This window comes from Rhodobacter sp. NTK016B (assembly GCF_017303295.1).
In the GTDB taxonomy this organism is placed as follows: domain Bacteria; phylum Pseudomonadota; class Alphaproteobacteria; order Rhodobacterales; family Rhodobacteraceae; genus Pararhodobacter.
In genome coordinates this window covers 169,829-216,019 of the sequence record NZ_JAFKOK010000011.1, presented here as the reverse complement: position 1 = coordinate 216,019, position 46,191 = coordinate 169,829, and the positions used below count along the sequence as shown (strand labels likewise).

At 59.1% G+C, this 46,191-nt stretch carries 39 protein-coding genes and 1 tRNA gene; 19 read left to right on the top strand and 21 right to left on the bottom strand.

Annotated elements, in window-relative coordinates; translation table 11 throughout:
* Nucleotides 1-176: 176 nt before the first annotated feature.
* Nucleotides 177-1,121: a formylglycine-generating enzyme family protein gene (locus JI664_RS15860; RefSeq protein WP_207014733.1), complete on the top strand. Its 945-nt coding sequence runs from the start codon at nt 177-179 to the stop codon at nt 1,119-1,121.
* 257 nt (nt 1,122-1,378) lie between these two features.
* On the opposite strand, the gene serA is transcribed toward JI664_RS15860, so the two are convergent.
* Together serA and JI664_RS15850 are read right to left on the bottom strand one after the other, a co-directional pair.
* Complete coding sequence (serA, locus tag JI664_RS15855; protein WP_207014732.1) at nt 1,379-2,986, bottom strand: phosphoglycerate dehydrogenase; 1,608 nt, start codon at nt 2,984-2,986, stop codon at nt 1,379-1,381.
* A 102-nt stretch (nt 2,987-3,088) separates the two neighbouring features.
* Complete coding sequence (locus JI664_RS15850) at nt 3,089-4,246, bottom strand: phosphoserine transaminase (protein WP_207014731.1); 1,158 nt, start codon at nt 4,244-4,246, stop codon at nt 3,089-3,091.
* 155 nt (nt 4,247-4,401) lie between these two features.
* Between JI664_RS15850 and serB the strand changes: the two genes are divergently transcribed.
* Both serB and JI664_RS15840 read left to right on the top strand, forming a co-directional pair.
* Nucleotides 4,402-5,280: a phosphoserine phosphatase SerB gene (gene serB / locus JI664_RS15845; RefSeq protein ID WP_207014730.1), complete on the top strand. Its 879-nt coding sequence runs from the start codon at nt 4,402-4,404 to the stop codon at nt 5,278-5,280.
* Between the two features lie 157 nt (nt 5,281-5,437).
* Complete coding sequence (locus JI664_RS15840) at nt 5,438-6,973, top strand: helicase HerA-like domain-containing protein (RefSeq protein WP_207014729.1); 1,536 nt, start codon at nt 5,438-5,440, stop codon at nt 6,971-6,973.
* Nucleotides 6,974-6,993: 20 nt separating this feature from the next.
* Here the strand turns inward: JI664_RS15840 and JI664_RS15835 are convergent, their stop codons facing one another.
* Nucleotides 6,994-7,911 carry a LysR family transcriptional regulator gene (locus tag JI664_RS15835; RefSeq protein WP_207014728.1) on the bottom strand — a complete coding sequence of 306 codons (918 nt, stop codon included), beginning with the start codon at nt 7,909-7,911 and terminating at the stop codon, nt 6,994-6,996.
* Nucleotides 7,912-8,011: 100 nt separating this feature from the next.
* On the opposite strand from JI664_RS15835, the gene styA reads away from it, so the two are divergent.
* From styA to JI664_RS15815, 4 genes are all read left to right on the top strand, one after another.
* A complete protein-coding gene (gene styA, locus JI664_RS15830; protein WP_207014727.1) occupies nt 8,012-9,250 on the top strand; it encodes a styrene monooxygenase subunit StyA in 1,239 nt (412 codons plus the stop codon).
* 12 nt (nt 9,251-9,262) lie between these two features.
* Nucleotides 9,263-9,574, top strand: coding sequence for an EthD family reductase (locus JI664_RS15825; RefSeq protein ID WP_207014726.1), 312 nt, complete (start codon nt 9,263-9,265; stop codon nt 9,572-9,574).
* Nucleotides 9,561-10,031, top strand: coding sequence for a flavin reductase family protein (locus JI664_RS15820; RefSeq protein WP_207014725.1), 471 nt, complete (start codon nt 9,561-9,563; stop codon nt 10,029-10,031). Before JI664_RS15825 ends, JI664_RS15820 begins: the two co-directional genes overlap by 14 nt.
* Before the next feature lie 102 nt (nt 10,032-10,133).
* Nucleotides 10,134-11,090, top strand: coding sequence for a helix-turn-helix domain-containing protein (locus JI664_RS15815; protein WP_207014724.1), 957 nt, complete (start codon nt 10,134-10,136; stop codon nt 11,088-11,090).
* Between the two features lie 58 nt (nt 11,091-11,148).
* Here JI664_RS15815 and JI664_RS15810 read toward each other — a convergent pair whose 3' ends face one another.
* From JI664_RS15810 to JI664_RS15800, 3 genes are all read right to left on the bottom strand, one after another.
* A complete protein-coding gene (locus tag JI664_RS15810) occupies nt 11,149-12,804 on the bottom strand; it encodes a GMC family oxidoreductase (protein ID WP_207014723.1) in 1,656 nt (551 codons plus the stop codon).
* A gap of 70 nt (nt 12,805-12,874) precedes the next feature.
* Nucleotides 12,875-14,281: an aldehyde dehydrogenase family protein gene (locus JI664_RS15805; protein WP_207014722.1), complete on the bottom strand. Its 1,407-nt coding sequence runs from the start codon at nt 14,279-14,281 to the stop codon at nt 12,875-12,877.
* 191 nt (nt 14,282-14,472) lie between these two features.
* Nucleotides 14,473-15,390 carry a DMT family transporter gene (locus JI664_RS15800; RefSeq protein WP_207014721.1) on the bottom strand — a complete coding sequence of 306 codons (918 nt, stop codon included), beginning with the start codon at nt 15,388-15,390 and terminating at the stop codon, nt 14,473-14,475.
* A 187-nt stretch (nt 15,391-15,577) separates the two neighbouring features.
* Here JI664_RS15800 and JI664_RS15795 point away from each other — a divergent pair.
* A tRNA-Phe gene (locus tag JI664_RS15795) sits at nt 15,578-15,652 on the top strand.
* A gap of 113 nt (nt 15,653-15,765) precedes the next feature.
* Here JI664_RS15795 and JI664_RS15790 read toward each other — a convergent pair.
* Nucleotides 15,766-16,500, bottom strand: coding sequence for a hypothetical protein (locus JI664_RS15790; RefSeq protein WP_207014720.1), 735 nt, complete (start codon nt 16,498-16,500; stop codon nt 15,766-15,768).
* 99 nt (nt 16,501-16,599) lie between these two features.
* On the opposite strand from JI664_RS15790, the gene JI664_RS15785 reads away from it, so the two are divergent.
* The 3 genes from JI664_RS15785 to JI664_RS15775 are packed head-to-tail and all read left to right on the top strand — an operon-like array spanning nt 16,600 to nt 20,123.
* Nucleotides 16,600-17,844, top strand: a complete 1,245-nt coding sequence (locus JI664_RS15785) for a CBASS cGAMP synthase (protein ID WP_207014719.1) — start codon at nt 16,600-16,602, stop codon at nt 17,842-17,844.
* A 36-nt stretch (nt 17,845-17,880) separates the two neighbouring features.
* Nucleotides 17,881-19,644: a ThiF family adenylyltransferase gene (locus JI664_RS15780; RefSeq protein WP_349768734.1), complete on the top strand. Its 1,764-nt coding sequence runs from the start codon at nt 17,881-17,883 to the stop codon at nt 19,642-19,644.
* The gene (locus JI664_RS15775; protein ID WP_207014717.1) at nt 19,641-20,123 is read left to right on the top strand and encodes a Mov34/MPN/PAD-1 family protein; all 483 of its coding nucleotides are present in this window, start codon (nt 19,641-19,643) and stop codon (nt 20,121-20,123) included. The genes JI664_RS15780 and JI664_RS15775 overlap by 4 nt, the downstream gene beginning before the upstream one ends.
* A 77-nt stretch (nt 20,124-20,200) precedes the next feature.
* Here the strand turns inward: JI664_RS15775 and JI664_RS15770 are convergent, their stop codons facing one another.
* Nucleotides 20,201-21,451 carry a hypothetical protein gene (locus tag JI664_RS15770; protein ID WP_207014716.1) on the bottom strand — a complete coding sequence of 417 codons (1,251 nt, stop codon included), beginning with the start codon at nt 21,449-21,451 and terminating at the stop codon, nt 20,201-20,203.
* Between the two features lie 272 nt (nt 21,452-21,723).
* A complete protein-coding gene (locus tag JI664_RS15765; RefSeq protein ID WP_207014715.1) occupies nt 21,724-21,936 on the bottom strand; it encodes a hypothetical protein in 213 nt (70 codons plus the stop codon).
* Between the two features lie 455 nt (nt 21,937-22,391).
* Here JI664_RS15765 and JI664_RS15760 point away from each other — a divergent pair, with 455 nt between their 5' ends.
* Nucleotides 22,392-22,622 (top strand): hypothetical protein, encoded by a 231-nt coding sequence (locus JI664_RS15760; RefSeq protein WP_207014714.1) that lies wholly within the window; start codon nt 22,392-22,394, stop codon nt 22,620-22,622.
* 317 nt (nt 22,623-22,939) lie between these two features.
* On the opposite strand, the gene JI664_RS15755 is transcribed toward JI664_RS15760, so the two are convergent.
* From JI664_RS15755 to JI664_RS15735, 5 genes are all read right to left on the bottom strand, one after another.
* Nucleotides 22,940-23,236, bottom strand: coding sequence for a hypothetical protein (locus JI664_RS15755; RefSeq protein WP_207014713.1), 297 nt, complete (start codon nt 23,234-23,236; stop codon nt 22,940-22,942).
* A 133-nt stretch (nt 23,237-23,369) separates the two neighbouring features.
* Entirely contained in the window at nt 23,370-25,142 is a 1,773-nt protein-coding gene (locus tag JI664_RS15750) for a bifunctional DNA primase/polymerase (RefSeq protein ID WP_207014712.1), read from the bottom strand.
* Between the two features lie 23 nt (nt 25,143-25,165).
* Nucleotides 25,166-25,390: a helix-turn-helix transcriptional regulator gene (locus JI664_RS15745; protein WP_207014711.1), complete on the bottom strand. Its 225-nt coding sequence runs from the start codon at nt 25,388-25,390 to the stop codon at nt 25,166-25,168.
* Nucleotides 25,391-25,508: 118 nt separating this feature from the next.
* Nucleotides 25,509-26,210, bottom strand: coding sequence for a hypothetical protein (locus JI664_RS15740; RefSeq protein ID WP_207014710.1), 702 nt, complete (start codon nt 26,208-26,210; stop codon nt 25,509-25,511).
* Nucleotides 26,125-27,342: a tyrosine-type recombinase/integrase gene (locus JI664_RS15735; RefSeq protein WP_286174124.1), complete on the bottom strand. Its 1,218-nt coding sequence runs from the start codon at nt 27,340-27,342 to the stop codon at nt 26,125-26,127. The genes JI664_RS15740 and JI664_RS15735 overlap by 86 nt, the downstream gene beginning before the upstream one ends.
* Nucleotides 27,343-27,594: 252 nt before the next feature.
* Between JI664_RS15735 and JI664_RS15730 the strand changes: the two genes are divergently transcribed.
* Both JI664_RS15730 and JI664_RS15725 read left to right on the top strand, forming a co-directional pair.
* Complete coding sequence (locus JI664_RS15730) at nt 27,595-29,559, top strand: hypothetical protein (protein WP_207014709.1); 1,965 nt, start codon at nt 27,595-27,597, stop codon at nt 29,557-29,559.
* A gap of 410 nt (nt 29,560-29,969) precedes the next feature.
* Nucleotides 29,970-30,611, top strand: coding sequence for a hypothetical protein (locus JI664_RS15725; protein ID WP_207014708.1), 642 nt, complete (start codon nt 29,970-29,972; stop codon nt 30,609-30,611).
* A 347-nt stretch (nt 30,612-30,958) separates the two neighbouring features.
* Here JI664_RS15725 and JI664_RS15720 read toward each other — a convergent pair whose 3' ends face one another.
* The 4 genes from JI664_RS15720 to JI664_RS15705 are packed head-to-tail and all read right to left on the bottom strand — an operon-like array spanning nt 30,959 to nt 32,534.
* The gene (locus JI664_RS15720) at nt 30,959-31,684 is read right to left on the bottom strand and encodes a tyrosine-type recombinase/integrase (RefSeq protein WP_207014707.1); all 726 of its coding nucleotides are present in this window, start codon (nt 31,682-31,684) and stop codon (nt 30,959-30,961) included.
* Complete coding sequence (locus JI664_RS15715; RefSeq protein WP_207014706.1) at nt 31,651-32,058, bottom strand: hypothetical protein; 408 nt, start codon at nt 32,056-32,058, stop codon at nt 31,651-31,653. Before JI664_RS15715 ends, JI664_RS15720 begins: the two co-directional genes overlap by 34 nt.
* Nucleotides 32,058-32,294 carry a hypothetical protein gene (locus JI664_RS15710; protein ID WP_207014705.1) on the bottom strand — a complete coding sequence of 79 codons (237 nt, stop codon included), beginning with the start codon at nt 32,292-32,294 and terminating at the stop codon, nt 32,058-32,060. Before JI664_RS15710 ends, JI664_RS15715 begins: the two co-directional genes overlap by 1 nt.
* Nucleotides 32,295-32,309: 15 nt before the next feature.
* On the bottom strand, nt 32,310-32,534 hold the full coding sequence (locus JI664_RS15705; protein ID WP_024811261.1) for a hypothetical protein: 225 nt from the start codon (nt 32,532-32,534) through the stop codon (nt 32,310-32,312).
* 141 nt (nt 32,535-32,675) lie between these two features.
* Here JI664_RS15705 and JI664_RS15700 point away from each other — a divergent pair, with 141 nt between their 5' ends.
* The 5 genes from JI664_RS15700 (at nt 32,676) to JI664_RS15680 (ending at nt 41,372) form a co-directional block, all read left to right on the top strand.
* Nucleotides 32,676-33,098 carry a helix-turn-helix domain-containing protein gene (locus tag JI664_RS15700; protein ID WP_207014704.1) on the top strand — a complete coding sequence of 141 codons (423 nt, stop codon included), beginning with the start codon at nt 32,676-32,678 and terminating at the stop codon, nt 33,096-33,098.
* A 2-nt stretch (nt 33,099-33,100) separates the two neighbouring features.
* Complete coding sequence (locus JI664_RS15695; RefSeq protein WP_207014703.1) at nt 33,101-33,391, top strand: hypothetical protein; 291 nt, start codon at nt 33,101-33,103, stop codon at nt 33,389-33,391.
* A gap of 209 nt (nt 33,392-33,600) precedes the next feature.
* Nucleotides 33,601-36,342 (top strand): DUF3427 domain-containing protein, encoded by a 2,742-nt coding sequence (locus JI664_RS15690; RefSeq protein WP_286174123.1) that lies wholly within the window; start codon nt 33,601-33,603, stop codon nt 36,340-36,342.
* A 48-nt stretch (nt 36,343-36,390) separates the two neighbouring features.
* On the top strand, nt 36,391-39,846 hold the full coding sequence (locus JI664_RS15685) for a hypothetical protein (RefSeq protein WP_286174122.1): 3,456 nt from the start codon (nt 36,391-36,393) through the stop codon (nt 39,844-39,846).
* 296 nt (nt 39,847-40,142) lie between these two features.
* Nucleotides 40,143-41,372, top strand: coding sequence for an MBL fold metallo-hydrolase (locus JI664_RS15680; protein ID WP_207014702.1), 1,230 nt, complete (start codon nt 40,143-40,145; stop codon nt 41,370-41,372).
* A gap of 30 nt (nt 41,373-41,402) precedes the next feature.
* On the opposite strand, the gene JI664_RS15675 is transcribed toward JI664_RS15680, so the two are convergent.
* Genes JI664_RS15675 through JI664_RS15665 form a run of 3 tightly spaced genes read right to left on the bottom strand, consistent with a single transcriptional unit; the run spans nt 41,403 to nt 45,979 of the window.
* Nucleotides 41,403-42,578, bottom strand: coding sequence for a patatin-like phospholipase family protein (locus tag JI664_RS15675; protein WP_207014701.1), 1,176 nt, complete (start codon nt 42,576-42,578; stop codon nt 41,403-41,405).
* Complete coding sequence (locus JI664_RS15670) at nt 42,571-44,853, bottom strand: ThiF family adenylyltransferase (RefSeq protein ID WP_207014700.1); 2,283 nt, start codon at nt 44,851-44,853, stop codon at nt 42,571-42,573. The genes JI664_RS15675 and JI664_RS15670 overlap by 8 nt, the downstream gene beginning before the upstream one ends.
* Complete coding sequence (locus JI664_RS15665) at nt 44,846-45,979, bottom strand: hypothetical protein (protein WP_207014699.1); 1,134 nt, start codon at nt 45,977-45,979, stop codon at nt 44,846-44,848. The genes JI664_RS15670 and JI664_RS15665 overlap by 8 nt, the downstream gene beginning before the upstream one ends.
* Nucleotides 45,980-46,191 lie beyond the last annotated feature (212 nt).

The window sequence follows — 46,191 nt, the reverse complement described above, 5'->3', positions numbered from 1 at the left end:
AGTTCGGACAGAACACAACCTCCCACGTCGCGCAGTCCGGCGGACAAACAGGCCTAACCGTACAGTTCGGGTGGTAAATCCCCTCCCCATCCGAACCTGAGCGCGGGCGGTCCGATCGGGCCGCCCGTTGCCTTTCGCGCCGCCAGCGTGCATCCCTGTGCCAAAAGGAGGACAGGATGGATGCCAAGAGCTGCTGCGCCCCGTCGGGCTCGGGCAACACCACCGCCGCGCCCGCGCTGGCGCGCCGGGCCTCGGACGACCTGCGCGCCCTCGTAGCGGCCAGCCTGATCCCGGTAAAAGGCGGCTTCTTCGACATGGGCGCCGCGATCGGTCGCTATCCCGACGACCTCGACAGCCCACCGCGCCGCGTCTTCGTCTCACCCTTCGCATTGGGACGCACCAGCGTCACCAACCGGCTCTTCGCCGCCTTCGCCGCAGAGTCGGGCTATCGCAGCGTGGCCGAGACCGAGGGCTGGTCCTTCGTCTTCCACCTGTTCCTCGACGATCCGCTGGGCTGGGTCGAACACCCGCCGCAGACACCGTGGTGGCGCGCCGTGGCGGGCGCAAGCTGGGCCGCGCCTGACGGGCCGGGATCGGACTGGCGCGACCGGCCCGACCATCCGGCGGTGCATCTGAGCTGGTTCGACGCGCAGGCGCTGGCCGAGTTCACCGGCACCCGCCTGCCGACCGAAGCCGAATGGGAATTCGCCGCACGCGGCGGGCTGAAGGGCAAGCGCTTTCCCTGGGGCAACGATCTGGTGCCCGCCTCGGGCCATCGCCACAACACCTGGCAGGGCGACTTTCCCAATACCAATACTGCCGACGACGGGTTCATCGGCCCCTGCCCCGCCGACCACTTTCCGCCCAACGCCTACGGGTTTCACAACATGACCGGCAATGTCTGGGAATGGACGGCGACCAAGTTCGGTCCACTGCCACAGGCACAGGGCAAACTCCCGCCGCGCGACCCACAGGGGCCCGAAGACGGGCCGGGCTACGTGATCCGCGGCGGCTCGTATCTGTGCCATGTCAGCTATTGCGAACGCTATCAGGTGCATTCGCGCACCCATAACACGCCCGACAGCTCGACGGGCCATTGCGGCGTCCGGCTGGCCCGCTAAGGGGTCGCCAACATATCAAGCCCGAAGCTGATCGCGGGTGGCACGCTGCCCTTTCACTTTGCTGAAAATACTCACGGTACCCACCCCGCCAAAAGCAAGCCCACCAAGGCAAGAGCCCCCGCCCGGGCCGCGATACCGCGCGCCGGTCCGGGCTTGGCAGTCGCTTGTAGGGTGCGTGCTTGCACGCACCGCGCGTAGCGAAAAGGCCCCGCGCGAGCGGGGCCTTTCGCAAAGAACATTGTCTGAAGGACGGGCGGTCAGGCGACCTCGAACTTCAGCGGACGAACCTGTTGGAACATCCCCGTGCCTTCCAGCGTGTCGACGACTTTCTGGTCGAGCGCCTGATCGAGATACAACAGCGCGATCGCGTCCTCGCCGACGCCCGAGCGGCCCAGCGTGAAGTTGGCGATGTTGACGCCGCTCTTGCCCATCGTAGCGCCCAGAAGGCCGATGATGCCCGGAACGTCTTCGTTGGTGGTGTAGAGCATGTGCTCGCCGATCTCGGCGTCGATATTGATGCCCTTGATCTGGATGAAGCGCGGCTTGCCGTCCGAGAAGACAGTGCCCGCGAGCGAACGCTCACGCTTGTCGGTCACCACGGTGATCTTGATATAGCCGTCGAAGGCGCCCGCTTTTTCCTGCGTGGTGGTCGACAGCTTGATCCCGCGTTCCTTGGCGACGATCGGCGCCGAGACGAGGTTCACATCCGGGTTCGCCGATTTCAGGATCCCGGCAATCACCGCGCAATCGAGCGCTTTCAGGTTCATGCCCGACGGCGCGCCGTCATAGAGCACGTTGATCGCGCGCACCGGCTCTTCGGTCATCTGGCCTGCGAAATTGCCCAGATGGCCCGCCAGCTTGATCCACGGCCCCATCACGGCGGCTTCCTCGGCGGTGACCGACGGCATGTTCAGCGCATTGGTCACGGCACCAGTCAGCAGATAGTCGGACATCTGCTCGGCAACCTGAAGGGCGACGTTTTCCTGCGCCTCGGTGGTCGAGGCGCCCAAGTGGGGCGTACAGACCACGTTGGGCATGTTGAAAAGCGGGCTCTCGGTCGCGGGTTCGACCGCGAAGACGTCAAGCGCGGCGCCGGCGACATGCCCCGAGGTCAGCGCCTCGGCCAGCGCTTCCTCATCGACCAGACCGCCGCGGGCGCAGTTGATGATGCGCACGCCCTTCTTGGTCTTGGCGATGTTCTCGCGCGACAGGATGTTGCGGGTCTTGTCGGTCATCGGCACGTGAAGCGTGATGAAATCGGCCCGCGCCAGCAGCTCGTCCAGCTCGACCTTGGTCACGCCGAGTTGCGTCGCGCGTTCGTCCGACAGGAACGGATCGTAAGCCACGACTTTCATCTTCAGGCCCACCGCACGGTCGCAGACGATCCCGCCGATATTGCCCGCGCCGATCACGCCGAGCGTCTTGTTGTACAGCTCGACACCCATGAATTTCGACTTTTCCCACTTGCCGGCATGGGTCGAGGCATTGGCTTCCGGGATCTGGCGCGCGACTGCGAACATCATCGCGATAGCGTGTTCGGCGGTGGTGATCGAGTTGCCGAAGGGCGTGTTCATCACGATGATGCCCTTCTTCGAGGCTTCGGGGATGTCGACATTGTCGACCCCGATGCCCGCGCGGCCGATGACCTTGAGATTGGTCGCGGCGGCGATGATCTTCTCGGTCACCTTGGTGTTCGAGCGGATAGCGAGGCCATCATACTGGCCGATCACTTCGAGCAGCTTGTCCTTGTCCTTGCCGAGGTTGGGCTCGAAATCGACATCAATGCCGCGGTCGCGGAAGATCTGGACGGCGGTTTCGGACAGTTTGTCGGAAACGAGGACACGGGGTTTCGTCTGGGCAGCCATGGTCTGGGCTCCTGAAATATCGGGGGAAGGCGCGTGCAGTCACGCCGCCTGTAATCGGGGAGAAGGCTGTAGGGTGCATGATTTCACGCACCGCTACTTGTCTCAGGCGGCTTGCGCCAGCGCGGCGATCTCGGCTTCAAAAGCCCATTCCAGCCACGGCATCAGCGCCTCGACATCGGCGGTTTCCACCGTCGAGCCGCACCAGATCCGCAGACCGGCGGGCGCATCGCGATACGCGCCGATATCCAGCGCCACGCCTTCTTTCTCCAGCCGCTTGGCCACGGCCTTGGCGAAGGCGGCACCATCGGTGATGCGCGCATCGGTGAATTTCAGGCAGACCGAAGTGGTCGATGCCAGCGCCATGTCCTCGGCCAGATTGGCCAGCCAGTCCTTCTGCGCGCAGAAATCCCAAACGACCTTGGCATTCGCCTCGGCCCGCGCGATCAGCGCCTTGCGGCCGCCCAGCGACTGCGCCCATTTCAGCGCAACAAGGTAATCCTCGACCGCCAGCATCGAGGGCGTGTTGATCGTCTCGCCCTTGAAGATGCCTTCGTTCAGCTTGCCGCCCTTGGTCATGCGGAAGATCTTCGGCAGCGGCCAGGCGGGGGTATAGCTTTCCAGCCGCTCGACGGCGCGCGGGGACAGGATCAGCACGCCATGCGCACCCTCGCCGCCCAGCACCTTCTGCCAGCTGAAGGTCACCACATCGAGCTTGTCGAAGGGCAGTTCCATCGCAAACGCAGCCGAGGTCGCGTCGCAGATCGTCAGGCCAGCGCGGTCGGCGGGGATCGCATCGCCATTGGCAACCCGCACGCCCGAGGTCGTGCCGTTCCAGGTGAAGACCACGTCCTTGTCGAAATCGACCGTCGCGAAATCGACGATCTGGCCGTAGGGGGCCTTCTTGACCTCGGCATCGAGCTTGAGCTGCTTGACCACATCAGTGACCCAGCCTTCGCCGAAGCTTTCCCACGCGAGCATCTCGACCGGGCGGGCGCCCAGCATCGACCACATCGCCATCTCGACGGCGCCCGTATCCGAGCCCGGCACGATGCCGATGCGATAATCGGCGGGCACGCCCAGAACCTCGCGGGTCAGGTCGATGGCCTCGGCCAGCTTGGACTTGCCGATAGCGGCGCGGTGCGACCGACCGAGCGGCGCGTCAGCGAGCATGTCCAGCGAAAATTGGGGGATCTTGGCGCAGGGGCCAGAAGAAAAACGCGGATTGGCCGGCCGCGTGGCCGGGGTCGCAGGTGCAGACATAGTACCCTTCCAGATAGATGCCTCTCGTTGGGGAGAGGTGTCCCGCCGACGGACATAGGCCCGCGCCGTGACTGGCACAAGCTGGAAAATTGGCCTAATGCGGCTGAAATACCCGCGAAAGCGACCCTTCAGGTTCACCATCGGAAACCCGCGCCATGTTCACCGTCACGCTTCTCACCAATCCCGCCAACCCGGTTCTGGAAAGCCCGCTGGTCGAGACCCTGCGCAATGCCTGGGGCGGCGGCACGGCGCGCTGGCTGGACCGGGGAATCGCCGCCGAGTTCGAGATCGGCGCGATGCCCGCAAACCGCTGGGAAAGCTGGGAAAGCCTGCAAGAGCTGGGGATCGATCTGTGCGTGCAGCCGAGTGCGGGGCGGCGCAAGGCGATGCTGCTGGCGGATATGGATTCGACCATGATCCAGCAGGAATGCATCGACGAGCTGGCCGATATGGCGGGCGTCGGCGCGCATGTCGCGGGCATCACCGCGCGGGCGATGAATGGCGAGCTGGACTTCGAAGCCGCGCTGAAGGAACGGGTGGGGCTGCTGAAGGATCTGCCGGTCTCGGTAATCGATCAGGTGCTGGCCGAGCGAATCACCTACATGCCCGGCGGCAAGACCCTGATTGCCACGATGAAGGCGCATGGCGGCCACGCGGCGCTGGTCTCGGGCGGGTTCACCGCTTTCACCGCCAAGGTCGCAGCCGAGCTGGGCTTTGACGAAAACCGCGCCAACACGCTGCTGGAACGCGACGGGAAGCTGACGGGCGCGGTGGGCGAGCCGATCCTCGGCAAACAGGCCAAGGTCGACGCGCTCAACCAGATCACCGCACGGCTGGGCATCACCCCGGCCGAGGTCATCGCGGTGGGCGACGGCGCCAACGATCTGGGCATGCTGGGGCTCGCAGGATCCGGCGTTGCGCTGCATGCCAAGCCTTCGGTCGCGGCGCAATGCGAGCTGCGCGTGAACCACGGCGATCTGACCGCGCTGTTGTATTTGCAGGGTTACGCGGCCGAGGATTTCGCGGCAGTCTGAGCCTTCGGCCCGACCGGTTTTTCGGCGGCGAGCGCGGGCAAGCGGGGGTTTCACACCCCCGCACCCCCGTGGAGTATTTGAGACAAAGTGAAAGGGGCGCGCGCTCGCGCCCGGTGTCGAAACTGGGGCATGGAGACTGGGGCATGGAGACTGAGGCATGACGGACAGCGTTTTCATCGGCGGCGGCGGCGAGGGTTACGGGGTGCCGCAGGATCTGCTGTTGAAATACGGCAACCGGCACGGGCTGATCGCCGGAGCCACCGGCACCGGCAAGACGATCACCATGCAGATCATGGCCGAGGAATTCAGCCGCGCGGGTGTGCCTGTGGTGCTGACCGATATCAAGGGCGATGTGAGCGGCATGGCCGTGGCCGGTACCCCGCGCGAGGCGTTCCAGAGCCGCGCCGACACGATCGGGCTGGGTCCGATGGTGCACGAGGCGATGCCGGTCACGTTCTGGGACCTGTTCGGCCAGCACGGCCATCCGGTGCGCACGACGATTTCGGATATGGGGCCCCTTTTGCTGAGCCGGATCCTTGAACTGACCGAGGCGCAGGAGGGCGTGATCAACGTGGCCTTCCGGCTGTCGGATGAAGAGGGCTGGCCGATCCTCGATCTGGACGATCTGCGCGCGATGCTGCAATTCCTGTCCGAGAACCAGCGCGAGATGTCGGCGCGCTATGGCAATGTGACCAGCGCCTCAATCGGGGCGATTCAGCGGCGGCTACTGGTGCTGGAAAACCAAGGCGCCGCGCAGTTCTTCGGCGAGCCCGCTTTGGAGATCGCCGATCTGATGCGGGTTCATGCGGGACGCGGGCAGGTCAATATCCTGCATGCCGCGACGCTGATGCAGACGCCCCGGCTTTACGCGACCTTCATGCTGTGGCTCTTGTCCGAACTGTTCGAGGAACTGCCCGAAGTGGGCGATCCGGACCGTCCGAAGCTGGTCTTTTTCTTTGACGAAGCGCATCTGCTGTTCGACCGCGCCCCGCGCGCGCTGGTCGAGAAGGTCGAACAGGTGGCGCGGCTGATCCGCTCGAAAGGGGTGGGGGTCTATTTCGTCACGCAAAATCCCGACGATGTGCCCGAGGACATTCTCGGCCAGCTGGGCAACCGCGTGCAGCACGCGCTGAGGGCCTTTACCGCGCGCGATCAGCAGGCACTCAGGCGCGCAGCCCAGACCTACCGCGCGAATCCGCGTTTCGAGACCGAAACGGCGATCCGCGAGGTCGGCGTGGGTGAGGCGGTGACCTCGTTCCTTGAGGCCAAGGGCGTGCCCGGCATGGTCGAGCGCACGCTGATCCGACCGCCCTCGTCGATGATGGGCCCCTGCCCCGAGGCGGATCGCCGCGCGGTAATCGCTGCCTCGCCGCTGGGGCGGAAATACGAGACGCCCATCGACCGCGATTCGGCGCATGAGATGCTGGCACGGCGGGCCGAAACGGCCGCCCGGCAGGCGGGTGCAAAGGAAGAGCGCGACGAAGGTTTCACCCGCGCGCGGCGTTATTCTCCCGGCTCATCACGGGCGCGCCGTGTCGAGGCGACGGAGAAACCCCGCACAAGCCGCTCAAGCAGCCGGCGCGGGGACAGCGTGACCGAGGCCTTCACCAAGTCCATGGCCCGTTCGATCGGCACGCGCGCGGGCAGCGCAATCGTGCGCGGCGTGCTGGGGAGTTTGTTCCGCGGACGGTGACCGTAACCATGCGCGGCGCCCTAACGCCGCAGCCCGTCTGACATGACCTCGCTCAGCCGGGCCCGGTTTTCGAGCAAGTGGTCGATGAAGCGGCGGGCACGGTGGGAGGGCCCGGTATCCTGCGGGTAGATTATGTTGACCGGCATGCTTGGCACCGTGTGCTCGGTCAGAAGCTGTTCAAGCGCACCCGAGCGGATCGGGCCGGTGGCCAGCCAGCCGGGCAGGATGGCGACGCCCATACTGGCCCGCGCCATCTCGAGCATGGCATCGGCGTCGTCGAGGCGGATTTCCGCATCGATCCGGATCGCGTGGCGACCGGATTCCCCTTCGAAAATCCATTGCGAGGTCTCGCCGAAGCCTGCGTAGCTGATGCAGACATGATCCCTGAGGTCGCCCGGCGTCTCGGGCGCGGGCCGCGTTCGCAGGTATTCCGGACTGGCGACAGCAAAGCGCGGCAGGCGGCACACGGTCCTTGCCCGCAACGCGCTATCCGCCAGTTCGCCAATCCGCAGCGCCAGTTCGACGCCTTCCTCCAACAGGTTCACCGGGCGGTCGGATAACCGGATGTCCAGATCGACCTGCGGGTTGAGGCGCTTGTACTCGGCAAAGAACGGCATCAGCACATTGCGACCGGCCGATGACGGCACGCTGATGGTCAGGGTGCCGGTTGCCTCGGGCGTCCTGTTGCGCGCCATCGCACGGGCATCGTCATAGGTTTCCAGCAATACCCGGACCTTTTCGTGGATGCGCCAAGCCTCGGGGGTCGGATGAAGCCGCCTTGTGCTGCGCAGGAACAGCCGCGTTCCGAAATCCGCCTCGAGCTTGGCGATCCGCTTGGAAATCGTCGGCTGCGTCGTCCCCAGACGGATGGCGGCGGCCGAGAAGCTGCCGCTGTCAAGCACATGCGAAAACGCGAGAAGGCAGTCGATCCGGTCCATTCGGTCATTCCAGTCGGGAATAAGAAATATCCGAAATATGCTATTTTCGATTACCTGTCCGATCAATAGCCTCGGTCCTGAGGAGAAATGGGAGGACACCATGCACAATGTCGGCATCGTCGGCGCAGGGATCGCCGGGCTTCATCTGGCGCTGTATCTGCAGAAACAGGGCATCGACGCAGTGCTCTATACCGACCGCGAGCCCGGGGCGTATCGTGACGCCCGGTTGCTGAACACGGTCGCGCATCATTCGACCACGCTGGCGCGCGAAACGGCGCTCGGGGTCAATCACTGGACCGATCCGGACCAGCATTACTATTACCACGACCACTGGCTGAACGTGCCCGAGCCCGGCCCGCTCAACTTCGCGGGGTCGTTCGAGAAGCCCTCGCGCGCGCTCGATTACCGGATTTATCTGCCGCGCCTCATGGAGGATTTCGTGGAACGCGGCGGCAAGATCGAGTTCCGGCGGATCGAGGAAAAGGACATCCAGCCGCTTGTGGACCGGCATGACCTGCTGGCCGTGGCGGTCGGCAAGGGCCCGATGGGCGCGATGTTCGAGCACGATCCCGAGGAAACGCCCTTCAAGGCGCCGCAACGCCAGCTCTGCGTCGGGCTTTATTCGGGCGTGTCGAATACCGATCCGATGAATGTCACGATGTCGATCACCCCCGGCGTCGGCGAGCTGATCTGCATTCCGACCATCACCTTCGACGGGATGGGGCACGCGCTGCTGATGGAGAACCTGCCAGACGGGCCGATGACGCATCTGGCGCGCGAAAGCTACGACGCGGATCCCAAAGCCTTCCTGCAGGCGGTTCTGGACGATCTGGAGCAGTATCACCCCGGGATCTACAACCGCATCGAAGCGTCCCGCTTCGATCTGTGCCAGTCGCAGGACATTCTGCAGGGGGGCGTCGTGCCGACGGTCCGCAAACCGGCGGTGAAGTTCGACAACGGGAAATACGCGCTTGCGATCGGTGATGTGCATTGCACCGTCGATCCGGTGAATGGACAGGGCGCCAATATCTCGTCCTATTCCGCCTTCGTGGTGGGCGAGGAAATCGCTCGTGCCCCTGTGCTGGATGGCCGGTTTATCGAGCGGGTGGAAAACCGCCGCCGTGACCGTGTGCTGGGGGCCGCGCGCTGGACCAACCTGATGATGCAGCCGCCGTCGCAGGAATTTCAGATGCTGCTGGGCGCCATGAGCCAGAACCGCGCGCTCTGCGACGAATTCACCCAGAATTTCAACGCGCCCGAAGACCAATGGGAGCATCTGAGCTCGCCCCAGAGAATCCGGCACTGGATCGGTGCCAAGACCCCAATGGCGGCCGAGTAAGGAGGAAAAACCATGTATTGCCTGACGGTTATCTATCCGCAGCCCGACGACGCCGAGGCTTTCAAGCGTTATTACGCGGAACGCCATCTGCCTCTGGCGGGCAGCCTGCCGGGCCTGCGCCGCATGCATCACGCCTTTCCCGAAGCGATAGGTCCGGGTGACGTGTTCTGCATCTTTCAGGCCTATTTCGACGACGCGCGGGCGTTCGAGGCCGCGATGAACTCGGAAATCGGTCACGAGGTCGCCGGCGACGTGCCGAACTATTCGCCCAAGGGCGCGCAGGTCTTCCATTTTCCGCTGGAGCCCGGCTATGAAGACACCTGATCCGACCGAGTTTCGTCACGCCCTGTCGCGCTTCACAACCGGGGTGACGGTTCTGACCGCCGCCGAAGCCGACGGCACCGTCGCAGGCATGACCGCGAACAGCTTCACCTCTGTCAGCCTTGCGCCGCCGACGATCCTTGTGTCGGTCATGCAGGGACGGACCCTGAAAGCGATCGAGGCCGCCGGGATGTTCGTGGTCAACGTGCTGGGCGCGGGGGCCGAGCGGATCTCGGGCCATTTCGCCGGCAAGCCGGTGCCGGGATGGACGCCCGACTTCGCCGCGTTCGGGAACTATGTCGGGCTGGACGGCGCGCTCGCCAATTTCGCCTGCCGGGTGCAGCGGCGCGTCGAGGTCAACGATCATGTCCTGCTGATCGCCGAAGTCGAGCATTGCCATGCCTGCGAGGCCGATCCGCTGGTCTTCTATGGCAGCCGTTACCGGCGGCTGGCCGCGTGACCGTGGCACCGGTCGGGTCCGGGTTCGGATCCGACCGGCTGCGCGTGACGTGATTGCACCTGTCCCCTCTGATCGCTAGCCTGTTGCGTGGAGGAGGCTTGCATGTCTCGACAAGAGGTTATGTCCGATCCGCGCGGCTTCAGCGCCGCCGCCCCGGTCGCGATCGAGAGCGCGCGCGACCGGCTGGTCGAGGTGTGCGGCAATTTCGAAATCGCGCCGCATGTCAAAAGCGACCACATCACCGGCGCCATCGATGCGCGCAGGTTCGGGCCGTTCAACGCAGCGTTCGTGGCAACACGGGTGCGCTCGATCTGGCGTGACCAGCGGATGATCCGCCGTGATCCCGCGCGTAACCTGTTCCTTATCTATCAGGAAAGCGGGCGCAGCGTGATCCGGCAGGGCGAGACCGAAAGCCTGATGCAGCCCGGCTCGTTCCATCTGGTGGATTCCGCCTTTCCCTCGCAATTCCAGTATTTTGACGAGGTCACGCGAAAGATTTCGGTGCATCTGCCGCGCGAGGAAACAGTGCGCCGTCTGGGGCAGGCCTGCATCGGCGGCGTGCCGATCGACCGCGCCGATCCGCTCAACGTGGCGCTCGAGGCCGTGTTGCTGAAGCTGCTCGGCGCCGGGGCCGATACCGCCGGACGGCTGTCGGATACGCTGGTAGAACTGCTCGGAACCTATCTGAGATGCCGCGAGACGCAGACGCCCAGCGCCGAGGCCGAAGAGATGGCGCGCCTGCGGCAGGCCCGCGAGCTGATCGCGCTGAATGCGCGCGACGCCGATTACGGGCTCGAGGATCTGTGCACCGATCTGGGCCTGTCCCGCCGGTCCGTGCAGCGGCTCTTTTCCAAGGTCGGGGAAACCCCCTCTGCAGCCTTTCAGGAGGTGCGTCTCGCCCTTGCCCATCGGCAGCTATCGGCGGACCCGAAGCGCACCGTCGCAGAGGTGGCCTTCGCGTCGGGATTCAACGACCTGTCGCATTTCCACCGCAGCTTCCGCGCGCGCTATGGCGCGGCACCGGGGGCCCTGCGCAAGACAGCCGGAAGCACAGACTAGAACACCGCCCGCCCAAGGGGCGAGCGGTGCCGGGAGGCCCACGTCGGACGCTGGTGCGTCAGTTGTGGGAGGCCTTGATCAGATCGGCGGCTTTCTCGGCGACCATGATGACGGGCGCATTGGTATTGCCCGCCATGACCTTGGGAAAGACCGAGGCATCGACGACGCGCAGGCCCTCGATCCCGCGGACCCGAAGCTCGGGGTCGAGCACGGCCATCTCGCCGGTGCCCATCGCGCAGGTTCCGTTCTGGTGGTGATAGGACATCACCGCCGAGCGGGCATAATCGGCCAGATCTTCGTCGCTCTGAACCTCGTCACCCGGATAGATCTCGCGCCCCTTCCATTCGGCAAGCGCGGGCTGCGCTGCGATCTCGCGCATCTGGCGGATGGATTTCACCAGAATGTCGACGTCATGGTCGTCCGACAGGACCTTGGGATCGATGTGCAGCGGATCGTCGATGGACGGCCCCGACAGCCGGATTTCACCATGAGACGCGGGCTGCACGCCCGAGGCGTTCAACGTGAACGCATTGCCGGTCGGCTGCTCCATCTCGGGCGTGTAATAGGGCACGTGGAAGAACAGCGGCTGCATGTCGGGGCCCGGCAGCGCATCATCCGAGCGGATGAAGACATGCGCGTGCAGCACGGTAATCGCCATATCGCTCGGCGCCGGGATTTCCTGCGCGCCTTCATAGATGACCGGGCACAGCGTGTGATCGTTCAAGTTCTTGCCCACGCCGGGAAGGTCCTGACGCACCTCGATCCCCAGCTCTTCAAGATGCTCCCGGGGGCCGATGCCGGACATCATGAGAATACGCGGGCTTTCGATCGCACCGCCCGAGACGATCACTTCGCGGCCAGCGGAAACGCTGTGTGTCTCGTTATCCTGAAGATAGGTCACGCCGGTGGCCCGGTCGCCGTCGAATTCGATATTGAGCACGCGCGCATTGGTGATCAGCGTCAGGTTCTCGCGCTCAAGCGCCGGACGAAGGAACGCCACGGCAGTCGATGCGCGCCGACCGTTCTGCGTGTTGAGATCGACATAGGCGACGCCGTCCTGCCGGGCGCCGTTGGTGTCTTCGTTGAGCGGATAGCCCGCTTCCTGCGCGGCCTCGACCATGGCGCGCGTCAGCGGGTGCGGCTCGAAATCGGCGGTGACGTGAAGCGGCCCGCCCGCGCCGTGGTAGTCATCCGCGCCGCGCGAAAAGTCTTCGGATTTCTTGAAATAGGGCAGGACGGATGCGTAATCCCAGCCCTCGCATCCGAAGTCGTGCGCCCAGGCGTCGTAATCGGACGCGTTGCCCCGCACATAAATCATCCCGTTGAGCGACGAAGAGCCCCCCAGCGTCTTCCCGCGCGGCCAGAACAGCTGCCGGCTGGCGGCGTGTTCCTGCGGGACCGTCTGATATCCCCAGTCAAAGGGCGTTCCCCAAAGCTCGATCAGCCGCATCGGGGTCGAGATCATCTCGGAATTGTCTGGACCGCCCGCCTCGATCAGAAGCACGCGCGCGCCGTCTTCGCTCAGGCGATTGGCCAGCACGCAGCCTGCCGACCCCGCGCCGCAGATCACGTAGTCGTAGCTCTGCTCCTGCGCGTCGGCCGGATTCACGCTGGCCCCCAGCAGTCCGCCGCCAAGGCTTAGAACGCCCGACGCGACCGCTGTGCGACCGATGAAGGATCGGCGGGTGAGATTGGTGGTTTTGCTATCGGTCATGGTGCTCCTCCCTTGACACATGGATCGGGTGGGGCTGCGCCTCCCTGCGCGGCCCCGGTTCGTTTTCAGCTCAGGAAAAGACGACCTGAATGTCGGTATATTCCGCGAGCCCCTCTTCGCCGAATTCCACGCCGAGCCCGGATTGCTTCACCCCGCCGAAGGGGGCGTTGGGCTGGATCGCGCCGTGCTTGTTGATCCAGACCGAGCCGCATTCCATCCGCGCGGCCAGCGCGCGCGCGGCCTCTTTGTCGCGACTCCAGACCGACCCGCCAAGGCCGGTTTCAAGCGCATTGGCGTCAGCGAGGGCCTGTTCGACATCGGAATAGCGGATGATGGGCAGGGCGGGACCGAACTGTTCCTCATCCACCAGCGCGTCGCCGTTGGACAGGCCCGCAATCAGCGTCGGCGGGAAGAACAGCCCCTCGCCCGGCGTACCGCCCAGCAGAACCTGCCCCTTGGTCTTCGCGTCGTCCACAAGACGCTTGAGCTTGTCGAACTGCGCCTTGTTCTGAACCGGCCCGAGGATGCTGGCCTCGTCCATGCCATCGCCGACCGGGACGTTCCGGGCATACGCCACAAGCGCATCGCAGACCGCGTCGTGAATGCTCTCATGCACGTAAAGACGCTTCATCGCGGCGCAGGTCTGCCCATTATTGATGAACGCGCCCCAGAACAGATCCTCGGCGATGGCGTCGGGATCGGCATCCGGCAGCACGATCCCCGCGTCATTGCCGCCCATTTCCAGTGTCAGCCGCTTCATTGTTTGCGCCGCATTCTGCATCACGCGCTGACCCGTCGCGCAGGAGCCGGTGAAGACGATCTTGCGGATATCCGGATGCGCCGACATCAGCGCCCCGAGATTGACCGCCTTGTCATCCCCGGTGACGATGTTCAGCACCCCCGGCGGCAGCAGCGCGCTGACAAGCTCGACCATGCGCAGCGTCGCAAGCGGAGTGTGCGGCGAGGGTTTGATAACGACGGTATTGCCGGTCCGCAGCGCCGGCAGGACGTGCCAGACCGCGATCATCAGCGGGAAGTTCCACGGGGTGATCGAGCCCACGACGCCAAGCGGGCGGCGGTGCAGCGTCAGATAGCCGTTCTCGTCATCCTGCAACACCTTGACCGGCAAGGTCAGTTCCGCCGTATGCGCGGCCCAGGCCTGTGCGCCGCCGACTTCCCAGCGCGACCCGGCCCCGTTCAGCGGTTTCCCCTGTTCACGCGTGATCAGCTCGGCCAGCTCTTCGCTGTTTTCGCCGAGAACCTCGACAATCCGGCGGCAGAGGGACTGACGCTCTTCATCCGGGGTCGCGGCCCAGTTTGGAAAAGCCGCCTTCGCGGCGGCGACGGCGGCGTTCAGCGTCTCTTCGGTCGCGTTCGGCGCGTGGCCCACAAGCTCGCCGGTGCTGGGGTTGCGCACCTCGAATGTGGTCTCCGCCGCAGCCTGTTCGCCATTGATCGTCAATGTCCTGTCGAGCATATCGCTCTCCTCCCTTGGGGCGCCGGGAAGGCGCCGTTTCTCCCTTGCGTCAAGGGTATCGGGAGGTGGCTCAGCCCGTCTTGGCGTGCTGTGCCAACCGTTATGGCGAATTGCGCCACCGCCGCATCGGGTTGCAGAACACGGAGGGGGTGGCGATCAGGTGCCGCGGAGGGCGCGCGCGTCGTCGGCCCTCATCCCTGCGGCGTCATGACCTTGCGTTGCCGCGAGCGTTCGATGCCCAGCTGCCGTTCGCGCCAGATGATCAGGATCCCCGCCGAGACGACAATCGACGCGCCGATCAGCATCGGCCGGGTCGGAACCTCGTGGAACACCCAGTAACCGATCGCCAGCGCCATCAGCATCGAGGCGTAATCGAAGGGCGCGACCAGCGAGGCATCGGCCTCGCGATAGCTTGAGGTCAGAAAGATCTGCCCGATCCCGCCGATGATCCCGGTCAGCACCAGAAGCGCGGCCTCACCCGGCGAGGGCAGAACCCAACCGAAGGGGATCGTCAGCAGCGACAATCCGGTCGCGGTGACCGAGAACCAGAACACGATCGCCGACGTCTGCTCGGTCGCCACCAGCTTGCGCACCGTCACCTGCGCCAGCGCCGCACAGACCGCGCCGGTCAGCGCCATCATCGCCCCCAGCGCCTCGGCGGTCGAGACATCGGTCCCCACCGACAGCCGGGGCGACAGCACGATCATCACCCCTGTCAGCCCCGCAAACACGGCGCTGAGGCGGAAGAGACGCACCTCCTCGCCCAGAAACATCGACGCGAAAATCACCACCAGCAGCGGCGCCGCATAGCTGATCGCCGTGACCTCGGGCAACGGCAGAAAGGCCAGCGCGGCAAAGCCCATCCCCATGGCCGAGGTGCCGACCAGCCCGCGCCAGAAATGCCCCAGCGGCTTCGTGGCTTTCAGCCCCGTGCGCACCTCGCCGCGAATCGTAAGCCAGACGAAAATCACGGGGATCGCAAAGAGCGAGCGGAAGAACACCGCCTCGCCCGGCGGGATCGACTCTGAGACGGATTTCACAAGGCTCGACATCACGATGAAGCAGGTCACCGAGATCAGCTTGTATAGAATTCCCCGGATCGGTCGCATCCCGGCCCCTTCCTGCACAGGCGCATAGCACAGGCACCGCGCGCCCACGTCGACGCCGCACTGTTCCACCGATGCGGCGGCGCGGCAAGAGCCGGGCACCGCACGACAACGGATGTGAATTTCCCTCTGGACACCACCCGCGCGCTCGCCTAAGACACGCCCACCCGAAAGCGTCGCTTTCACCCGTGCCCGGGTAGCTCAGGGGTAGAGCAGTGGATTGAAAATCCTCGTGTCGGTGGTTCGATTCCGCCCCCGGGCACCATTATTTCGAAATAAAAACAAAAGCTTACACGCCGCCAGCACGCTCAGATTAGGTGCGTGTTTCGCTGTGGGTATCATCTGGGTAGCATATTGAAGCTGCTTCGCTCCCGAACGCTATCGGCTTGTTCTTGAGAGTTTGATCGAACCGGCAGCATTCAGCCCGCGGTGCCAAGATCGGTTCTGCCAAAACTCGCCGCTCAATTCGTTCCCGTCGTCACTAAGCTTTAGATTCGCCGCGCCTTGGTAGGTATGCTCGTCAGTAACAGCCAACCGAACACCGTTCTCGCGCTTGTTCTTTGCTTCAAATATCCAAGCCATGGATTTGGTGCCGTTTTCGGCCTTGAAGAATTCAACGCAAATCGTTTTTGATTCGAGCAAAGGGTCAATCTTATTCGGCAAAAACTCGACGTCGGTTCGGAACCAAGTCTGTTTGATTCGAACTTCAAAGTTGCGCTCCAGAAGGCCGGGAAGAGCTGAGTCATCAAAGACATCGAAACGAATCTCGGTGCTGTTTGCGGCATCCTTCATCTTTTCGACAACTGAGTAGTTGGACTGCAAGCTTGCCGTCCAAGTCCCGTTGAGGTCGTAGAAAAGCGCCTCGCTTAGCTTATGGCCAACATATGGAAGCTTCCACACGATCCTCCACCCTTGGGCCACGAGAAAAAGAGCCAAAAGGCCAGAAACAAGCGACGCAAGCAAACGAGTCGTCAACGCGTCTGCCACCAATGGCGCCAAGGCTGGCGCTTTCGCGCTGATCCACAGGATCCCTGCTTCAAGCAGGGGCAGCAACCCAAGCGCGAGATACACGGCGATAGTGACCCAGAACTTTAGGGGAACAAACTTTGCCACTATGCTCAACCTCTAGTATTGAAGACACGGCCCTGTGCCCCCAAGTATATGGACAAGAAGCGTGGACACCACAAGATAAGACCAGGAAGGGACAGTTTGATGCCTGTTAACGCACACAAAGCCTTCGTGTCCCGGCACTCGGGCTACAAATTCGCATTGAATCTTTCTGAGAAGCAGGAACAGATACTGCGAAACGCTCGGGATAACATTCGCACAGAAATCTCCTCTCGGTTTGGGGCGTTTGCGAAGTCACTCGGTGATCAGGTTCTGTTCGAAGACCAAGCGCCAGTACTTGCGCGGAGCTACCAGACACCGAAGTTCAAGATGCAGGGCAGCTTCTCATACCACACGTGCAACCAACCTGCGCATGTGCCGCCTCAGGAGATCGACTTGGACGATGGGCTATTCATGCCCGTTTCCTATTTTCAAAAAGGCGGAGACAGATCCCCTGTGATCCAAAGCGCAGCCTACTTTTCCATTGTCGAACGCATCCTAGCGCCACTTTGCGACAAGAAGGGGTGGCAACTCGTAACGGACAAGCCTTCGTGCATCCGAGTCAAGATTGACAACACCATGCATACCGACCTCGCACTTTACTCGGTGCCGGATACGGATTTTCAGCGCATCGTGAAAGATGCCCAAAGTCGTGGTGTAGACTTCACAGCCGAACTAATGATGGAAGATACTGCGTATAGAATGTTGTCTCACGACGAGATGATGCTCGCGCACCGCAACGAGGGTTGGATGAAATCCGACCCGCGAAAACTCGAAGACTGGTTTGTCGATGCCGTGAAACAATACGGCGAGCAGGTCCGAACCATCAGCCGCTATCTGAAGGGCTGGAAAGACTTCCAATGGCCCGAAGGAAGGTTGGCATCGATTGCACTCATGGCCGCAGTCGTGTCGGTCTTTGAGAAGGCGTCGGCAGCAATTGCCAGCGATAGGGACGATCTGGCGTTGTTGCGAGTCGCGGAAGACTTGCCCGACTTTCTCGCCAATGACATTCCAAACCCTGTCGTAGAAGGTGCCCGGTTGGATCAGGGTTGGTCACCTGAGGAACGCAGCGATTTCGTTGCGAAGGCCAGAGTGCTTGCTGAGCGTCTGAAAGACGCGCTGACACAGACGTCAGACCGCACGGCAGCTTTCGAAGCCCTACAAAACCAATTTGGCGGGCGTATCCCAGACGATCTCACCCTCTATGTGCCCGACGCTGGCCTTGAGAAAAAGGCAAGCGAGTTGGCTGCACCTGCTGCCCTTACTTTGGGGATTGTGGAAAAGGTTGATGCTGAGCAAAGCAATGACCTCGCCGCTGTGAATAAGCAGGGCGGAGGCCGCTACGGGTAGTCGGCATTGACTGGGCCGTCTGAACCTACCGACCTCGTGATAGCTGAGCTATCCCGCTGGGTGCTCGCTCAATGTCCGAATGCGCGAGACCTCACGCAGGGCGAATTGTCTCGATACGAGGCCAAGGACCTAATCCACGGATGGCTTGTCCCGTTTGAACATCAAGCTGACCGCTTTGATCTGCACGTGGTGCTCTTGCAGGATTTCCCGTGGACAAAACCGCGCGTGTACTGCACCGAAAAATTTCAGTTTATGCAATATCCGCATATCGAAAAAGACGGTGCGTTTTGCCTTTACCCACCGGGGACAGAGCATAATCCTTTGAACCCCAAAGGGTTAATTTGGGACGCTATCAAAGAAGCCACTCGATTGATCGTCGCTTCATACGACGACGCGTTTATCAGTGATTTCGCGGACGAGTTCGATTCTTATTGGAGCAAAACTGATGGGGGCAAAAACATCGTCAGCCTCCTGTCGCCCGGCGGTCCCTCCCGTCGGGTGTCCCTGTGGTGCAGTACAGGTGACTACTATCTGGCAGATGACCACACGGCCTTGGAGAGTTGGCTTCGCAACCGTTTTCCGGGGAACAAGAAGGACTACAAATTCAACACCGCGACACACATCGCCCTCAATAGGCCCATTCTGCCTTCGGAATACCCGAGGTCGGGTGCGGCGATTCTACGCTTTTTGCGGGAGCTGGCACCCGAATCCGTAGAACTGCTGGAAGATGCGGCTGTAACCGCTGATGACAAGTTCACCGTTTCCTTCGAGGGGCGCACGGATGATGGGCCGGTGTTTTTCGCCGTCGAAGTTTTGCCTCCCGTCAAACAAGGTATGAAAGCCGGGCGACGCCCAGACATGGTGCAGAAGGGCTTTCGGCCTGGAAAGGTACCGACCCATATCCGAATGCAGCGGCTGTTCGGGGGGAACAAGGTTGAGCGCCACGAGACTATGCGCGCGGACCCATCGTGGATACATGGTCGTGACACCCCTACAGTCGCCCCATTGTTTGACAAGCGTGTTCTGATGATCGGCGCGGGTTCATTGGGAAGCGAGGTTGCTCTGCTTCTTGCCAAGACAGGTGTCGGCTCGATCACATTGGTCGACCCGGAACTTCTGGACTATCCTAATGTTGGGCGTCACATGCTCGGGGTCACGCAAGTCAGGACGTTTAAAGCCAAGTCACTGGCAGAAAAATTGGCTGGTGACTTCCCGCATATGCGCTCAATCCAGTACTTTGCCGAGGACTGGCAATCGCTCTACGGCATACGTTCTGAGATTTTCCACAACACCGATTTGATCGTGTCCACGGTTGGCAGTTGGGTGGCTGAAAGCAGGCTTAACCAAGTGGCTAGGAACGAAGCGGATTTCCCCCCTATGATCTATGGGTGGGCAGAACCTTTTTCTGTGGCAGGACACGCCGTATTGATCGGCTCCAATGGCCCATGTTTTGCTTGCGGCATGGACCATTTCGGGAGGGCGCGACAAACAGTGTGTGAGTGGGACACCGAGACGACGCGCAAACAGCCCCATTGTGGGGCCAGTTTCCAACCATATGGGCCAGTATCGTTGTTAGGCGTAGCGGCTTTGGTGGCGAAGACCACAACGAAAGCACTGCTTGGTGAGGTGCACCCCGGCATCGAGGCCGTTTACTGGGCTTCGAAGGAAGAAATTGCCGAGCAAGGAGGGCGTTTCACCCCGGACTTCCTAAATTGCTTTCCAGACGTTCCTGAGTTCGGCGGAACGAGGCAATTTGAGTGGAGGCAAAAGGAAGATTGTGCTTTTTGCGGAGAAGCATGAGCTTTCGCTACCCCATTGGAGAAAGTGGGCAATTTCTGGCCCTAGAACAGAATGTTCTCGATCACTTTGTTAAGTGGCGACAATTGGACCCGAAAATGCCTGAAGCTGGTGGGCAGCTATTTGGTGCGGTTGAAGGTCAATGCATCAAAGTCAAGCTGGCAACCGGTCCGAGGCGTTCCGACCGACGAGGACGCTTCTTTTTTATCGCGGACCGTCTTGCGGAACGTCGGGAGATCAGCACGTTGCACAAATCTGGGCTGCACTATTTCGGAGATTGGCACACTCACCCGCAATCTATTCCCACCCCTTCTGGAACTGATCTTTCATCAATGGCTGACCTGTTCGCTCGTTCAAAGCATGAGTTGAATGCATTCTTGATGGTGATTGTCGGCACAGCCGGGTTCCCCGACGGTTTGCATGTATCTCTTCACGAAGCCGATATTTGGTCGAGGCTACAGTCCATCAGAGAAATTGGTTAATCGGTCGATGATTGGGCATTGCTCGTTCGTGTATCGCAAAAAGAGATCAAGAAGCTCACCGAGCGCGCAAAAAAGGATTACATCAGTCTAAAAGCGGCCGACGAACTTGATATCTTGCCCGTTTCCGGGCGAAATCCAATAATACTACCATCTTGTGAAATCTTGATGCCAAGCCCCACTTTTGCGAGGGCCTCAGCTGCTGCTGTCCTCCCTCCGCCCTCGACGCTCTTTCTAATCCTAACTATTGCACCAACTGCCAGAACGCTTCCCGTGTGGTCAATGACCGTTGCGCCATCTATGGAAACAAGTTCTTGGCGGAGTGTTCTATCCAGATCCTGAAATTTTCGTCCCTGAATGATACGGCTGATAGCTTTCGATTTCTTACTAGCCTTAAGTTCGAGCCTGTCATCATCTGATGCCATTGCCTGCCACTCTTCACTTCGCCCAGAGCCGACGACACCAACACAAGCGCCTCTCCTTCCAAACGATGCATCAAGAACAGTTTCATATATTGCCTCGCGAATTTTGGGATTTCGCGGGACAGCCATCTGACTCAAGACCGGGCTGTGCGTGAGGAAATGCCAACTTCCGTTTCGCTTTGAAAAGAGGAGTTGTCCATCTCGGAAAACAAGTATCTCGCCATGCGCATTGAGCGCAACGGCGACCCGGCCATCTCCGTGAGCAGTCCAATCAGCGAATTGTGCCTGTTCCCATGGGGCAGCCTTTGCACTAATGCCGCCTGAGTTCAGGGTGAGGTGTTCGACGAACCCCAGCCTGGAGTCAAAAGTCAGTAGGCTGCTGTGGCCATTGGAAAGCACTGCGCCAATGTCATTTGAAGCGAATGCTTCAATATCTACCTCTCTGTCACCTATTGCGGCAGGGTCGATACCCACGGCGCTAGATATTGGCGAACCCTCGTATAGACGCGCTGCCCAACTTGACATCTGATCTAGCACAATAAGAACCTGCTTCTCCACTGACGCGTCCGATACTGCCCGAGCCACTACGCGCCTCTGGAAAGTTGACAAGAGATCTTCCTTCAAATGCCCTTTCAGTTCGTCGTTCATCTCGGCGAGGATGCTTGCAAAGGCTTCCACAACGCGAACTTCGCGTGCTGGATCAGTCTTCTTTGCGAAGGGTTGATCTCGGCGAAACTTTAGTCGATAGGTGTCTGATTTATTTACCTTAAATCCGATAGTTTGTGGATTTAGAAAAGCGACCGTCGCCTCAGAAGCACTTGATTCGTCAGATACGGAGTCGATAGACGCACCAGAGAAGAAAGGCAGTAGGTACTCTTCAGAGATTTCCCTGAGAAGATCCTCGCTCATCACCTTAGGAAAAGATGGCCGTTTTCTTTTTTTGATTGCCACTTTTCTTCAACCCTGCCTATTTGGTAGACCTGATACGTGCCTAAATTGAATAGAATCTATCCGCTTCGCATAAGAGCGCTTATTGAAGCTAGCTTGAGGACATCAGCGAGAAGGCCCGCTTTTCATTTCCAAAAACATTCATTCAAGTGTGGCAGAGGCGGGCCCGATAATTATTTCCGAATTGATGGGACACGTTTGCAGCTTATGTTCGAAGTTACGCCTACTGCCCACTACTTGTCCATGCTGGCTTTGACCGCACGCTTCGCCTCTTCAAGTGCCTTTGAACCTTTCACCCACTGCCAAGGGGTGCGCGGCTTCCTTGCCTTCGCCAGTTCGGGGTTCGCCTTGGCGTCGCTGGCTGCGGCGCGGAGGCGTTCGCGGGCCTCGCGCGGGTCGATCTTGAGTTCGTCGCAGATGGCCTTGAGCGTCACGATTTCGGTCATGTCGATCTCCTAAGTTGCTGATGAAGATCGATAAGACGGAAGCCCGAGGCGTGTCAGGCATAACCCTAGTTCGGTTTGAAGATTTGCGAGATGTCCACGCCGAGGGCTTTTGCGATGCGGTCGCCCCTTGATGTTGAGCGACCTGCGCCGCGCGCTAGGGCGAAACTGACGGTGCCTGCAACTAACCCCGAGGATCGAGAGCTAAACGCGCGCGCGGCGGCGTTGTGTTGAGCCAGGAGCGCCGGGGCATGCCTCGGGCTAGGTGATCCCGTCGCAACCCCGGCTGGCGCGCTGTGAGCCGCGCTCATCCCGATCATCCCGGCATCTGCACGGACACTGCACCTCGGCATGGCTACCCCTGTGGTCTCACCCGACGGTTCGGGAATTACCCTGACGGGCGATGGTCCCCGATCTTATTGCGCTGGCATCGAAACCAGCCAGCGAGGAGATCGGCAATGACGATACGCGCGACATGGGCCTTCAACGGCCAGACGAAAATCATTTTGGGCAACTGGCACCGGCTCTGGTGCCTGCTCTTCGGCCCGCTGTACTACCTGTTCAAGGGCATGTTCCTGTGGGCGATCCTGTCGCTGATCACGGCCAACGGCCTGTGGGTCGGCTTCCCACTGTACAATCGCGCCATCGTGCTGCGCCACTACCATCGCAAGGGCTGGGTGCAGGGATGACCGCCAGCACCTCCGCCCAAGCAGTTTGCCACCCGAGTGGAACCCGGCGCGCTAAGGCGAAACCCAGCGCGAATGTGGACCGCATGAAAAGGTAGGGCAATTTGGGTCCGCCTCGCATCCGACAGACTGATAGATAGTCAACGGGTCGGTCCGAGGCGTTCCGCGCGGTGCCCGATGCGGCGCTGTCCCAAGGCGACCACAGGGGGATGGGGGGAGGTGTTTTTTTAACGCCGCGCACCCTGCGGGCAGACGAGGGGTAATATCGACTGCTGAGATTTTCGGCCGAGAGCCGCTGCCCCTGCCCGCCGCACCTTGGCTTAGTGAATTTTCGAGCGGGGGATCACGGTCATGGGGATTTTCCCCTTTTTGCGCAGTTTCTCAAATCGCTCGATGTGACCCAAAATCGTCAGGGCGTGTTTGAAGGAAAGTTCTTTCCGTGAATAGGTCTCGAAACCGTGGATTGAGGCGTAGAACCCGGCCATCTCCAGCAGAGCCTCGACAACATCGGTGTTAGTGAGGTTCACCTCATCGGTGCCTTCCGTCTTGCCTTCGTTCAGAATTGCCTGCTGGATTGCGGATTTCAGGCGGTTCTGCATGTCTTCGTGCTTGGTCATCTTGGATTTCCTTCTGCTATATGACGCGCCTGAGCCGCCAAGGCAGGACAGCGCGGTTTTCGGCGGGAATGAACACTTGCTCAAAAATCCCACACGTGTGCGACTTCTGAGCAAGTGATGCTGGCGGCGTTGTTCAGGGCAGCGCCCAGACGGAGGATTTCCCGTCTTTCGACTTCACCACGCCGAGTGCTTCGCCCGCGCGCCGGAGGGTCGGAAGTGATACCCCTTCCTCCTTCGCCCAGCCGTCCAGCACCTTCTTCTTGACCGGCCCTCTGCGGAGTACGCTTTCCAGCCACGCGGTCGCCGTGTCGCGTTCCCGTGGCGGTCGGCCACGTTCGGCCTCGGGAGGAGCGAGTAGTTCGCCCACCGTCAACTCAGGCTCACAGGCGTGCCATTTCACGCGGGGGTGCGAGCGTGGCCCGGTACTCTGCATCTCGAACACGATTGTCGGCCCGGGTTCAGCATAGTTCGACTTGGCGTGGGCCACCGCGCGCAGACGCGGGTCGTCTGGATGCGGTGCGAGGATTAGGCCCGAGCGCACCCGAGCCGATATCGAAATCGACCCGATACCTTGGTGCATCGCATGGTCTGCCCGCGCCTTGCGAAGGTGCCGCACGATCAGGATGGCCGTGTCGAACTCACGCGCCAACTGGTCAATCTGCACCATGAAGTGCATGGTCTCGGTTGCCTTATTCCCGTCCGCACCTTCCTTCATGAAGGCGATGATCGGATCGATCACGACAAGGGCGGGCGTGTTTGCCGACAGTTCTTGCCGGAGCAACCCCAACCCGCGCTCGTCCAAGGAAAACGGCTCCTGCTGAAAGCGGACTTTCGAGACGTCGGCCCCGGCCTGCATAAGGCGAGGTTTCAGCACCCGCGACGGGTCATCCTCGGCGGACATGAACAGGACCGAACCGGCCTCAATTTCATCCACGAATGGCGGCGGCTTCCCCCTCGTCACGGCGGCTGCAATAGCACAGGTGAAGGTGGACTTGCCCTGACCCATGTTGCCGTCGAGGACAGTCAGCGCACCCTTCACGACATACGGATACATCGAGAACTGCGGGGTGGACTCCTCGACGTCTCCGAGCCAGCCGAAAGCTTCTTCATGCCCAGCCTCGTATTTGCCGACGCTTGAAGCGATACGCTCGACCTCATCGGCGTCGAGGGGCGGACTGCACGCCGCGGCGTTGATCGCCTGCAACGCTCCTGCGATGGCTGTTTCGGCCAAACCGCGAAACCTAAGTGACCCGGCAATCTTGGTCAGCTCATTGTTGCGGCTTCCAGCTCTGAAGGCACCGACCGTGTCGAAATTCGCTGTGCGGGTCTTCTCACGCTTCAGCTTGCGCACGAAGTCGGCAGGCAACGCCGCCAAGCGGCCCTCTCCACGCTGCACGCGATACCGGCTACCGCATTTGTGCATGCTGGGTGGGCCTACGAGATATCCACTGGCATTGTCCTTGATGTCTATGCCAGCAAGCGGCGCTTTCCTCTTGGGTAGGGCCTCCGAGGCGCGGAAATAGTAGTGTGTCCCGCGACCCGTTCGAACCGACAGAGTCGGTGGGAGGCTCAGCTTCTTGAATGTTTCAGCCCCCTCCGGGCCGTCAACATCAAGCACCACCACGCCTGGCGGAAGGATGACACCGAAGTTGGCCCGAGGGTATTTCTTGAACGCACGGCGGATTTTAACCGCGCTGCTCGTGGCACTATGCTGCCCTTTCGGAAACAACTCCGCGATAGGGTGCTTGCCCGGGCTTTTGCAACTGGCCCGGCCACACGTGCATTGGCCGTCATCATCAATGCCATGCAAGGCGATGATTTTGCCGCCATGCCGCGCCCAAGCGAGCGCGGCTCTGATAATCGAGGACGACAACATGTCACCCTCGAAGCGAAATGCTTTTCGCATCTCAGTTCTCCTTGTCTGGGTGATCAGTAGTCGGCGTAGTGCGTGCGAGCGCGTTCTTCGGCGCGTTCAGCAAGCCAGTCCTCAATTTCCGACATGAACCACGTAACCGTGGTGCCGCCCATTCTGGCCCTGCGCGGAAAGCGCCCACGGGCCTCCCAGCGAAGCAAAGTCGTATTGCTAACGCGGATGCCAAAGCGCTTGAGGTCGTCGCGCGTTACAAGCAACGGTCTGTCTGTTTCGTCCTTCATGGATTTTCCCTTTCGTCGGTTAGACAAAGGAGCCGGCTCCATGTTTGGACAACATATGACAGACTGAAATGCAGTGATATCAGAGGTATAGCTAAGGCTGCGCGTTTGGTGCGTAGGTTTATTGATTTCGGGGCAGCTTCGCTATCTCGTCCAGCACGGCGCCTGAGAATTTGAACCCTTCACCGAAGACCTCTTGTGCACATGCATTCAGGAATTCCTGATATTCGCTGCTGGGACCGGGAGTGCGATCATATCCACCACGCGATGCTCTGATGTGTGGAAAATGCCGTTCAAGCACGCCAGCAAGTGCGTTCCCGAAATCGATCCTGAACTCCTGAGAAACCGACGAACCTTTTCGTTTTCGGTCATCCAAGACCTCGAAAAGGTCGCTCGTGCGATTTCTGAGTCTGGTCAATTCTTCGATGAGTATATGCCGGTTTGGCGGGACCGACGGCAATTCATCAGGCCATTCTGAAAGAAGTGTCAGGTTTTCGTCGGAAAGCGCCTCTATCAACTTCTCGGCGGGACGCAAGACCGAACTCGTGATCGTTCGCTTTCTGGCGTCAGGCGTCTGTGACCCTGGCCCACCTTGAACGCCGAGAGGACTGGTCATAGCCGCGACCCAAAAGACATTAGCGATGGTTCGAAGATCATCAGCTAGGCGTATTCGGTCGGTTTCATCATCCGCCCCACCAATGCGGCAAAGCCGGTCAATTGCTTTTTGTGGAAAAAACTCAGGCGCTTGTGGGAGCGGTCGATCCAGCCACCCCAACTCGCGGTACTTCAGATAATACGGCTGATCTGGTGACTTTTTCGACATGGCTATTCCAAAGCTCAAGCGCCTCGCGCTTCTCGTCTGCGTATGAATAGACATTGTAGATAGCGGCCACGCCCGAGACCACACCCGTCTTGTGGTTGAGCAGCGCCTCGGTGACAGGCTGGGGGACGCCCAGCATCGCCATGTTCGTGGACATCGTGCGGCGTAGGTCATGGATGATCCACGGCTCCGTGCCTTCGGGCAGCGCGTTGTCTAGCCGGTCTTTCAGGCGACCGAAGCCCGACACGGGTGATTTGCCGGTGGTCGTGAACACGTAGTCCGATCCGAGGAACCTCGGCACCCTGCGCAGCACGTCCATCATCGCGTCAGTGATCGGCACCGTGTGTTGCCTGCCGTTCTTGGCGCGCTGCGAAGGCAGGGTCCAGAGGCGTTTTTCGAGGTCGATTTCCGGCCAACGCATTTCAGCGACCTCGGCGCGTCTCTGGCCGCTGAGCATAAGGAACTTCATGCAATCCCCGAAAGGATAGCCTTCGTCGCCAAAGACCTCCCACAGCGCGCCCAGCTCGTCGTCGGTCAGTACACGCTCGCGCGACCGTTCCTTCGACAGCGGTTTCATCCCGGCAATGGGGGAGGCGTCGATCATGCCGCGCTCGACGCACGAGCCCATCAGGTGCTTGAGGTGGGCCAGAGCACGGTTCGCGCTGACAGGCGCGGATTTGTGGATAACGTCGCAGGCTTTCACGACATCGGCACGCTTGATCTCGTCGATCCGTTTGCCGTGCAGGGTCGTGAACTTCGCCAGCAGGGCATCCTTGCGCTTCCAGTCGCGGTTGTGAACCTTGGCGTGCTTCTCGATGTAGTCGGGGATCACGTCGCCCAGCGTGGGCTTCGTTTCGACCTCGACGCCGGTGCGATCCTCGAACCGGCCCGTCTCGATATCGTAGAGCACCTGTCGCACCCGTTCGCGCGCTTCGGCCAGCGACAAGATAGGGAACCGTCCGATGGTCAGTCGCCGCATTCTGCCGTTGATGCGCTTGTGCAGGCAGAACGTCTTGGTGCCGGACGTGCTGATGCGAAGGACCAGACCCGGCATCAACTCGTCACGGAAATCGAGGCGCTTGGAAGGATCAGGCTTCTGGCCTTCGATGAACTTGGAGGTGAGCTTGCGTTTCATAAGCCCATGATAAGATGGGTGAGTGATCCACGTCAGGGACAATCCTAGACAAGATGTTAAGGTTCCGAAGGATAATTGACCTACAAGACGTCTGCTGGAGCAGGACTCGAGCGCCCGGCCAGTGAACTGAGCCGCCCGACGCACATATGACAAGCATTCTTGACGCGAAAACGTTATCCATGCAGGTTGGTCCGAGTGCTCTCAAGGGCCTTTATGCCAATTGAAACCCTCGGATGACTTGGTCAGTGATTTATGCCTGAAGACAACGATCATAACCTCAACCCAAGCCAATCTGACGCAAAGAAACCAAGTTACGAAGAGGCGAATTTGGTGCTGTCCGGCGCGGACACTATGATGACCCTCGTGAACAATGCGCTTTCACTGGGCTCCAATAGCATTGTTCGGGAAGCATATCAGATTAAATCTCGCGTCAAAGATGCGGAGAGCTTGATTGAAAAAGTTGAGAAGAAGAGAAACGAAGGCGACTTAGATTATTCAATCGATGACGTTCGGGATATCGTAGGCTTTCGCTTCCTCACGCTATTTAAACCTAATTTGGTGTCTTTGGTTGAGGTGTTTGTTGATTTTCTGGAAAAATACCAAGGTCATCCGGCGGAAGTATTTGTCGGAAATAGTTTGGTCGAAAGCATAGAGGAAGTCAAGGTCTATCAAAGCAAAGCCTCCGAAACCGACTATTTAACAATTTATAAGTTTTTAAGGGGGTACCTTCGTAGCAGAGGGTTTTCTCCTGATTTCGTTAGCCTTGAGGAAAAGGATACTCGGTACTCGAGTGTTCATTTTATTGTCAAGGGGCAGGTGATCAAAGCCGGACAGTCAAAAATATTTCCCATTGAATTCCAACTCAGAACAGTTTTTGAAGACGTCTGGAGCGAGATAGAGCACAAACTACTGTACAAGAACTCTGAGATAAAAAGCACTGACGAAAAATATCGGTTCGGCTCGTCTCAAATCAGAGGCTTAAAGTTGATATTGGACGGATGTTCCGATAACGCAGACTCAAGTTTCTTGCTGTTAGCACCGAGTTCAGCAGAACAAGCATCAGCTAGCTCATTGTCGAGCAATACGGTAAAGGTGCTGGACGGGATCGAGGACGTTTTGCCGTCTTCCGCTCACGAAGAGATCAAGCGCATAAGGGAAAAAATCATAGCGGCGTATAGAGACGTCGCTGCGAGATCGTCAGATAAGACAAAGACATTCTCGCCATCGACATTCACGGATCTCATAGAAACGCTGTCCGACTTCAAGAGCAAATGGGAAGCGCATGTTGCGTCTGCGGATGCGCCCGCGAAAGCGACATTTGACTATGCAATCGATATGGAAATCGCCGCCGCGAATTATTGGGCGGGTCAAGCTTATTTGATTGGTTCAATCGGGCCGGGTGAAGCGCCAAAAGACGCAAGCAAGAATGACGCATCAAAGTTCTTTCAAAGGGCGCAACAAGTATACTTCGATCTGACCGCACTTGATGGGTTTGCCAAAGATCCTGTCCTTAACTTTCGCGTGGGACAAACTTATCGAGCCTTTGGAAAATCTGATCTAGCCATTACCTATTTCGAGGCGGCAACTGAGGAAATGAAACGTCCGGACTGGAAGGACAAGCATTCTATCTTCGAAATTTTGATCCCGCGCCACTTGGGTTACATGTATTGGGCCCAAGCCGAGCGTGCCTATTCAAACTCACCTGGCTACACGCGTGGCGAAGACCCCTACGAGTGGGTAAAGCAAAATTACCCAGTTCAATCGCGTGTTCTACGGGATCTGCTGAAGGCGTATCGCGTTACGGCAAACATCGACCTTAAAGAAGTGTCAAAGGACATCGATCCCACGAGAAACCTAGAGGTCGATCGCGCGTTGGCCTACAACAACACGCTGGACTACGGGGTAGAGTACGTGAAATTCGGTGGCAAAGTAGAGGATCTAGCAACCTCAGACGGTGGAGAAGCGTTTGATCGCACCTTCTACAACCGTCTGTATGATTATTTCTCGCTGGATGATCGATCCACCACTCGCATCGAACTCTTAGACACTTTCGTAAATGCCGCTGTTCTTTTTGGCGACAAGGAGCGAGGCCAACTATGGCTGGCTGAACTTGAAACCCGAGTTGAGAACGGTGCCCCGGAGATGCGTAACAAGTGGATTGCCCTCGTTGTGAACAGAACGATTGCCAATGGGCGAAGAGCCCTGTTGCCAAATTGACGTTACGTCACAATCATGATATTCTAGAAAAAGGGGACGCAAAGATGACCATCATCGAAAGACCAGCAGCCGCAGAGTTCGGACCATGTGGTGAGACAAGGCTACCTGTTCCGGACATTGAATTGCCCGTCCCCGACGCGCCATTCAGGGACTGGCTTTAATCAGTAAGTACCCTTCGGCGGAATTTTTCCGTGTTGCAAGCTGCTTCTAGTCGATCGACCTTCGCTTTTCCACGCGCCTCTGCGTCGAAATTCTAAACGATAGAGCCCGGGAAATTTGGTTTGGTAATCACTAGCGCGTGAAATTGAAATGACCGCACCAGCAACCGTTTTGATTGGAGCAAGAGGCTCAGGGTTTTCGTGCGTCCTGACCAGTGTGAGATAGCGCGATTGACTCGCAGTCGAGGCCGAATGAATTCGAAGATCGTAATAGGACTTCTGCTCGCAGTGCTATCTGCGTCAGTAGCGTTTTATCTTTTCCTTTTCGAACCGGCGCTTGACCGTTCTGATGCCGTATTAGAAGTCTTTAAGTTCATTCTATTTACGTGCGCGGTCAGTGGGGTTTTACTCTTCTATAAATCCATCGACGCACACTACCGCAACCGGGAGGGCGACAGGGAAGCCGTTGACGAATTCCGACGAAACTTTCTGCGAGCCTATCACAACATAAAGATGGTCAGGCGCGAATTCCGTTTTCTAACGAGGGTTGAGAATGGGAGGCTTATCGTGCCCGATACGGATAAGTTTTTTGAAGCATACAAAATACTCAACGACTCTTATGTAGAGTTCGAGTTACTTCGAAAGTCTATAACTGCGGATACTGGACCCTTTTCGAAAATCAGGGATCAAATCAGTAGCGATATGCGTGCGGTCGACAAATACATTAGAAAAATCATGCTTGAGCTTGAGGCGTTGAACTTTTCAGATGAAGACGGCTTTGATCTTTCTTCTGTAGGGCTGTTTCATGCCTTTCTCTATGAAGACGGGAACCCAGTCCATGTAGCGGCATCTAAATCGTTGGACAAATATCTCGTATACCATGCTTCTTCTTAAATTTTTTTGCTGCCTGCCAAAACGCTGTGCCGACACAACTAGCTGCCTTAGACCGAAAGTGTTTTCCTGGCGACGGCTAGATCGAGGCATTCCTTGTCGCGGGATGTGGGTATCGCTTGGGTAGCAGGAGCAGTGAGCTTGAATGCCCCGGCATGAGACAGATCGAGACGATCTGTCAAGCGCAATGATCAGAGTTTTCAATCGGCTACGTTACGGGTTGAGCGCAGTTGAGACAGCCCGCGCGGATCACAAGGCTAATTGAAAATCCTCGTGTCGGTGGTTCGATTCCGCCCCCGGGCACCACTTAACAAGCTGAAATAGTTTGGTTTTGTGGTCATGTCTGGTCCTTACTCGGATCGGGTTTGACGCTTTTCGGCGGAAGGTTTGACAATCTTCGCCCGCCTCGCGTTCTCTTTTTCCAGCGTCGCCATCGTCTCGCGGTTCTTGTCGGCAAGGTTCGCCGACCGCGAATAGTGCCGCGCCATCGATGGCGTTTTCTGTCCCAGCAGGTCCGCGATGCGCCGCTCATCCAGCCCCGCCTCGCGCAGCGTCGTCGCAACGGTATGGCGCAGGCCCTTGAGCGTCAGGCCCGGCGCGATCAGCCCTTCCTCCTCCAGCCCGGTCTTGAAGCGATGCCAGACGGTCGAAAAACCGTTGTAGGTCCATGCCGCGCCTAGCGAACTGGCCAGCACGGTAGCCGCCTCATGCGCGGGGATGCTGTCGAGGGCTGCCTGCAAGGTCGGGCTGACGGGAATCGCCACTTCCTCCCCCGTCTTGCCCCGCACGCCCCATATCGTGTCACCGTCGATCTGGTCCTTGCGCAGCTTCAACGCGTCCGACGGGTCGAGCCCGGTGTTCATCATCAGCGCCAGCGCCACCCGTACATGCGGTTTGGCGCGGGACAGGACGACGTCGCGCTCCTCGATGCTCCATGGCCGGTTGGCATAGGCCCGGTCGCGCGGGCGGCGCTTGGGGATCACGTCCTTGGCGTAGTTCGCCGCGATCAGGCCCTGCGGGATGGCATGGCGGAACACCTCGCTCAGCAGGTGCGGACCATGTTCGCCCGCCGCCACCCGATCTTTTTCGCAGCCTTGTCATGGATGCCTGCGATCAGCGGCGTGTCGATCATATGGACTGGCGTGTCCCGGATGGGGGCGAGGAAATCGGCGCATTTGCGGTAATCGCGGCGCGTGGTCTCGGCCAGATTGGCGAAATGCCCGGTCTCGAAGTAGCCCTTGATCAGCCCGCCAAGCGTGCCAGCACGAGGGCCTTTTTCCTTCTGCGCCACGGCGATGGCGCGGATCGTCTCGCATTGCGCCAGAAACTCAGCCGATCCCGCCAGTGCCTCTGTCAGGTCGATCTTGTGCCCCGTCGCGCGGTGGTAGCAGCGCATCCGGCCGTGGCGATCCTTGAATATCTTGAAGCCCTTGACGCGCACATGGGTCATCACAGCCGGTCCAGGATGTCGTCGCGCGTCATCTCGACATGGTCGGCCTTCATCGTGTCGATCCAGCGGTCGATGTCGCGCCGGTCCCACAGCAGCGTGCCGCGTGACAGCTCGACCGGGCGGACCGGGCAGCTGGCCTTGAAATGCTTGATGGCAAGGCCCGTGTAGCTGGCGGCTTCGGATTGCTTCAGCATGCGCTTGTCGATCACGCTGATGTTGAGATTGGTCGTGCCCATCGGCTCTCCCCCTGATCAATTCACACTCGACACCGAACCATCCCTCTCCCTCTCGTCCCCGCGCAGCTTCGTGGCGCGCTTCTGGAACCGCTCCCAACCCGTCATGGTCAGCAGGCGGGTCTTGGGCGTGATCTCGACGAATTCGAGCCGCCCGTCGTTCATCAAGGCACGAATCTGCGCGGTGCTAAGCCCCACAAGGGCACCAAGTTCCTTGGGCGACAGCAGCTTTTCCTGTGACAAACCCCTCTCCTTTCCTGCAAATGGACGAAAACGCATTGAATGCGGTGCTTGGCCGTGGTTCGATGGTGAAACGCAGGCACTAACGCACAAACGTGCGCCTATATACGTTCATGCTTCATGGCAAGCTGATTGATGTCAAGAATGGTGAATCGTCCGGATACCTACCTCGGCGGCCTCGGCGCGCGCATGGCGATCGCGCGCAACGAGCTTGGCCTGTCGCAGGCCCGGATGGCCGAAGCCCTCGGCATGTCGCAGCGCGCGTATCAAAGCTACGAGACCGGCAAACGCTCGATCCCGGTCGAGGCGCTGGTCGACATGCACCGCCAGTTCGGCGTGGACCTGAACTGGATCCTGTTGGGGGTCGAGGCCGTGCGCCCGGGCCATGATCTGGCGGCGCTTGAGGGGTTCGAGACGGCGCTGGACCGTCATCTCAGCGCGACCGGCATCCGCCTGAAAAGCGAGAAGCGCGGCGCGATCGTCGCGCGCTGGTACCGGTCGTTCCTCGAGGGGAAGGAAATCCCGATGGACGACGTCCACACCTGGATCGAATTGTTGAGAGAATGATGATGGAAATCGAGAAGAACGACGCGTGGCAGCGTCACCAGCTGGCGATGGTGGAGCGCATGCAGCGCGATCTGGCGCGCTTGACGCATCCGGTGATCCGGGCGGTGGGGCTATGCGGGGTGGCCTATCTGGCGAGCTGGGTGTTGGTGATGGTGCTTGGGGCTGCTGCCGGAGCGATGGTGGTCGTGGCGGCGGTGTCTGCGGCTGTGCTGGTACTTGGTGCTCCGGCCTTTGTGTTGGCGGTCGGGGTGGAGCGGTTTTTTCGGGCGCGCTTCGCCCGGATCTCCAGATGATCCGTATGCACCAACCGATTTCTTCAACCAAACCAAGTGCCTGGACAAGTGCCGTGCAATACCGTCCAATGATCCTGTAGCTTTGTATCCCAAGGATTTCTGTGCCTGACCCGCGCCTGTCTTGTCCAATCTGTTTGCGCCGAGAGGCCGGGTTGATCCCGGCGCCGCGTCATGTGGCGACATGGGATGAACTGAACGGACCGGAACAGATGGCGATGCTGGCCGAGGTGGGCGCAGCACTCGGGCGCGGGACCCCGGGCTTTGTCGCTTCTTCAGCCTATGACCATTTCCATCTTAGGGAAGCGTCCGGATCGCGTCTGACGACCGGCGGGCGCGACCCGCTTTTGCCTTTGCTTGCCGAACGACTGGACACGGCGCAGTCCGTCGATCTCGCCATTGCCTTTGCCATGGACAGCGGTGTGGCGCTGCTCGAACCCTGGTTCCGTGAATTGTTGGCGCGGGGTGGTCGGCTGAGGATAATGGTCGGCGATTACCTTGACACGACCGACCCAACCGCCTTGGCCCGCCTTTTGGACCTAGATGGGGCCGAACTGTTCGTGTTCGAAACAGGCGGTCTCAGTTTCCACCCCAAAGCCTGGTTGTTTCGCGCGGCAGATGCACGAGGGGCAGCGATTGTCGGCAGCTCGAACCTTTCGCAGTCGGCGCTGACCGAGGGCGTAGAGTGGAACCTGCATTCCGAACATGCAGCTGACAGTGTCGCCGCAGCTTTCGAAGAACTGGTTGCACGCCCAGAGGTAAAACCCCTGACAGCCGCCTGGATCGATGCTTATGCCAAACGCCGCAGAACGCGCCCGATGCCCGAGTTCACCGCCCGCGTGGTGGCCGAGGAAGGGCCACCGCCAGAGCCGCATTCCATTCAGCAAGAGGCGCTGGAGGCCCTATCGCTGAGCCGATCGAACGGCCACCGCGCCGGTTTGGTCGTGCTGGCGACGGGCCTGGGCAAAACCTGGTTGGCCGCCTTCGACACGATCCGCGCCAAGGCGGGCCGCATCCTTTTCGTGGCCCATCGCGATGAGATCCTGACGCAGGCGATGGCGGCCTTTCGCAAGGTAAGACCAGAGGCCAAGTTGGGCCGATACACAGGTACCGAGAAAGTGGCGGATGCGGAAATCCTCTTTGCCTCGGTCCAGACGTTGGGCCGTATCGGTCATCTGCGCCAATTCGACCGCGACCATTTCGACTATATTGTTGTTGATGAATTCCACCACGCCGCCGCCAGCACCTACCAAAAGCTGATCTCCCATTTCACGCCTCGGTTCCTGCTGGGTCTGACCGCCACGCCCGACCGGAGGGATGGGGCTGACCTGCTGGGGCTATGCGGCGAAAACCTTGTTTACCAATGCGACCTGTTTCGCGGGATCGATGCGGGGCATCTGTCACCGTTTCATTATTTCGGTGTGCCCGACGATGTCGACTACGCGCAGATCCCCTGGCGATCTGGCCAATTCGATCCAACCGCTCTCGACGCCGCCTTGGCGACCGAGGCGAGGGCGCTGAATGCGCTGGAGCAGTATCGCAAGCGCGCAACCGGCCCCGCGATCGGCTTTTGCTGTTCGATGCGCCATGCCGACTACATGGCGGATTATTTCCGCGCCGCCGGGCTGAGGGCTGTTGCCGTCCACTCGGGTCAAAGCTCCGCCCCGCGAGCAAGCTCTCTGGCTGCGCTTGGTCGGGGCGAGATCGATATCCTGTTCGCGGTCGACATGTTCAACGAAGGCGTCGACGTGCCCGAGATCGGGACCGTGCTCATGCTGCGCCCTACCGAAAGCGCGATAATCTGGCTGCAGCAGCTTGGCCGCGGCCTGCGCCGTGTCGAAGGCAAGGTGCTTCAGGTAATCGACTATATCGGCAACCATCGCAGCTTTCTGACGAAGGTTGCCACCCTGTTGCAGGCCGGCGCGGGGGATCGCTCGATCTCGACCAAGCTAGAGGCGCTTCAGGCCGGTGAGTTCCAGATGCCGAAGGGCTGCGAGATCACTTATGAGCTGCAGGTCATCGACATCCTGCGCAATCTGCTCCGCCCGAAGGAAGGCGCGGCGGAACTTGAAGCCTTTTATGTCGACTTCCGGGACCGGAACGGCATCCGTCCCAAGGCTGTCGAAGTCTTCCGCAACGGCTTCGATCCCCGCGCATCGGGCCATGGCGGCTGGTTCGACTTCGTCCGCGATATGGGGGATGCTGTGCCCGAGCGGCCCTTTGCCACTCATGGGCGGATGCTGCGCGAGATGGAGCGACCCCGCGGTCTGTCTCGCGCCGCCTTGACCGGCCTACGCGACATCGCAGCGGGACGGCAACCAAGCGAAGGAGCCGAAGAGCTCGCGTTCAACCCACACCTGGCCCAAAGCGGCGCAAGCCTGCGCCTAGCGCGCCCTGACGCATCGGGCGAGCTGGAATCGCTGGTGCGCGAGTTGGTCGAATGGCGCTTGGCGGAAACACCCATCGTGCGCGAGGCAGCCGAAGCATCCTCGACCTTTGTCGGCAAGCCACAGGCCCTGGAGCTTTGGCAGCGCTACTACGTGCCTGACATCGCGGCGTTCTTTGGTGAGGAATACAAACAGAATGTCTGGCGGACCGGGATGAAGGCACTGCCGGAAAAGAAGATCATGATCCTTCTGGCCAATGTCTCGACACAGGAACTTAAATACCCGAACGAATTCCTCAGCGCGTCGCGGCTCAAGTGGTTTAGCCAGAACCAGACGCGGCAAGAAGGCAAACACGGTCGGATTATCAGCGGGACCGAAGGGCACGATGTGCATCTGTTCATTCGCCGCGGGAATATCGTGAGCGGCAAGGTCAATCCGTTCATCTATTGCGGACAGCCGAAGTTTGTCGACTGGAAAGGGGAGAAACCGATCGAAGTGACCTGGGATTTACCGGTTCCCGCCCCGCGCGCACTTTGGGCAGAGCTTGGAATTCCAGATAATGATTGATCGCCAGAGTTTAGCAGCGCAAGCCGTCGCCGGCACGGCGATCGATAAATGGCCATAAGGGAAAAGATGGAGCGGCAGGGGCTGATCTCGCGCTTCTTCTCTCGGACCGGCGATGGTGACCGGCAAGAGAACGCGTCAGAGGGCCCACCTTCGGAGGGCCGCGACGCATGGGGCGACAACGCGACCCGCCCGGTCCATACCCTGGTCAAATCCGTGCTGCAGGAACCGCGCTGCCTGATTGTTACCGGGTACCAAGATTTCCTGTCTTCCCTGACAATCGTGCTTGATGCCGTCCATGATCTTGCTGAACGGCCAGAGGGCAGCATCCGTATCGTTTTCGGATCGAACACGGACGGCCGCCGACATTTTGGGGGTGGCGGGCGGTCAGTCGCGCAGGAAGCCCGCCAGTATTTTCTCGGTGCTCGGGGCCTGTCAATTGTCGACTTGGCTGACCTTCGCGCTGTTCTCGCGATGGATGCGATCGAGCGAGGTATCATCCAGTTTCGCGCTTTCGATCCAGCGCTTACTGAGGCACAGCTGGGTCGCAGACCGCCCATGCTGCATGCAAAGCTGATTATCGGCGAAAGCTCTGCTCTATCGGGCAGTGCGAATTTCTCGATCAACGGCCTGCGCCGCAACCTCGAATTCATGGACGATGCCCACGCTTGGCCGGACGTCGCCAATGCAAGGCGCGCTGCCGCAGAGCAATACTGGGAGATGGGCCGCGACTGGACGGAAGCAGCGTTGGAGATCCTGCGCTCGCTCATCCGGCTGGTTACACCCGAGGAGGCGGTCGCGCGGACCGTTCACGAAGCCACCACCTTCACCCCTTGGCGCGTGGCTGGAAACACGAGTGCAGGTCGCCCGCCCCAACCATTTCAAGCAGACTTGGTCTATGAAGCCGCGGGCACCGTCTACGAACATGGCTTTGCTTTCGTCGAAGCCCCGACTGGGGCAGGAAAAACGGACATCGGAAAGCACCTGGCAACCGTGCTGCCGGTCAGCCACGCGCAGACCGTCTTTTCCTGGGGTGAGCGGGCAGATCAACAGCGCCTCGGTTCGCTCGCCTTGATCCCCGCCAGCGTTCTGAAAAACTGGACGACGAACGCGCCCGCGAATTTCAAGCCGATCAAACACAGCCACTTGTCTCGCCAGAAAAAGGACGAGGCCGCCGAGTTGGATGAGATCAACCGCGCCGTCCGTTCCTCCGCGTCGATGATCGTGGATGAAAGCCACAGGCTAAGCTCTCGTTATCTTGCGCCTTCTGCACGCTCGCTGGTGTTCGAACGAAGCCCGGCCATTTGGACGGCTTGCCTTTCGGCAACTCTGATGGGCAACCAAGGGCTCGATGGTCTGCTGGCTTTCCATGAAAAGCGCGCATCGATCTATGTGCCGCCGGTGATCACAGATCAGATCAACCAGCATATGGCCAAGGTGCGCGCACGGGGGGAACTTGTTCGGCAGCTGGATCAGATCAATCGTCGCATCGAAGCGCAGAATGTGCAGGAAGACCTATTCCACAGCGCAGAGACCCTGAGGGAAGAAGTCGCGGCCATCGAACGCCAACTTGAAGCAGATGGCCTGCAAATCAGTGCGTTGCAGGAAGGCCTGGCGGATGCCCTCGCGCCCTATGTGGTGCGCCGCCAGCGCGCCTGCATAGGGGAAAGCGACAACAGAAAAAGCGGTGCATTTGTCTACCCGCTCACCCGCAGTCATCGCGAAGATACGGCGCTCACCGACCAGCAGCGCCAGATCATTGCGCGGATCAAGACCCTGGCCGAATGCATCACGACTGGGATCACCCTTGTCTCCGCAGATCCGCAACGCGCAGGCCAGACAGAGATCAAGTTTCACGATAAGTCACGAATTCACATACGTAATTTCTTAGCATTGCTCCGCGCATCAATCATCTTCGCGCGCGAAGAATGGGCGCGAGAACGCGACAGCGAAGCTGACCAACGAGGGCGCGCCTCAATCGGCGAGAACCTGCGACGCGCCGAAAGACAAAACATGCGCCAACTGGCGTTGCCTGAAGGTGTTCTGCCGGAGGAAATGTCGTCCAAGGTCGAAGAATCCCAGACACCGATTTGCGACAGGATCACGCGCCTTTTGAACCATGCGAGCCTCGATAGCATCGACGAGGCACGTGCCGAGGTGATGCGCGGTATTCTGCGTAAGCACGGTCACGCGATCTTCCTCGCCGAACGCGTCGGCGTTCTCGAGGTATATGCGCGCCTTTTGGCGGGGCATCGAGGCCGAGGTCCCGAGGTCTATGTGGTCGCTCCAGGTGCCCGGATCAAACCGGGCAAAAAGATGCATCACATTCGATCCGGGGCCGAAGCGCAGGAATACTTCGGGATCGACGGGAAGCGCGTCGATAGGATGAAGCCGCGGGCCATGTTCCTGACCTTTCAGATGGCGGAGGGGATCAACCTCCAACTTGCGCCAGCACTTGGGATTATTGGGGTGACGTCAGACGTGAAAAGCCTGATCCAAGGCTTGGGTCGGATCGACAGGATCGACAGCCCAAACCCCCGTATCCACTACCACACCTTCGATCTGCCGGGCCTGGTTCTGTCGTCCGATCACAAGGCACGCGCCCGTGTTGCCAGCATCGCCCTACTGTCTGGGGTCGGTGCGGATGACCTGCCCTCGGAACTGGTCGAGTTTGCGGCCGGAGATTTGACGGACCTGGTTCTGGATCAGATCAAGAAGCCAAGGATTTTGCGGCCGGGAAACTATTTCGATCAAATCGAGGGGCTACGCCGGTCAGTGCCGCACGAGGTGTTCGCACGTGTGCAAAGCTCCAATCCGCGCGGCCTGTGGGGTGCAGAACTGTGCCTGCTTACATCACGGCAACCCGTCACGATCCTGCTTCTTGGAGGGCGTACTGGCAGCCCTCAAGACCCAACAGTCTTGCCTCCGCGCCTTCTGGCTGTGCGCGACGATGGTGGGCGAGCGGAGATCATCGGAGATCAGACAGAAGCAGCTCGACTGCTCTCGGATGCCTATGCGGAAACGCGCCGCCTCGGCCGTCATGACGTTCGCCCTGAATTTGCTCAGGTGACCGTAACCCTGGACCGTTTGCGCGGCACGCTCGGCCAACTGACACACTGGGATATCCGCCCGGCACGCACAGTTTCCCTGCTGGCTTCCCTGGCAGGCTTCTTGACCGGCCGTACAGTGACAGACGGCGGCCGAGGGCAATTTGGTGATCTAACCCTGCCGGCGCTCGAAAAACTAGCCGAAGCCTGGGCGCACGAACTGGATGTCTTCTGGATCGAGGCAAAGGAAGCCGTAAGCCAGCGCAGCGCAACGGGCGGCGAAATCCCCGATTACCTTGGCATTGATGCGATCTTCAGCGCCTTTTGCGCTCAACCCGATGACGTGCGCGACGCCATCCGCGTTCGGATGGATGATCTGATTGCTGCGTGCAGGGTTCTGTCTGAAGGGGAGCCCGTGGACATCTTGAGCCGCGTAGCGGTGATCTTTGAAGCTAGGTAGTGACGACGTGGGCGTCTGGTTTGGGTGCTGTGGCCATCTCCTTGTCGCAAGCGGCCCAAACCTGTCCTTCAACCATGCCATCAATCTCGCAAACGCAGCGAACCAAAGCGGTCATCGGTGCAAGGCTCAACATCCATCCAACCACGTTCCGCCGGAGCGCGCCACTTCCGGTCATTGGTGAGCTTCACAGCAACTCGCAGAGTCATGCAATCGGTCACGATTGGTCTATTGGGTTGGCTGGAAAAGTTGCTAGTCTGGAGTCACAGAAAATAGTTGCAAGTTTTTGAAGGTTATTGATGAAAATACATGTCCAGTATCGTTTCCACCCAGTAGGCCAAGGCTTATTTTCCGCAGGGCGGCTTACCCTTGGTTCATCTTTTAACCATCATTCGAGACCGGATTTTCAATGGGTTTATGATTGCGGCACATCCTCGTCACAACGGCTGGTGAGGAACGCTCTTGGTAAGTTCCAGAGCCGCGCAGATGGACGCAGGCTAGATCTTGTTGTGATTTCTCATTTTGACGCTGACCATATCAGCGGGATGGTGAAGTTGCTCAACGATGTGGGTACGCGCACCCTCATGCTGCCTTGGGCCCCGCTGTGGCACCGGCTCGCCATCGGATACGCGCAGGGGCTCGAACCTGACGATCCCGAATTTGCGTTCTATACCGACCCAGCGCAATACTTAGTCGATCAAGCCGGTGACGGGTTCAATCAAATCGTCTTTGTGCCGTTTTCTGATGGTGACGGACCAGCTGATCCGGACGGGGGCGGCGAGCCTGACTTTGACCCTGATGGCGATCTGCCGTTGAAGATTGAAGCCGAAGCAGAGATCCGCCAGGAGAAAGGCGACCAAGACTGGATGGCCGAATGGATGTCATATCTGTCAGGCGCAAGGCATCATTACCAAATGCTGATGATGCATCCGCGTGGCACGGCGTTCATCCCTAGCCTCTGGGAATTCGTGCCCTACAACGATCCAACGACCAGGCCACAGAACGTAGCGAGGTTTGTGGAGCGAGTGAATGATTTGCGCGATGCCCTCCTAAACAGCTCCGACAATGATCGCAAGGATGCGCTACGGGAACTGAAGGATCATTACGTGCGGACATTCCCGAAGTCTCAGCTCAACGATCTTAGCCTATTCTTATATGGAGGTCCCATCGGCCATTGGCGGACCAACTGGCCGTGGTTCGAGGAAAAATTTGACGGCTCAGTTATCTATACGGGTGATGGTAATCTAAGTACGGACCATCAATGGCAGTCTTTGGTCGGATATTTGGGACACAAACGATCTTTCCAGCCGACAGTGTTTCAAGTGCCCCATCATGGCTCAAAAAACAATTGGTTTACCGGCCTTGCATCCATGATCGAACCCGGGCTCAGTATCTTTAGCTCGGATCCTGGGCATCGCAGTTTTGGACATCCGCATGCAGATGTCTTGCGTGATCTCTGGCCATTTCGACCTGTCCAAGTCGATAAAGTGAATCACTACTGGGCCCATTTTGAACTTCACCGAGACTAGGACGGCGCTGGCTATGCGCCGATCAATCTTTCAAAGATCAGGATGATATGTCTCGATTAGGTTTTTGGTGAGCTGTTCACCACGCTTTGCGATCAACTCCAAGTCTTCCTGACACATCGGATCGAAGTTCGTTGGGTAATCAAACGTCTTGTCACGCGCTACGAGGTCAGGGGGCGGACACGGCAGGGCAGCATCGTTCTGCCCAAGATACGGCAAAAGAAAACCCTTAATCTCACCGCTTTCCTTGAGACGGTGCAAGAGATCGAATGTTATTGAATGAGTCCGACGATGAATTGTGTTAATCGTCTCGATCATTCGGGACGGCCAAAAATATGGTAGCGAGGAACCATCGGGAATGCCCTGGCCTGCGACGCAGGCAATAATGAAATCAGTCTCAGTCACATTCGTGCTAAAACTGCTATCGCGCTTAGGGATGAGGCAACTCGTCCCAAGGTTATCATAGACGCCGCCGTCACTGACGATTGTTCGATGCGTGGCCGTTTCACCGCGCTTTATGTAGCGCTGCTGTTCATCCAAAGCTGGAAGGATGGCTGGAAACGAGGCACTGGCCGCAACAGCTTTTGCGACTAACGTGTCTTCGGTTAGCGTTCCAAATCTCCAACATCCAGATTCCATTGAGCCATAGCGAAATGCCGATTGGGTTCTGAGCTCTGACGCGTTGATAATGATTTTCAGGTTCTGGCGTTTGACCCCCTTGAGGAGTGTTCCCTTGAAATACTCATCGTCAAGAAATCGTGCAAAGGCTGTTGTTCTGCTCGCAAATCTGGGAAGCGGTGCTTGAAGACGTAGCTTCAATGAATCCAGGCTCGCATGTTTGATGCCGACAAGCCCAAGCGCAGAAATCAGAAGCCTTGCCGACGAGCATAGCGCCGCGAGAACGCCTGATGTGAAGATCGTCCCAACGATCTTCGGCGCTTCGCCAGAAAAGAGGGTGTATCGGATGATCCCCTTTTTCAGCCCTTTGCGCAGAATATTTTGCATGCGTTGATCAAATTCTTCGAAACTATCGTCCGAGTATGCCCAAAGCGCGCCAATCACACTTCCGCCGGATACAGTGGAAAGCGTTAGGACCTGATCGAGAATGCCGCGATCATTCAAAGCCCTCATACATCCAAGATGAAACGCTGCCGCTCGCGAGCCACCGCCTGATAGCGCAAGTCCGAATTTGAAAGACTTGCTACTCATCGACACTCTCCCCAGCGGCAAGGGTAACGACTTGAAATTCATTGCGCCTGAACAGATGAAAGCGCCAGGTCGGACGCGTGGCTGCATGACCAACGATCAGCATCACAACATGACGCGGCGTCTTTTCCTGTAGATGGAGTATCTTCGCCATGGCGCCAAGATCGACCATGCTTGGCTTTGGTATGGAAACAGGATGCGTATGCCAGACTCCAACGAACTTCGTTGAGTTGCCGCTTTCTTTTGCGTGGAATTCACAAAGCGCGTGCGTCCCTTCAATGCCGCACTCAAAAAGCTCGGGAGACTTTTTGCTGTCTGGCGGCGGTCCTGTGGCCACATCAATCGAAATTATTCCCAGCGCATCATCAATTTCGCCAAGGAGGATACCCCCAGTTTCGTCCTTAGCGCTGCCCGTACGGGCGTTTGACTTGATCTCACTGTCTATCGCTGATTGCGCGCGATGAGAGAGATGGACGCGGTATCCATGATGAGCCTCGACGTGGATACTGGGTTGGCAAAGCGGGACAAGATGCGAGGACATTGAGCCGTCATCATGTGACACACGAACGAAACATGCTGTTGCCTTTGAGTCACCGCCCTCCCTCAAGGCCGAAGCTGCAAAGTTGAAGAATGAGGATGCGAAAAAGGCGATATCTGCAGCTGATCCCACGAAGGTAGGCTCGGAGCAACCTGGTTCGGGTTGAAACCCTCGCTCGTGCTGATCGAATGGCCAAAACGCTTCGGCGAAATCTGTCAAACCACTATCAGACATTGCGGCGACTTTGGTGCGACGCAATAGGTCGGCAGGGCCAAAAGCTGAACCAGGCATGTTCAAAGTGGCGATACCTTTTGATGCATTTGCGCTGATCGCGCATCGTAGCATCGGCGGCACATCATTGTGCTTTGTCAGATCAAGCTGCAAGGCGGTGGCAACCCGTCTTGACGCCGTCGCATCGATGACAAGATCGAAATCACTGATATTAAGTGCCTCTGGCCAACCTTTTGTTAGGTTGGCGAATTCATGATCGATGTCTGCCTTTGGGTTGATCGCACGCAGCTGTACAGACAAGGCGCTTTGTTTTGAGTAACCGACTTGATAGTTTCGGAATTGCTGCCGAACAAGGATGCCAGCGTTGACGGCTGAATAATCGACCAGGCGAATTTTTTCGGCTCCAGCGCGAGCGAGGTATTCACCGATATGAGAGCCGAGCGCGCCACAACCCAACAGCGCAATCTTCTTGCCAAGAAACCAGCTGGCTTTGGTGCCTTGGTCCCGACGAAAGGTAACCTCGGGACGGTTATCGTAGACGCGGCACCATTCGGTCTTGGCTTCGGTTGCCCACTCAAGAACGACCTTCCAGGCTTCCAGCGTTGCCTCGGTATTCTCTTCCAGAATTATGCCCTGGAGAGCTTTGACATACTCCGCATCCATCTTCCAGGCGCTGAGGTGCTGTCGTAATGGCTCATCCGCCGCTCTTCGCCTCATGGGCGCGCCAAGAATGAAGTAGAGCGGTTCGTTATCAGGTTGGCACAGGGCAAATATTTTCAGGATTGAGAACAGCAGATCGAAGGGAACTCCGCGAGCTTCCAGCGTCGTGATGAGTTTGCTGATCGTGTCAGGGTACTCCATCGGCATGGCCTGATTGAGCAGCACGACTGCGGCAAACTTTTCATCCTTCGGCAGCGAGCTCGGCGTCTCGGACCACTCTGAAATATCAAAGCAATGGTCATTCCGTCTGGTTAGTTTTCCTGTTCCAAGCCAGAAGGATTTCCCATCTTCAATCTCTGGCGCATCGATCTCGACCGCAAGTTTGATGTCAGAGGAAGTGTATTCAACTGGCGGGTGAAGAGGTGCATCCTCCGGGTCAAGCTGATTGCGGGCAGCATCACGCAGCCAATCGTCCAGACGTTTGATCAGGCCAAACATTCCATCCTGCGATGCCCATTCGACATCCGTTGCCTGGTACAAACAGAGGTAGTCACCCCACTGCACATGGGCGCGCCCGAGAAAGCGCTTGTGTGCGAAGTAGACCCTTGGCGGTTCCACTGGAAAATGCGGCGACACGAAAATGTTCAGCGGCTCGCGCCTTCTATAGTCGAAGCCGCCATCTTCATAAGCGTATCCGCTCGTATCAAGAGACACGCGAATAACAAGAGAAAGGCCTTGTCCAGCAGGTGGCTTTACGTCAACGATATCAATCGTATCATCGCTGGCTGCCGCGATATCTTGGAGTTGGTCGAGTGCAAGTTGTTGCCCTCTCGTCGTGAAATCAGCCATACCCGACCTGTTCCGAGGGCGGGCTGTCTGATCCGCGCGCATCATCAACCGCATCGGCAAGTTTCCTTGCAGCGTCCGCTTGCGCAACTTCTGGAGCGTCTAGCGCGCCGTCGGAAACATCAAAGACCAGGGGCTCTCCGTCTTCTCCATCCTCGTGAGTGCAGAGGAAACCTCCATCAGCGATTTCTTCGTAGCGTTTCTTCGCTTTTGCGTGCGGTGGATTTTCGCCAGATGCATTCTGCAAGGGAATTTTTTCGCTGCTGGCGATAATCACGCCGCCATCAACCTGATACTCCGCCAGATCATCAAGAATATCCTGCTTGAGAACTTCTTTGTCGCCTTCCTTTTGGTACATGGCCGACTTGCTGCAATGATGCGGTGCAAGGAACACTTTCCAGGCGAGGTACTCCTCGTTGCCAGCCTCCTTGGTCGTGTCGATGATCTTGCGCAGACGCGGGTAGGCAATGTCGCCGAACAGGAGAACGCCCCCTTTGGAAGGGTTATCACCCAGAACAACCTGCATGCAAAGGCTTGTGTTGTTGCGGTCACCATCAGTTTCTTCCGCGAATGGTGCATGGATGAACGCGTTGAAGTCTCCCTCGTAATCGACACCGTCAATTTCTGTTATCGAGTTGCCAGGAACAGTCAGGCGATCTTCCGGGAAGCCCACGAAGTGATCTTCTTTGAGAAGGGCATCGTATCCGATGAGTCTGACCCGATCACCTGCGCCAACGTCACCACCTGAGTTGATCGTTTCTTGAACACGGCGCTCGGCTTCTTCTTTGAAGGCTACGGCATCATCGCACAAATCCTGATCGTTCTCGATGAAGACGCGCGGGGTAAACCAGATTTCGCCAATCGTGACGCGATCAAGCAAATCGTGGAAGCCCTGAATGTGATCTTTATCAGGGTGGGTCAAAGCAAAGGTTGAAAGATATGGTTTGCCGTTCACTGTGGGGAGGTTTTCTACGAGTTTGTCGACCAAGGCAGCATGATCATCGTCTGCATCGCCAGCGCTATGAAGATCTCGCAAGTCAACCTGCAAAACAATGCCATTCTGGACGGCAACAGTTGTGCTATCCCCTGTGCCGACTGGCCAGAACATCACCTTAGGTTCATCAAACATTGTTTGCCTCAGTATTGGTCAATAATACGCACCATCGCTGACGCAACAGCTCACCAAAAGCATACTACGGATATTGCGGTCGAGGCAACATGATACAAGATGTAGGGTTAGAGAGAACGGGGATTTTCGGCTATTCCCTCTGGCTTTCCAACAGCTTCAAGGTTGATTCTGCTGGAGGCGCCTCGGTGTAGTGCGGCGGATCATCCGATCGG

Bases quoted from the DNA above. Each gene is read 5' to 3' on its own strand.
- JI664_RS15860 (WP_207014733.1), top strand. From the start codon at position 177: ATGGATGCCAAGAGCTGCTGCGCCCCGTCGGGCTCGGGCAACACCACC.
- serA (WP_207014732.1), bottom strand. From the start codon at position 2,986: ATGGCTGCCCAGACGAAACCCCGTGTCCTCGTTTCCGACAAACTGTCC.
- JI664_RS15850 (WP_207014731.1), bottom strand. From the start codon at position 4,246: ATGTCTGCACCTGCGACCCCGGCCACGCGGCCGGCCAATCCGCGTTTT.
- serB (WP_207014730.1), top strand. From the start codon at position 4,402: ATGTTCACCGTCACGCTTCTCACCAATCCCGCCAACCCGGTTCTGGAA.
- JI664_RS15840 (WP_207014729.1), top strand. From the start codon at position 5,438: ATGACGGACAGCGTTTTCATCGGCGGCGGCGGCGAGGGTTACGGGGTG.
- JI664_RS15835 (WP_207014728.1), bottom strand. From the start codon at position 7,911: ATGGACCGGATCGACTGCCTTCTCGCGTTTTCGCATGTGCTTGACAGC.
- styA (WP_207014727.1), top strand. From the start codon at position 8,012: ATGCACAATGTCGGCATCGTCGGCGCAGGGATCGCCGGGCTTCATCTG.
- JI664_RS15825 (WP_207014726.1), top strand. From the start codon at position 9,263: ATGTATTGCCTGACGGTTATCTATCCGCAGCCCGACGACGCCGAGGCT.
- JI664_RS15820 (WP_207014725.1), top strand. From the start codon at position 9,561: ATGAAGACACCTGATCCGACCGAGTTTCGTCACGCCCTGTCGCGCTTC.
- JI664_RS15815 (WP_207014724.1), top strand. From the start codon at position 10,134: ATGTCTCGACAAGAGGTTATGTCCGATCCGCGCGGCTTCAGCGCCGCC.
- JI664_RS15810 (WP_207014723.1), bottom strand. From the start codon at position 12,804: ATGACCGATAGCAAAACCACCAATCTCACCCGCCGATCCTTCATCGGT.
- JI664_RS15805 (WP_207014722.1), bottom strand. From the start codon at position 14,281: ATGCTCGACAGGACATTGACGATCAATGGCGAACAGGCTGCGGCGGAG.
- JI664_RS15800 (WP_207014721.1), bottom strand. From the start codon at position 15,390: ATGCGACCGATCCGGGGAATTCTATACAAGCTGATCTCGGTGACCTGC.
- JI664_RS15785 (WP_207014719.1), top strand. From the start codon at position 16,600: ATGCCTGTTAACGCACACAAAGCCTTCGTGTCCCGGCACTCGGGCTAC.
- JI664_RS15775 (WP_207014717.1), top strand. From the start codon at position 19,641: ATGAGCTTTCGCTACCCCATTGGAGAAAGTGGGCAATTTCTGGCCCTA.
- JI664_RS15770 (WP_207014716.1), bottom strand. From the start codon at position 21,451: ATGAGCGAGGATCTTCTCAGGGAAATCTCTGAAGAGTACCTACTGCCT.
- JI664_RS15765 (WP_207014715.1), bottom strand. From the start codon at position 21,936: ATGACCGAAATCGTGACGCTCAAGGCCATCTGCGACGAACTCAAGATC.
- JI664_RS15760 (WP_207014714.1), top strand. From the start codon at position 22,392: ATGACGATACGCGCGACATGGGCCTTCAACGGCCAGACGAAAATCATT.
- JI664_RS15755 (WP_207014713.1), bottom strand. From the start codon at position 23,236: ATGACCAAGCACGAAGACATGCAGAACCGCCTGAAATCCGCAATCCAG.
- JI664_RS15750 (WP_207014712.1), bottom strand. From the start codon at position 25,142: ATGCGAAAAGCATTTCGCTTCGAGGGTGACATGTTGTCGTCCTCGATT.
- JI664_RS15745 (WP_207014711.1), bottom strand. From the start codon at position 25,390: ATGAAGGACGAAACAGACAGACCGTTGCTTGTAACGCGCGACGACCTC.
- JI664_RS15740 (WP_207014710.1), bottom strand. From the start codon at position 26,210: ATGTCGAAAAAGTCACCAGATCAGCCGTATTATCTGAAGTACCGCGAG.
- JI664_RS15735 (WP_286174124.1), bottom strand. From the start codon at position 27,342: ATGAAACGCAAGCTCACCTCCAAGTTCATCGAAGGCCAGAAGCCTGAT.
- JI664_RS15730 (WP_207014709.1), top strand. From the start codon at position 27,595: ATGCCTGAAGACAACGATCATAACCTCAACCCAAGCCAATCTGACGCA.
- JI664_RS15725 (WP_207014708.1), top strand. From the start codon at position 29,970: ATGAATTCGAAGATCGTAATAGGACTTCTGCTCGCAGTGCTATCTGCG.
- JI664_RS15715 (WP_207014706.1), bottom strand. From the start codon at position 32,058: ATGACCCATGTGCGCGTCAAGGGCTTCAAGATATTCAAGGATCGCCAC.
- JI664_RS15710 (WP_207014705.1), bottom strand. From the start codon at position 32,294: ATGGGCACGACCAATCTCAACATCAGCGTGATCGACAAGCGCATGCTG.
- JI664_RS15700 (WP_207014704.1), top strand. From the start codon at position 32,676: ATGGTGAATCGTCCGGATACCTACCTCGGCGGCCTCGGCGCGCGCATG.
- JI664_RS15695 (WP_207014703.1), top strand. From the start codon at position 33,101: ATGGAAATCGAGAAGAACGACGCGTGGCAGCGTCACCAGCTGGCGATG.
- JI664_RS15690 (WP_286174123.1), top strand. From the start codon at position 33,601: ATGGCGATGCTGGCCGAGGTGGGCGCAGCACTCGGGCGCGGGACCCCG.
- JI664_RS15685 (WP_286174122.1), top strand. From the start codon at position 36,391: ATGGCCATAAGGGAAAAGATGGAGCGGCAGGGGCTGATCTCGCGCTTC.
- JI664_RS15680 (WP_207014702.1), top strand. From the start codon at position 40,143: ATGAAAATACATGTCCAGTATCGTTTCCACCCAGTAGGCCAAGGCTTA.
- JI664_RS15675 (WP_207014701.1), bottom strand. From the start codon at position 42,578: ATGAGTAGCAAGTCTTTCAAATTCGGACTTGCGCTATCAGGCGGTGGC.
- JI664_RS15670 (WP_207014700.1), bottom strand. From the start codon at position 44,853: ATGGCTGATTTCACGACGAGAGGGCAACAACTTGCACTCGACCAACTC.
- JI664_RS15665 (WP_207014699.1), bottom strand. From the start codon at position 45,979: ATGTTTGATGAACCTAAGGTGATGTTCTGGCCAGTCGGCACAGGGGAT.